Below are 41,275 nucleotides of genomic sequence, written 5' to 3' on the forward strand. Positions count from 1 at the left end.
CGTCGCCATCTCCTAGAAAAACGCCACTTTCTTCGCCAACACGCGTCATAACTCTCTTACTACGCACGCTCGCGGGGGGGAAGGGGCCTCAGAACCGGCCGCCGCCGCCGAAGAAACCGCCGCCGGACGAGTCGGAGCCGCCGAAGGAGGTGGGGCTCCAGCCGCCCCCGGAGCCGCCGCCGAACCCGCCGCGCATCCCGCCGCTGAGGATGTTGCCGATGATGATCCCGCCGAGCATGGCGCCGGTGTTGTCGCCGCCGCCGTAGCGCCCGTAGTAGGCCTGCTGCGCGGACTGCGCATCGGCCTGGGCCAACGACTGCGCCTGCGCGGCCAGCGTGGCCGCGCTGTGGGCGTGCGCGATCGCGCTGGACACGTCGGTGGCGCGTCGGCTCTGCGCGGCGTCGAGTTGCCGACTCGCCTCGGCGAGCCGGGTGCGCGCCTCCGGCCCAATGCTGCCGCGGCGGGTGTCGATGTAGTCCGACACCGCGCGCACCCGCGATCCCGCGGTGAACAGCGCCTGCTCCAGCGCGCGGTTGAGCCGTTCGGCGGCGGCCTGCTCCTCGGCCAGCACGGCCAGCAGCCGGTCCAGGTCCGCGTCGGCCTTGGTCACCTGCATGAACGCCCCGAGCGGGTCGGTGGAGCGGCGGGCGTTGTCGACGGCGGTGACCGCCGCGGCGCGGGCGGCGGTGAGTTCGGTGCGGTGCGACCCGGCGCCCTGCGGCAGCAGCGCGCCGGCGTGCTCGATCCCGGCCTCGATATCGGTGATCGCCGCCGGCAGGGCGGCCACCGCGTGCCGGATGTCGCTGGCCGCGCTGTCCACCGCGTCCAGCAGCGCCCCGGCCTGCCCCAGCGCGGCTTCGGCGGCGCGGACCGCGTCGACCAACTCGCTTTGCTGGCCGGCGACCGGACGGGCCGCCACCTCCCGGGCGCGGGTGATGTTGCGGTCGGCGAAGGACACCCGCTCGCCGGCGGTGCTGACATTGCCGGCCACCGAAGTCAGTGCGGCGGCGTCGAATTCCTTGCGCAACTCGGTGAGGTGCTGCTCGCTGTCGGGGATCCGCGCGGTCAGCTCGACCAGCCGCTGGGTCAGCCCGTCCAGCCGGGACGGCGCATTGATCACCAGGTCGCGCAGCTGCTCGAACGCCTCCTGCTGCGCCTCCAGTTCGCGGTCGGCCTTGGCCGCGGCGACGATCACCCGGGTCAGCAGTTCGCGGCGCTGCGCCGGGGTCTCGGGGATGGCGTCGTCGAGCTGTTGGCGCACGTTGAACGCCTGGGTCAGCGCCGCTTTGGCCGCGCTGACCGCCTGGCTGAACGGCTCGGTGCGCGCCGCCCCGAATTCCTCGATCGCCAGCGCCAGCTCGTTGGTACTGGTGCGCACCGCGTTGTCGACGTCGACCACCATCTCCCGCGACAGGCCGTCGAGGGCGTGCAGCGGCACGTCGGCCAGCGCCCCCGCGTCGGTGGGATCGACCTTGCGGGCCGCCGTCAGCTCGGCGGCGCGGCGGCGCCTGCGTCGATACCGCAGCGCCAGCACCAGCACCACGCCGACGACCAGCACCACCCCCAGCGCGATCAGCAGCGACCACCAGTCGAAGTTGGTCGACGTTGACCGGCCCAGCCCGTCGGCGGCGGCTACCGCGGCGCCGGCCCAGTCGCCGCGGTGCAGCGCGGGTTCGATCTGGTTGCGGCGCAGCTCCTGCACCTGGCCGGAGCTGACATTCTTGATCCCCGTCGGCACCAAAAACGCGTAGCTGCGGTCGTCGGTGGCCACCGCCAGCAGGGCGTCGTGGTCGCCGAGATAGTTCATCCGGATCGTCTCGCGGGCCCAGCTCTCCGGGGATTGGCCGGAGAAGTCGTGCACATAGACCACCCACAGCCGGATGTGGTGGTCGGTGTAGAGGCTGTCGACATGACCCCACACCTGGCCGCGGCTGATGCTGTTCAGCACGCCGGCGTTATCGGTGATGTAGTCGGTCAGCCGAGCCGGCGGGTCCGCCGCGCCGGCCGGTGCCAGCAGGGCACCCGCGGTCAGAAGCGCCAGGATGGTGCCGAGCAGCCGGGCTACGCGCATGCCTGCCAATCTAATGCGCAACGCTCGGGTCGGCCGGTTGATCACGTGCGCCCCGCCGGGTCGCTCTATGCTCACGGCGTGGTGAGGATGAGGCAGGTGCTGACTGCCGCGGCGGTGGCCGTCACGCTAGCGGGCTGTACGACGACCGTGTCCGGCTCGGTGGCGCAGAAGACCGAAGCCGCCCAGGGCGGTGTCGACGTCGCGCTGTTGGATCCGGGAAATTTTCCGACCAAACCGCAGCCGCCGCTGGGCAACGCCGGTGACCCCGCGAAAGGCGCAGGTCTGGAAGCGCGTCGGATGGCCGGCAATGTGCTGGGCCCCTGGGAGGTGGACCCCAGCTTGGTCACCGGGCTGGGTGCGGTGGAAGACGTCGGCACATTGAACGTCGGCGATGAAGCCGGCGCCGGGGACGTGGTGGCTGCCCACAACTTCGTCACCGGGTTCAGCAGTTACCGGGCCGACGAATCGGGGCCAGGTACCGGAATCCCGACGAAGCGCCGCAAGTCATTGCGGAATGTGGTGCTGCGGTTCGCCAGCCCCGAGGACGCCGCGGCGGCGGCCACCGAATTGGCGGACAAGGGCGCCAGTGTGAAGTCGTCGTTCTCCGACGAACCGACCGTGTATCAGCCCGTTCCGATTCCCCGCTACGCCGACGCCCGGGGTTCGGCGCACAACTGGGAAGCGCTCGGGCACTGGGCGGTGAAATCCTTCCTCGCCCACGGTCCCTACGTGCTGTACCAGTACGCGACGTCGCAAGACGGCGCCGACGCCGCCGCGGCCTTGATCGCAGACGCGTTGGATAAACAGGGCCCGTTGATCGACCAGTTCCAACCCACCCCGGTCGATCAGCTCGCTGATCTGCCGATCGATCCGGGCGGGCTGCTGGCCCGCACCTTGCCCCGCCCGGCCGATAGCCAGCTGCTGTACGGGGCCGGCGGGGTCTACGACGCGAAGGGCCAACTGCACTTCGACGGTGATCCGGTCCGGACGAAACCCATCTTCGATGCCGCACAGCTGCAATGGGTGGCCAAGGGATTTACCAACGTCTACCAAACCCCGGACGCCGCCGCGGCGAAGAAGATCGTCGACGGCTTCGCGGGGGAGATGACCGACGCCCAATTTGGTCCGGCCGCGGCGATCAAGGGGTTACCCGAGGCGAAATGCTTGGCGCAGAAAGGCCAGAACGAGGCCGCCTTCTACTGCGTCGCGGTGGCCGACCGCTACGCCATCGAGGTGTCGGGGAGCCAAGAGCCGGTGGTGCACCAGCTGGTGGCGGCCCAGTACCTGATGTTGACCAGCAAATGAGCCGCGCACGGCTTTGGCAGACTAGGCATCGGTGAGCACCAACCAACCGGATCCCTACGACGCGCACGACCGCGCCCGCGTGGTCGTTGAGCCGCCCAAGACCGCGGGTCTGCCCGGCACCGAGGGCCAGCACCGCACCGACTTCGCCCGCGACCGCGCCCGCGTGCTGCATTGCGCTGCGCTGCGACGGCTGGCCGACAAGACCCAGGTCGTCGGCCCGCGGGAGGGCGACACCCCGCGCACCCGGCTCACCCATTCGTTGGAGGTGGCCCAGATCGGGCGGGGGATGGCGATCGGGCTGGGCTGCGATCCCGACCTGGTCGAGTTGGCCGGCCTGGCCCACGACATCGGCCATCCGCCCTACGGGCACAACGGGGAACAGGCGCTCGACGAGCTTGCCGCGTCCTGCGGCGGCTTTGAAGGCAACGCGCAGAACTTCCGCATCCTGACCAGCCTGGAGCCCAAAGTCCTTGACCCACAAGGGCGCAGCGCCGGGCTGAACCTGACCCGGGCGGCGCTGGACGCGGTCACCAAGTATCCGTGGCCGCGCGGGGGCGGGCACACCAAGTTCGGTTTCTACGACGACGACCGCCACCACGCCGCTTGGATGCGCCAGGGCGCGCCACCGGATCGGCTGTGCCTGGAGGCGCAGGCGATGAACTGGGCCGACGACGTCGCCTACTCGGTGCACGACGTCGAGGACGGGGTGATCGCCGGGCGCATCGACCTGCGGGTGCTCGCCGACGACGACGCGGCCGCCACGCTGGCCCGCCTCGGGGCATCCGAGTTCGACCAGGTCAGCGCCGATGACCTGGTCGCCGCCGCCACCCGGCTGTCCGGGCTGCCGGTGGTCGCCGCGGTCGGCAAGTACGACGCCACGCTGTCGGCGTCGGTGGCGCTCAAACGGTTGACCAGCGAGTTGGTGGGCCGCTTCGCGTCGGCCGCGATCACCGCGACCCGCGCCGCCGCCGGGGACGGGCCGCTGGCCCGCTACCGCGCGGATCTGCAGGTGCCCGAGGTGGTCCGCGCCGAGGTGGCGGTGTTGAAAACCCTGGCGGTGCACTTCATCATGTCCGATCCGCGGCACCGCGAAATCCAGGCGCGGCAGCGTGAGCGCATCCACGCGGTGGCGGCGTGGCTGCTGGCCAACGCGCCGAGCACGCTGGACCCGGTGTTCGTCCCGGCGTTCAACACCGCCGTCGACGACGACACCCGGCTGCGGGTCATCGTCGATCAGATCGCCTCCTACACCGAGGGGCGGCTCGAGCGGGTGGCGGCCGGGATCAGCTGAGCTTGCGGGCCTTGTCCAGCATGGCGCGGGCGACGTCGATGCCGCTGGTCTCGGGTTCGGCCGACCCCTGGCGCTGCTCGAGTTCCACGGTGAAGAAAGAGATGTCGACCTCCACGAGACAGTTTTCCGATATCCCGACGGCCCGCGCTCTTGGATCCTGAAGGGACTTCCCGGTCTGACCTTCGATCACCGTCGCTGCAAGGACGGATTCGTCGACGCGAACATCGGTGATTTCGAAAGTAGGGTCGCCAGCGTTCGGCACCGGGAGCCGATGGCCGGTGGTTGTTACGGTTCGTCCCTCGCATCGCTTCCACTGCTCGGAGAACTTGTTGAACAGATCTTCGGCATCCGCGGGGTTGGGCAACGCCACCACGGCCTCGGTTACCGCGACCACGCGGACGTGGTTCGGGAGCGGGGCGAACCAGGACTCGTCGGCGAATTTCGCCACACCGGCCGATTGGTAGATGCTTTTCTCGGTCAGGGCCATAGCGCCGACGCAGTCATGGGGTGAGGCGGAGGTTTCCGACGGGAAGCGATCCGGCATGGCATCCACCCCGCCATACCGCGGGTATTTCGCCGTGGTTTCGAACGGCTGGTGGAGCAATGCGGTGAGCTCGGTGCCGTTCAGGAGTATCTGCTTGATCGAGTCCCCGCTGATGGGGTGTGGTGTGGTGGTGGTTGTCGACGACGTGCTTGTCCGGGCGGGTAGCACCGCCCACACCACCAGGCCCAGCACGGCGATCACGATGAGCACGTACGACAGGGTCACCCCGACCAGGGCACGCGTGTGTCCGCGCTGGGGACGCTTTTTGATCTCCGAGAGCGCCAGGTGACCCAGCACCGCCCCGACTGGGGCGAACACGACGGCGAAGACCACCGAGAGCGTCGCCAGGGTGTTGGTTTGTTCGGTGGGGGGCGGCTGCTGCGGCGGCATCGGGCCGCCCGGCGGCCAGCCGCCCACGGGCGGCCAGCCCCCGCCGAACGGGTCAGGGCCGAACGGACCTGGCGGATAACCCCCACCGCTCACCGCAGCCTCCCGTCGCCGCCCGCCTCGGATTGACGATATCCGGCACCGTGCGTGGGCCGCCGTCAGTTGCAGATGAAGTACACCGGCGGCGATCCGTACTTTTCGGGCCATCCACGGTCTTGGGCATCGGTCGGCCCGATCGCCCGCGTCACCAGGTTCCAGCCGTGGTCGTCGTGCCGTAGCAGCGCCAGGTACTTCTTGGACTTGCCCCCGTGTGCGGCGGCCTCGGCGAAAGGCGTACCCGTGTAGTCGATCGGCCGGCCGTCGGCGCCCAGGATGGTCGCCTCCACGAACATCCATTGGCCCGACCTGCTGATGCTCTGCTCGCCCAGCTTCGCGGGCTTGCCCAATTGCTGAGTCAAATCCGCGACAGCGGGTTTGAGGATGGCTGTCACCTCGGGCGACGCCGGGTCCAATCGTTCGGAGTTTTTCGGATCCCACTGGCACGATTCCGGGTCGGCGGCCGCGGCCCCCGCCGTGAGCGCACCGAACGCGAGAATCGGGGCGAGGAGTCGCAAAACCACCCGCGGACCGCGTCGTCTGCCGGGGAGACGGACAGTTCGTGCCGCCGCGGGATCGTGCATGGGTCACATCCTCACTTCGCAGATGTCGGCGCTAGTGGACCCGGCAGGTCGTGACGGCGTCGGGAGACGCGGCATCACCGTCCGGGTCAACCCGACCCTATCGGGCACCGGCCCGCCATCCGTGCACAATTTGGCCGCGACGGCGTCATCGCGGCCCGGCCCGGCGCTCTAAACTAGCCCGATGGCCGGCCGCATCCCCGATCGCGATATTGCCGCCATCCGTGAACGTGTCCGCATCGAGGACGTCGTCGCCGACTACGTGCAACTGCGCCGCGCCGGCGCGGATTCGCTCAAGGGACTGTGCCCGTTCCACGACGAAAAGTCGCCGTCGTTCCACGTGCGGCCCAACCACGGCCACTTCCACTGCTTCGGCTGCGGCGAGGGCGGCGACGTGTACGCGTTCCTGCAGAAGATCGAGCACGTCAACTTCGTCGAATCCGTCGAACTGCTCGCCGACCGGATCGGCTACACCATCAGCTACACCGGGACCAGCACCGGCGCGCAGCGCGACCGGGGCACCCGCAGCCGGCTGATCGCCGCCAACGCCGCCGCCCACGAGTTCTACATCGCGGCGCTGACCAGCGAGGAGGCCGCCCCGGCGCGCCAGTACCTCACCGAGCGCAACTTCGACGCCGCGGCCGCGACACAGTTCGGCTGCGGATTCGCCCCGTCCGGCTGGGACACCTTGACCAAACACTTGCAGCGCAAGGGCTTTGAGTTCAAAGAACTCGAGGCCGCCGGCCTGTCCCGGCAGGGCCGACGCGGCCCCATCGACCGGTTCCACCGCCGGCTGCTGTGGCCGATCCGCACCGCGGCCGGCGAGGTGATCGGCTTCGGGGCCCGCCGCATCTTCCCCGACGACCCGATGGAAGCCAAATACGTCAACACCCCCGAAACCGTGCTGTACAAGAAATCCAACGTGCTGTTCGGAATCGACCTGGCCAAACGCGACATCGCCAAGGGGCATCAGGCCGTCGTCGTGGAGGGCTACACCGACGTGATGGCCATGCACCTGGCCGGGGTCACCACCGCCGTCGCCTCGTGCGGCACCGCCTTCGGCGACGAGCACCTGGCCATGCTGCGCCGCCTGATGATGGACGACAATTTTTTCCGCGGCGAACTGATCTACGTGTTCGACGGCGATGCGGCCGGTCAGGCCGCCGCGGTCAAAGCGCTCGACGGTGAGCAGCACCTGGCCGGGCAATCCTTCGTCGCGGTGGCCGCCGACGGCATGGACCCCTGCGATCTGCGACTCAAATCCGGCGACGTGGCGTTGCGGGATCTGGTGGCGCGGCGAACCCCGTTGTTCGAGTTCGCAATCCGGGCCGCGTTGCAGGAGATGGACCTGGACAGCGCCGAGGGCCGGGTGGGTGCGCTGCGCCGCTGCGTGCCGATGGTCGCCCGGATCAAGGACCCCATGCTGCGCGACGAGTACGCGCGCCAGCTCGCCGGCTGGGTCGGCTGGGACGACGTCGCGCAGGTCATCGGCCGGGTCCGCGACCAGGCCCGGACCCACGGCGGCAATAAGCCCGCCGCCCGTCGCGCCGCCGCCGGCAACGGGGCGCCCGCCGCACCCGCGGTGTCCCGGCCCGACCCGGCCGATCCCACGCTGTGGCCGCAGCGCGAAGCGCTCAAATCGGCGCTGCAGTATCCGGCGCTGGCCGGGCCGGTGTTCGACACGTTGACCGTGGAGAGCTTCACCCACCCCGGCTACGCCGCGGTCCGCACCGCGCTGGGGGCCGCCGGCGGCACCACCGCCGGGATCGCCGGCGCCGAATGGATCGACGCCGTGCGCCAGCAGACCACCTCGGCGGCCACCGCGGGCCTGATCAACGAGCTCGGGGTGGAGGCCATCCGGGTCGACGAGGACAAGCTGCCGCGCTACATCGGCGGGGTGCTGGCCCGGCTGCAGGAGGTGTGGGTGGGCCGGCAGATCGCCGAGGTCAAATCCAAGCTGCAGCGCATGTCCCCGGTCGACAACAGCGACGAATACCACGCCCTGTTCGGCGACCTGGTCGCGATGGAGGCCTACCGGCGCAGCCTGCTGGAGCAGGCCAGCGGCGACGACCTCACCGCCTGACCCGGGCGCGGCTCAGTTTGCGTTGTCCGCCCGCTGCGGGGTGACGACGGCGGTGCGCTGGTCGATCTCGGTCAGCGTCACCATCCGCGGATCGGGGGAGACCCGGTTGGCGATGGTGCGCCGGCCCGCGTCGATCACCGACCGCGCTATCGGGCTGCCGGTCAGGGCACGGTAGGTGCCCGCGATCTGCTCGTAGCGGCGACGGCCGGCCTTCGCGCCCAACACGTAACCCAACCCCAGCACCACGAAATACCGGATCAAAGGTCCCCTCCAGACAAATCGATGGCTCCATCCTGCCTCACCGGCCGCGGGGGCGGCGGACAGGCTGGCCCGTTTCGCGCGGCCCGCGCCCGGTGCGCTAGAGTCGTCCCGCAGCCCACGTGGACGCGACAGCGTCTATCGTGGACGGTCAGTCCCCTGTAGCTCAATTGGCAGAGCATTCGGCTGTTAACCGAAGGGTTGCTGGTTCGAGTCCAGCCGGGGGAGCGTCACCATCGACGGGCCCGGTTGCGCCTTGGCCTGTTTCTGCTTGGCCGCCTGCGCGACCGCATTGATCAGCGGGTTCGCGGCCAGCATTTCGCGGCGTTCTTCCTCGGTCATCTCGTAGAACGACCACGCCCCCCACACCGCCGGCCGCACATACACCGTCACCGGTTGCGGCCGGGTGCCCAGCACGGCCGGAATCGCCACCGGACGGTCGCTGGACGCCGAACTGAGCATCTCCTCGGTGATCTGCGCGACATCCGCGGAGTCGTGCAGTTCGTAGGTCAGCCCCTGGCCGACCTTGCTGGGCGGTCCTTGCAGCGCGAGGAACCACGCCATCGGCTACTCCTTCGTTCGGGTTGGTAACCTGGCCAGCTTAAGGCGTGGGCCGGGGCGCGGGTCGGCGTATTGCCGACCACCAGAACCCCTAGTACACGTCGCGCTGGTAGCGGCCCGCGGAGGACAGCCCTTTCACATACGCCTTGGCGGCGTCGTGGTCGAGGTTGCCGTGCTGCTGCGCGATTTCCACGATCGTGGCGTCGACTTCTTTGGCCATCCGCGTCGCATCCCCGCACACGTACAGGTGTGACCCGTCCTGCAGCCAGCGCCACACCTCGGCGCCGCGGCGACGCATCAGATCCTGCACGTAGACCTTCTCCGGCTGATCGCGGGAGAACGCCAGGTCGAGTTCGGTGAGGAAGCCGTCGGCGTGCAGGCCGGTGATCTCGTCGCGGTAGTAGAAGTCGGTGGCGGCGTGCTGCTCACCGAAGAACAGCCAGTTGGGTCCGGTGTGGCCGAGCGCGCGCCGCTCCTGCAGGAAGCCGCGGAACGGCGCGATGCCGGTGCCGGGCCCGATCATGATCATCGGGGTGTGCGACTCGGTGGGCGGCCGGAAGTGGTTGGACTTCTGCAGGAAAACCCCGATCCCGTCGTTGTCGGCGGCGTCGGCCAGATACGTCGAACACACTCCGCGACGTGGGCGGCCCTGGAAGTCGTAGCGCACCGCCGACACGGTCAGGTGCACCTCCCACGGGTCCTGTTTGGGGCTCGATGAGATGGAATACAGCCGCGGCTGAAGGGGTTTGAGCACCTGGGTCCACTCGTCGGCGGACACCTGCACCGGGTATTCGGTGAACAGGTCGATCTGGTGGCGTCCCCACGCCCAGTCGGTGAACCGGGCCTTGTTCTCCGGCTTGAGCAGTTCGCGCAGCTCGGCGTCGCCGTTGCGTTCGGCGACAAACCGCACCAGGTCCGGGTTGAGCCGGGCGATCGCGAACCGCTCCCGCAGCGCGTCGCGCAGCAGCATCGGTTCGTGGTCGCCGACCTCCACCAGGGTGTCACCGTCCAACCCGGTGACACCCAGCCATTCGTCGACCAGCTCGCGGTGATGGCGCGGCCACACCCCCAGCGCGTCGCCGGCCTCGTAGCTCAGCGTGTTCTCCGGCAGCAGGAAGACGAACTGGCGCACCTCCTTGGCCGACCCGGGCCCGCTCAGCACGGTGTTGCCCACCAGGCAGGTGACCAGTGGGTTCTTCTTCCCGTACGGCTGCGGCGGGGGCGCCAGCGGCGCGGCGGGTGCCGGTGCTGCGGCGGGCGCCGGTGCCGCACCGCCGCCGACCAGGACCGGTTCGCGCACTAGGGCCTCGGTCACCGCGGCCAGCCACTCGGCGGCCGCGTCCTCGTAGTCCGGTTCGCAGTCGACGCGGTCGACGATGCGGGTGGCGCCGAGGTCGGCCAGCCGGGCGTCAAGTTTGCGTCCGTGCCCGCAGAAGTCGTCATAGTTGGAGTCACCCAACGCCAGCACGGCGTAGCGGGTGTCGGCCAGTTGCGGTGCGGTATCGACGGATAACACCTCCCACAGCCCGCTGCCGTTATCCGGCGGGTCGCCGTCGCCGGTGGTGCTGGTGACCAGCAACAGTTCCGGGGTGGCCGCCAGGTCGGCCACCGCGAAGTCGTCCATGGCGTGCAGCGCGACCGGCAACCCGGCGTCGGTGAGCCGGGCGGCGCACATGGTGGCGGCTTCCTCGGCGTTACCGGTCTGGGAGGCCCACAACAGCACGATCGGGGTGCGCTGCGGTTCCGCGTCGTCGGCGCCCGGCCCCGGGTCCGTCGGACCGCGGTCCAGGGCGGGGGCGGCCGTCGGCGCCGGCAGGGCTGCCCAGCCGCCCCCGGGCACCGGGCTGCGGGAGAACAGGCCGGCCATGACGCCGTCGACGAACATCCGGTTGCCCGGCTCGAACGGGGCACTCATCGGCAGCGTCGGCACCCCGGGCGCGCGGCGCCCGGCCTCGGTGCGCAGCGCGGCGACTAGCCCGGCCAGGTAACGGCTTTCCAGCCCATCGAACTGCACGGCGAATTCGTCGGTGTGCCCGAGGAGTTCGGCGAGGGTGTCGACCTGGGACAAGCTGATCTCCTCCGTGTGCGGCGCGCCGGCCGGTTGGTGGCCGCCGCGCTCGGGCGCCGTGGTCTTCGACTCGGGCGCCGCGGTTTGCGTGTCGCTGGGTTGCGTTGCGCCGGTGGCGACTTTGGTCAGGGTGACGGCACAGGCCTTGAACTCCGGTTGCTGGGAGGTGGGGTCGACGGCGTCGTTGGTGACGGCGTTGATCGACAGGTACTCGCCGAAGGCGTCGTTCCAGTGGAACGGGGCAAAGCAGTTGCCCGGCCGCACCCGGTCGGTGACCACCGCCGGCAGCACGGCGCGGCCGCGCCGCGAGGCGATCTCGATCGGGTCGTCGTCGGCGATGGCCAGCCGCGCGGCGTCGTCGGGGTGGATTTCGACGAACGGGCCGGGGTTGAGTTTGTTGAGTTTGGCGACCTTTCCGGTCTTGGTCATGGTGTGCCACTGGTGCGGCAACCGCCCGGTGTTGAGCAGGAACGGGTAGTCGTCGTCGGGCATCTCGTCGGGCAGCAGGTGCGGGCGGGCGAAGAACACCGCGCGCCCGCTGGCGGTGGCGAACGCCAGTCGCGGGATGCTGCCGTCCTCGCGGACCACCTGGGTCTGGCTCACCCCGTCGTTGAGGTAGCGGATCGGGTTGCGGTCCTCGGTGCTGCCCGGCGGGCACGGCCACTGGATCGGGGACTTGCGCAGCCAGTCGTAGCTGATGCCGCGCAGGTCGTAGCCGGTCTTGGGGTTGGCGAACCGCTTGATCTCCTCGAACACGTCCTCGGCGCTGCCGTAGGCGAACGCGTCGGCGTACCCCATCTCGGCGGCGACCCGGGCGATGATCTGCCAATCCGGCAACGCCGAGCCGGGCGGGTCGATCGCCTTCTGGAACAGGGTGAGGTTGCGTTCGGAGTTGATCAGCACCCCTTCGCATTCCGTCCACAACGCGGCCGGAAGCAGCACGTCGGCGTACTCGTTGGTTTCGGTGTCGGCGAACGCGTCCTGCGCGATCACCAGCTCGGCGCGTTCCAGGCCGGCCAGCACCGTTTTCCGGTTCGCCACCGTGGCAACGGGATTGGTGCAGATGATCCAGCAGGCCTTGATCTGGCCGTCGGCCATCCTCGAGAACATCTCGATGGTGCCGCCGCCGGCCTCGGTGCGCAGCGACCCGCGCGGAATGCCCCAGGCGTCCTCGACGAAGGCGCGGTCGTCGTCGTTGACGGCGGTGCGCTGGCCGGGCAAACCCGGCCCCATGTAACCCATTTCGCGGCCGCCCATCGCGTTGGGCTGCCCGGTCAGCGAGAACGGGCCGCTTCCGGTTTTGCAGATCGCACCGGTGGCCAGATGCAGGTTGCAGATGGCGTTGGTGTTCCAGGTGCCGTGGGTGCTTTGGTTGAGCCCCATGGTCCAGCAGCTCATCCAGTTGGCCGCCTCGCCGATCCACTGCGCGGCGGTGCGGATGTCTTGTTCGGAGATCCCGGTGATTTGGCTCACCGCATCCGGCGGGAATTGCTCCAGGAAGCTGGGCATCACCTCCCAGCCCTCGGTGAACTCGGCGATGAACTCCTCGTCGATATGCCCGTTAGCGACGATCAGCGCCAGCAGCCCGTTGAGCAGCGCCAGGTCGGTGCCGGGGGCGATCTGCAAGAACAGGTCGGCTTTTTCCGCGGTCGTCGTGCGGCGCGGGTCGACGACGATGAGCTTGGCGCCGGCCTTGACCCGGTCCATCATCCGCAGGAACAGGATCGGGTGGCAGTCGGCCATGTTGGCGCCGATGACGAAGAACACGTCGGCGTTGTCGAAGTCCTGATACGACCCGGGCGGCCCGTCAGCGCCCAGCGACTGCTTGTACCCGGAACCGGCGCTGGCCATGCACAACCGGGAGTTGGACTCGATCTGGTTGGTGCCGATGAACCCCTTGGTCAGCTTGTTGGCCAGGTACTGGGCCTCGGTGGACATCTGGCCTGACACGTACAGCGCCACGGCGTCGGGTCCGTGCTCGTCGATGATCGCCCGCAGGCGCTGTGCGGTGTGCGTGATCGCGGCGTCCATGTCGGCCGGTTCGATCGGTTCACCGCGGTTAGGCCGCAGATGCGCCGACTCCATCCGGCCCGGTGCGGCCAGCATGTCGGCGGTGGTCGCGCCCTTGGTGCACAGCCGGCCGAAGTTGGTGGGGTGGGTCTTGTTGCCGGTCGATTTGGTGACCCGATTATGTCCGGTCTGCGGATCCGTGCCGACCTGCAGCACCATGCCGCAGCCGACACCGCAGTACGCGCACAGCGTGTCGATGCTGCGCGTGTCGGGTTCGGCGGGCACGCGAATCTACCTCCTTGTATCGGGTCCGTTCCCCACAGTGCCGGGCGAACGTTTCAAGATCGTTTCTTTACCCTGGGAGTCCGTTGTGATCACGCTCCGCACTTGCTGACTGCCCCGTAAACTGCGCAGCGTGCGGCGGCAAATGGCGGCGATCCTGGTGATTGTGGGCATGATCACAGCCGGCTGCGGCTGGAAGCCCGGGTCATCGGCGTCGCAGCACCCGGATCACTGCGCGGCCTCCGACGGGCCGAGCGCGGACACCGTGCAGCACGCGATCCTCGGGGAGCCGAGCGCGGTACCGGGGTCGACCTGGACCGAAATCGGTCGCGGGCACACCCGCGATTGCCGGCTGTACTGGGTGCAGATCGCGCCGAGCAGCGCGACCGCGGTCAGCCCCCACCAGCTGCTGTTCTTCGACCACAACACCCCGCTGGGCAGCCCCACCACCAACCCGAAGCCCTACACCACGGTGCTGACGCCCGGTCAGGACACCGTCACCGTGCAATACCAGTGGCAGACGAGCGGCGACGCGCCCGAACGGCCCACCGGCATCGGCACGGTGCGCTACCAGATCGGGCCGGACGGCAAACTCCAAGCCCTCGACCCGATTCCGAACCAGTAGTTCGGCGCCCTTGCGCCGCGAGCGTGCGCAGATCCGGGATTTCGCCCGGCGTGTCGGCCGGGGACACGCACGCTCGCGGCGACAGGGGACCTCAGCCCGGGAGGTTTTCCGGGTGCAGCATTTCGGCGTACCGCAACGGCTCGGGGATGCCGAACCCGTCGACCAGCACCTCGGCGTAGGGACGCAGCTTGCGGCACCGGTCGTTGATGCCGCGGGTGACCGCCTTGGCCCGCTCGGTGGACAGGTAGCGGTGCTCGATGTACCAGGCCTTGTCCTCTTCGATCACGCTCAACGCGTAGAGGTCACACACCAACTCGAGCAGCTCGCGGGCCTGCTCGTCCTCGCACGCCTCGATGCCGGCGACAAAGGCTTCCAGCACCACCCGGTCGATGTGGGCGGTCGCGGCGTGCAGCACGTGATCCTGCACGGCGTTGAACGCGTCGAACTCGCTCATCTCGTTGGCCTTGCTCTGCAGCCGGCGGGCCACCGAGGACAGCAGGTAATCCTCCCGGTCCTCGAACATGTGCACCTGGGTGCCGCGGTTGAACAGGCTGCCCTCTTCCTCGCTGTCCTGTCGGGCGTCCACCAGGCGCTGCATAATCGCCTCGGCCGCCGTGCGTTTCATCACCCGGTCGCCGACCGCGTTGGCGGCGAACCGCACCCACTCCACCGGGCTCATCGACCCGATGTCGTCGGCGTAGGCGGTCAGCAACTGTTTGGCCACCAACTGGGTCAGCACATGGTTGTCGCCTTCGAAGGTGGTGAACACGTCGGTGTCGGCGCGCAGCCCGATCAGCCGGTTCTCGGCCATGTACCCGGCGCCGCCGCACGCCTCCCGGGCCTCCTGGATGGCCCGCGACGCGTGCCAGGTGTTGGCGGCCTTCAACCCGGCGGCCCGGGCCTCCAGCTCGCGCTGCTCCTCGGCGTCGGGGTCCTCGGCGGTCTGCAGGTCGTGGCATTTGGACACCAGCTCGTTTTGCGCGAACTGCAGCGCATACGACCGGGCGATCAGCGGGAACAGCCGGCGCTGATGCACCAGGTAGTCCATGATGAGTACCTCGTCGTCGTCATCGCCGGGGGCGGTGAATTGCCTGCGCTGCAACGCATACCGGGTCGCGATGTCCAGGGCCACCCGGGCGGCGGCGCCGGCGCTGCCGCCGACGGTGACCCGGCCGCGGATCAGGGTGCCCAGCATGGTGAAGAACCGCCGGCCCCGGCTTTCGATCGGGGAGCTGTAGCCGCCGTCGGGGGCGACGTCGCCGTAGCGGTTGAGCAGGTTTTCCCGCGGGACGCGGACGTGGTCGAACCGGATGCGCCCGTTGTCGACGCCGGGCAGCCCGCCCTTGTAGTGGCAGTCCGAGGTGGCGACCCCGGGCAGGTCGTTGCCGTCGGGGTCGCGGATCGGCACCACGAAACAGTGCACGCCGTGGCTCTGCGGCTCCTCGCCCGGACCGGCGGTGATCAGCTGCGCGAACACCGCTGCGACGGTGGCGGTTTCGGCGGCGCCGCCGATGTAGTCTTTGCGCGCCGACGGGGTGGGGGAGTCGATGACGAACTCTTGGGTGGCCGCGTCGTAGGTGGCGGTGGTTTCCAGGGACTGCACGTCGCTGCCGTGCCCGGTCTCGGTCATCGCGAAGCAGCCGAGCAAATCCAGGTTGATGATCGGTTTGACGTATTTCTCGTGGTGCCGCTCGGTGCCCAGGTTCTCGATCGCGCCGCCGAACAGGCCCCACTGCACCCCGGCCTTGACCATCAGCGACAGGTCCGACATCGCCAGCATCTCGATCATGGTGATCGCCGCGCCGACGTCGCCGGTGCCGCCGTGTTCCTTGTTGAAGCCGTCGGCGGCCGCCCCGGCGGACGCCATGATCCTCAGCTGTTCGGCCACCTTGGTGCGGGCGATGACCGTGTTCGGGGTGTGGTGCGGGCGAAACACCGGATCGGTCAGCGTTGTTCGGATCCGGTTCTTCACGTCATGCCAGCGGCCGTCCAGGGTATTGCGCAGATGTTCGGCGGTGGTGGTCATCCCTCGACGGTAGCGCCGCGTCGGCGGGGTTACCCGGGCTTTTCGCCGCCGGCCGCCTCGACGGTGTCCGCGGCGGCCGGCACCGGAGTGCCCGCCGCACCCGCGGCCGGCACTCGGTGGCCGGTCGCGGCGAGGTAGCGCTTGGGGGTGGGCGCGCGCAGCACCCACCACAGCACGTCGACGGCCAGCATCCCCAACACCGCCAGGATGGTCATGTCGAACCACCACCAGCCCGGCGACCACAGGATGTCGTCGGCGGCCAGCAGGTCGATGGTGCGCAGATCCACGCTGGAGGCGGCCGCCGCGAACCCCCACCGGGCCGGCACCAGCCACGACACCTGCTCGAAGCCGAGCCGCCCGGTGATCGGGGCCATTCCCCCGCAGAACACCAGCGACACCAAAATCGCCAGCACGAACATCACCAGCAGTTGCAGGGGGTCGTTCGCCAGCGCGGACAGGGTCAGCCCGATCATCGCCGAGACGACGGCGGTGGCGGCCACCGCGAGGTAGAGCTCGAGCATCGGGGCGCCGCCGCCGGTGGGCGCGCGGTCGCCGGGCACCGCGACCACGATGAGCACGGCCGTCTGGATCGACGCGACCACCGCGTAGACCAGGAGTTTGGCGGCCAGGTGGGCCGACGCCGACAGCCCGACGGATTGTTCGCGCCACAACACCAGGCGTTCCGCGAGCGGGTCGCGGATGGTCAGGGCCAAGCCCATGACCACCGCGGCGAGGGTGAGCACCACCAGGATCGGGACGGCCTGGTTGGGGTTGTCGCCGTACGGGTCGGCCGGGCGCAGCCCGTCGCGGCCGGGCAGCACCCAGCACAGCGCCCCGAACAGGAACGGCAGCAGGACCGCCAGGACGAAGTGGCGCTGGTCGCCGATCAGCACCCAGGCTTGGCGGCGGGCCGCGACGGTCAGGTGCCGCCACCAGCCGATCGGGGCGGGCCCCTCGGGCCCCTCGGGCGGCTCGGCGGCCGCGGCCGGCGGGGGTGCCGGGGCCGGCTGGCGGGCCAGGAACGCCCGGTGGGCGCCGTCGGGGTCGGTGCTGAGCTGGTCGAGGACGTCCGACCAGTCGGTGACGCCCAGCGCCTCGGCGGCCTGCGCGGGCGGCCCGAGGAAGGCCGGGGTGCCGGCGGCGGTCAGCAGCAGCACCTGGTCGCAGCCGTCCAGGCAGATCGGCGAGGTGGTGGCCAGCACCACGGCGCGGCCGGCGTCGGCGAGCCGCCGCAGCAGCGCCATCATCTGCTGTTCCGGTTCGGGCGCCAACCCGGCGGTCGGCTGGTCGAGGACCAGCACCGACGGCCCGGTCAGCAATTCGGTGGCCAGCGACGCCCGGGTGCGCTCGGCGTGGAACAGCTTGCCCACCTGCACGGTGCGGCGGTGCGTCAAGTCCACCTCGCCGAGCACCCGGTCCACCGCGTGCCGGCGATCCTCGGCGGTGGCGTCGGCGGGCAGCCGCAGCGCCGCCGCGTAGCTCACCGCTTGGTCGACGGTGAGCTGGCGGTGCACCACGTCGCCGGCCGGTGCCAGCCCGACCCGGCGGCGCCGCGCCGGGTCGTCGACGCGGTGCCCGTCGACGGTGACCGCGCCGATGCTGGGCCGCAGCGCCCCGGCGAGCAGGCCGGCCAGGGCCGAGGTGGCCGCCGCCGACGGTCCCGCCACCGCGGTCAGCGTGCCCGGGCGCACCGTGACGGACACGTCGGCCAGCAGCTGGTGCCCGTCGACGGTGAGCCCCAGCCGATGCGCCACCATCGGGTGGTCGGCGGCGGGGCGGCTGGCGGGCAGTCGACTGGTCGCCGCCGCTTCGTGCGGCCGCGGCGGGGTCGGCGGCGCCGCGGGTGGGCGCAGCACCGCGGGGGTGGGTCGCGTCAGCCGCGCCGACGGCGGTTCCGGAGCCGGCTGGGCCGCCGGTGGGCTCGGCTGGGCGACCGGGATCGGGCCGGTGGGCAGCTCCGAGGGGGGCAGCGGGCCTTTGGCGGGGGCGCTGACCCGGAACACCAGCCGCGGCCCGTGCTGGGGATCGCCCAGGGTGATGGCCGCACCGTCGGCGATGGTGACCGTGGGCGCGCGCACACCGTCGCGGTAGATCCCGTCGCGGCTGCTGTCGATGGCCACCCATCCGGTGTCGCCGCACCGCAGCACCAGGTGGATCGGCGAGATCGACGTGTCCGGGGCGGCGAGGCGGATGTCGCAGCGGGGATCGAGGCCCACCGTGACATCACGGCCGGGGGAAAAGGCGTACTTCGCGGATCCGACCCAGACCGTCAGCTGGGCGGCGGACGCCTCGCTCGGCATGGCCACCACCTTTCGTGCCCGTCCTACGGTAACCCGCCGGGTCACCGATGGCTGGGTAGGCGCAACCGCCAACGCACCAAGGCGGTCCACACCGTGCCCAGGATGACCAGGATGGACATATCGGCCACCCACCAGCGCGCCGAGTGGGTCCACAACTGATCGTGCGGGGACACCGGATCCACCGACATCAGGTCCACGGTGGACGCGGCGGCCGCGAACCCCCACCGCGACGGCAGATACCAGGACAGCTGGTCCAGCCCGGCCCGGCCGCCCAGCGGGAACATCCCGCCGGAGAACACCAGCGACACCATGATCGCCACCACCAGCATCGGCAGGATCTGCTCGGTGGACTTCGCCAGCGACGACAGCGCCAGCCCGATCAGCGCCGACACGATCGCGGTGACGGCCAGCGCCAGGAACAGTTCGAGCAGCGGGCTGCCCAACAGATCCGCCCCGCGTTTCGGTGGGCCCTTGCCGAGCACCACGATGGCGGTCAGGATCGCGGTCTGGATCAGCGCGGCCAGGCTGTACACGATGACCTTGGCGGCCAGGTACGCCGACGCCGACAGCCCGACGGATTGCTCACGCCGGAAGATGGCGCGTTCGCCCACCAGGTCCCGGATGGTCAATGCGGTGCCCATGAACACCGCCGCCACCAGCAGCACCAGCAGCAGCTCGGAGGCTTCGTCGGGGGTGTCGCTGCGCGGGTCGGCCGGGCCGAACCCGGTGCCGCCGGGCACCGTCAGCGTCAGCGCCCCGAGGATGAACGGCAGCACGGCCAGGAACGCAAAGTAGCCGCGGTCGGCGACGATGAGCCGGATTTGGCGTCGGGTCAGGCACCAGATCTGCCGCCACCGCCGGATGCGGGCGGGACGGCCCGCCGGCGCGGCGGGCGGGGCCGGCGGAGGCGCCGGCGGCCGCGCCGCGTGCTGACCGGTCACATACCGGTAGTGGGCGGCGTCGGGGTCGGCGCTGACGAACGCGAAGATATCGGCCCAGTCGCTGCTGCCCATCGCCGCGTCGATCGCGTGCGGGGGACCGGCGAACGCGGTTTTACCGCCGGGCGCCAGCAGCAGCACCTGATCGCACATCCGCAAGTAGGTCAGCGAATGGGTCACCACCACCACGACGCGGCCGGCGTCGGCCAGCCGGCGCAACATCGACATCACCTGGCGGTCCAGCGCGGGATCCAGCCCGGAGGTCGGCTCGTCGAGGATCAGCAGCGACGGGCCGGTGAGCAGTTCCATCGCCACCGAGGCGCGTTTGCGTTGCCCGCCGGACAGCTTGTCGACCCGGGTTTTGCGGTGCGCGGTCAACTCCAGTTCGTCGATCACCCGGTCCACCACCTGGCGCCGGTCGGCGGCGGAGTTATCCGGCGGCAGCCGCAGTTCGGCGGCATACCCGAGGGCTTGTTCGACGGTGAGCTGCCGGTGCACGACGTCGTCTTGGGGCACCACCCCGATCCGGGACCGCATCGCGGCGTACTCGGCGTGGATGTCGCGGCCGTCGAAGGTGACCCGGCCCATGGTGGGCCGCACCACCCCGCCCAGCAGTTTGATCAGGGTGGATTTGCCGGCCCCGGACGGCCCGATCACCGCGGTCAGGGTGCCCGGACGCGCGGTGAACGACACGTCGCTCAACAACTGGTGCCCGTCGATGGTCAGCCGCAGCCGCTCGGCCTGCACGCCGCCGGTGTGCGGGGTGACCGACCGGGGCACCAGGGTGCCCCCGGAGACGGTGAAATCGCTGTTGCCCAGGGTCACCACGTCGCCGTCGCGCAGCAGCGCCCGCTCGATGGGCTGGCCGTTGACGAACGTGCCGTTGATGCTGAAGTTGTCGACGATCTCCGGCCCGGCCGGGGTGGGGATCACGGTGGCGTGCATCCGGGACACCAACGGGTCGCGCACCACGACGTCGCAGTCGGCGTGGCGACCGAACGTCAGCGCCCCGGTCTGTAACGCGACGGCGGGCATGGCCGGCAGGGTGGGCGGCTGATCGGCCGGGCCGGCGAAGCGGGAGCTCGGCTGCGGCCGGCCGTGGGGACCGGAAGGAAACATCGACGTAGCGCGCCTCACCGTATTGACTCGTGGGCGTCCCCCCGCGGACGTCCGGGTTTGATCCTGAGATCCTTGGTACCGCCGCTGTCGCGACGGCGCCACCCTACCTCTTCTGGTCAGGCGGTACGCGGTGGCGGCGCGGCGTTTTCGAGAAAGCGGTGTAACACGTCGAGCGCGTCGGTGAGGATTTGCCGCTCCTCGGGGGCCAGCCGCGCCAGTTGCGGGTCGATGGCCGCCGCGCGGTCCCCGCGGACCCGCTCCAGGGTGCGCAGGCCCTCGGGGGTGATCGCGATCAGCACGGCCCGGGCGTCGCCGGGGTCGCCGCTGCGGGTGACCAGGCCGGCGTCCTCCAGCCGGCGCACCTGGGTGGTCATCGTCGGCTGGGAGCAGTGATCCACCGCGGCCAGATCGCAGATCCGGGCCTCACCCAAGGCTTCTATGGTGGACAGTAGCCGGGCTTGTGCCCCCGGCAGCGGCAATTGCACCCGCTGGTTAGCCAGCCGGTTGAGCCGCGCGACCACGCTGAGCAAATCGGCGCCCAGGCTGGCCGTAGTGTCCGCGGCAGATGATGACGACATGAATCCATATTACATAGATTTGCTAACTAGACCAAGGTGGGTCGCGGCGCGGCGGCTGGCAGAATCGATGAAATGACCGCGACCGGCTCGCCGACCCCTATGCCTCGGGTTCGGTCGCTGCAGCCCGGCGAACTCGCCCAGGCCTCGGTGATGGCCGCGCTGTGCGCGGCCACGGCAATCATCGCGGTCGTCGTGCCGTTCGCGGCGGGCATCGCGTTGCTGGGCACGGTTCCGATGGGGCTGCTGGCCTACCGCTACCGGATCCGGGTGCTGTTCGCCGCCACGGTGGCCGCCGGCACCATTGCGTTCCTGATCGCCGGGGCCGGCGGCCTCACGGCGGTGATCAACTGCGTCTACATCGGCGGGCTGACCGGCATCGTTAAACGCCGACGCCGCGGCACGCCGACCGTGCTGGCCGCCTCGTTCGTCGCCGGCTTGGTGATCGGCGCCCTCAACGTGGCCGCGCTGGTCGTGCTGGCCCGGCTGCGGCACTTGATCTTCGACACCATCACCGCCAACGTCGATGGCCTCGCGAAGCTGGTCGAGCGTGTCGCCGCCGCTGTCGCGTGGATCCCGGGCCTGCCGGATGTCGGGGCGTTCGGCGACCAGCTGCGCGGCTTTTTCGCGTTGGCGCTGCGGTATTGGCCGTGGCTGATCCTCGTCCACACCGCGATCATGATCATGATCGTCTCGCTGATCGGCTGGTGGGCGCTGTCCCGGGTGCTGGAGCGGCTGCGCGGCGTGCCCGATGTGCACAAGCTGGACACCCCGCCGGATCGCGGGCCGGTGCAGCCGGTGCCGGTGCGGTTGGACCGGGTGCGGTTCCGCTACCCGAACACCGACCACGACGCGTTGTCGACGGTCAGCCTCGATGTGCACGCCGGGGAACACCTCGCGGTCACCGGCGCCAACGGCTCCGGCAAAACCACGTTGATGCTGCTGCTGGCCGGCCGGGAGCCGACGGCGGGTCGGCTGGCCCGGCCCGGCGCGGTCGGGTTGGGCCGGCTGGGCGGCACCGCGGTCGTCATGCAGCACCCGGAAAGCCAGGTGTTGGGCACCCGGGTCGCCGACGACGTGGTGTGGGGGTTGCCGCCGGGCACCAGCACCGACATCGACCGGCTGCTCGGCGAAGTCGGGTTGGACGGCTTCGCTGAACGCGACACCGGCGGGCTGTCCGGCGGCGAGCTGCAGCGGCTGGCGGTGGCCGCGGCGATGGCGCGCGATCCGGCGCTGCTGATCGCCGACGAGGTCACCAGCATGGTCGACCAGCAGGGCCGCGAGGTGTTGCTGCGGGTGCTGTCCGGGCTGCGCAACCGGCACCAAACCACCCTGGTGCACATCACGCACTACAACAACGAGGCCGACATCGCCGACCGCACCATCAACCTCAGCGACTCCCGCGATAACGCCGAGGTCGTCGAGCTGGTCGGCGCCGCCGCCGCGCCGGGGGCCACCCCGGCGGCCGGCCACCGGGACGAGGCGCCGGTGATCGAATTGCGCGGGGTGGGCCACGAATACGCCAGCGGCACACCGTGGGCCAAGACCGCGCTGCGCGACATCGGCTTCGAGGTGCACGCCGGCGACGGGCTGCTGATCCACGGCGGCAACGGATCCGGCAAATCCACGCTGGCCTGGATCATGGCCGGGTTGACGGTGCCGACCACCGGCAGCTGTCTGCTCGGCGGCCGCCCGATGCATGAGCAGGTGGGCGCGGTGGCGTTGTCGTTCCAGGCGGCCCGGCTGCAGTTGATGCGCAGCCATGTCGGGCTGGAAGTCGCGTCGGCGGCCGGGTTTTCGCCCGACGACGAGCGGGTGACCGCCGCGCTGGCGGTGGTCGGCTTGGACGCCGCACTGGCCCAGCGGCGCATCGACCAGCTCAGCGGCGGCCAGATGCGCCGGGTGGTGCTGGCCGGACTGCTGGCCCGGGCGCCCCGAGCACTGATCCTCGACGAGCCGCTGGCCGGGCTGGACGCCGGCAGCCAGCGCGGGCTGCTGCAGCTACTGGAGGAGCTGCGCCGCGACACCGGGTTGACCGTGGTGGTCATCTCCCATGACTTCGTCGGGTTGGAGGGGTTGTGCCCGCGCACCCTGCACCTGCGGGACGGGGTGCTGGTGCCGGCTTCGGCGGCCACCGGGGGTGCGGCCGGGGGTGCGGCATGACAACCGCGTCGCGGCCGGTGGTGCTGCTGCGCCCGGTGCCCGGCAGCTCGGCCATCCACCAGCTGTGGGCCGGCACCAAACTGATCGTGGTGTTCGGCATCGGGGTGTTGCTGACGTTCTACCCGGGCTGGGTGCCGATCGGGCTGGTGGCGCTGCTGGTGTTGGGGACCGCCCGCGCGGCGCACATCCCGCGCGGCGCGTTGCCGTCGGTGCCGCGGCTGTTGTGGATCCTGCTGGCCATCGGCGGGCTCACCGCGGCGCTGGCCGGCGGCAGCCCGGTGCTGCAGGTGGCCTCGCTGGAGGTCGGGCTGGGTGGGCTGCTGAATTTCCTGCGGATCACCGCATTGTCGATCGTGCTGCTGGGCCTGGGTGCGATGGTGTCGTGGACCACCAACGTCGCCGAGATCGCGCCGGCGGTCGCCGCGTTGAGCCGTCCGCTGCGCTGGCTGCGTATCCCGGTCGATGAGTGGGCGGTGGCGTTGGCGTTGGCGCTGCGGGCCTTCCCGATGCTCATCGACGAGTTCCGGGTGCTGTACGCGGCGCGTCGGCTGCGGCCCAAACAAAAACCCCGCACCCGTCGGGAGCGGCGGCATCGCCGGACGCTGGAGCTGATCGACCTGATCAGCGCCGCGTTGATCGTGACGCTGCGCCGCGCCGACGAGATGGGCGATGCGATCACCGCCCGCGGCGGCACCGGCCAGATCTCGGCGTACCCGTCGCGGCCCACCCGCGCCGATTGGGTGGCGCTGGCGGTGGTCGCCGCGGGCTGCGGGGCGGCGCTGGCGTTCGAGCTGCTGGTGGTGGGGTCTTAGCCTTTCGCCTTGGCCTTGGCCGCCCCGTGCGTCGCCCCGTCGCCCCCCGTGCGTCGAAAGTGCGCTGACGCAGGGCCGCACTCGACTTTTTGCTGCGTGAACGCACTTTCGCGGGTTGTCGGGGCCGGCGGGCATGCTCGCGAGCATGATGAATCTCGTCATCGGCAGTGAAGCCCTGGCCAGCGGTGCGGTCACCCGCCATGAACTGTCGCGGTGGTATCACCGGCTCTATCCCGACGTCTACGCGCCGAACGGGCAGCAGGCCTCGCTGCGGGATCGGACGGTCGGCGCGTGGCTGTGGTCGCGGCGGCGCGGGGTCGTGGCCGGGGTGGCCGCCTCCGCGTTGCACGGGGCGCGCTGGGTCGACGCCGACACCGCGATCGAGTTGATCTGGCACAACGGCCGCCCCCCGCCCGGCATCACCGTGTGCAAAGACGCGGTGGCCGATGACGAGCTCAGCTGGGCCTGCAAACTTCCGGTGACCACGCCGGCCCGGACCGCCTTCGACCTGGCCCGTCGGCTGCCGCGGGGACCGGCGCTGGCCCGCCTCGACGCGCTGATGCACGCGACCCCGTTCTCGGTCGAAGACGTGGCGATGCTGGCCAAGCTGCGGCTGCTGCTGATCGACGCCGGATTCCCGATCCCCACCACCCAGATCCCGGTGCAGCAGGGCTGGCGGTTGGTCGCCATGCTCGATATGGGTTGGGAAGAGTTCAAAGTGGCCGCCGAGTACGACGGTGATCAGCACCGCACCCTGCGCCGCGAATACGTCCGCGACCACTGGCGGCAACATACGCTGCCGCGGCTGGGCTGGATCAACATCAAGGTGATCGCCGAGGACCGCGAGGACGACGTCATCGACCGGGTCTATGGCGCCCTGAAGTCCCGGGGATGGCGGGGCACGCCCCGGTACCCCGCGAAAGTGCGCCCACGCAGGTAGCCACCCGACCTTGTCCTGCGTCAGCGCACTTTCGCGGAGCCCCGCGAGTCAGTGCTCGGCGCCGAGTTGCCCGGACAGGCTTTCGTGGCGATGCGCCGAATCCCGGTTGAGCCCGATGATCTCGACGGTCTTGCCCTTGGCGTCATATTTGGTGGTGATGGCGTCGAGGGCGGCCACGGTGGAGGCGTCCCAAATGTGGGACTCGGACAGGTCGATCACCACCTGCGACGGGTCGCCGAAGTAGTCGAATTGGTACACCAGATCGTTGCTGGACGCGAAGAACAGCTCCCCGGTGACGCGGTAGACGACGCGGCCGCCCGCCTCGTCGACGGCTTTCTCCACGGTCATGAAATGCGCGACGCGGCGGGCGAACAGCACGGTGGCGGTCATCGAGCCGACGATCACGCCGTAGGCCAGGTTGTGGGTGGCCACGGTCATCGCGACGGTGGCCACCATCACCGTCGTTTCGCTGCGCGGCATCCGGCGCAGGGTCGCCGGGGCGACGCTGTGCCAATCCAGGGTCCCGACCGAGACCATGATCATCACCGCCACCAGCGCGGCCATCGGGATGGCGGCCACCACGTCGCCGAGCCCGACGACCAGACCCAGCAGAAACAGCCCGGCCAAAAAGGTGGAGATCCGGGTGCGGGCCCCGTTCACCTTGACGTTGATCATGGTCTGGCCGATCATCGCGCAGCCGCCCATGCCACCGAAGAACCCGGTGACGATGTTGGCCACCCCCTGCCCCCAGCTTTCGCGGGTCTTATCGCTGTGAGTGTCGGTGATGTCGTCGACGAGCTTGGCCGTCATCAGCGACTCCAACAGGCCCACCAGGGCCATCGCCAGCGCGTACGGGGCGATGATCGACAGGGTCTGCGCGGTGAGCGGAATATGCGGAATAAACAGCGACGGCAGGCTTTTCGGCAGTTGACCCTCATCGCCGACGGTGGGGATGTGCACCGAGAACGCCACCGCCGCGACAGTCAACACCACGATCGCGATCAGCGGCGCCGGTATCGCGGTGGTGATCTTCGGCAGCATCACCATCATCGCGATCCCGGCCGCGACAAACGGATACACCAACCACGGCACCCCCAACAGGTGCGGCAACTGGGAGGTGAAGATCAAGATGGCCAGGGCGTTGACGAAGCCGACCATCACGCTGCGCGGGACAAACCGCATCAGCCGGGCCACGCCCAGCAGGCTCAGCAGGATCTGCGTCGCGCCGGCCAGGATCACCGCGGCGATCAGATAGTCCATGCCGTGCGCCCGCACCAGCGGGGCGGTCACCAGCGCGACCGCGCCGGTGGCCGCCGAGATCATCGCCGGCCGCCCGCCGACGACGGCGATGGTGGCCGCCATGGTGAACGACGCGAACAGCCCGACCCGCGGATCCACGCCGGCGATGATCGAAAACGAGATGGCCTCCGGGATCAGCGCCAACGCCACCACCAGCGCGGACAGCACTTCGGTCTTCAGCCGCGACGGGGAGCGCAGCGCGGCTAGCACCGAGGTGCTGGGGTCACCGGCTTCGCGCACGGTGGCGGCCGACGGCGCGGCAGCAGACGACACAATCACTCCGTTCAGGTGGTTGGCAGGGTGGATGCGCAGCAGCCCGGTGGCGCAACGCTCCGATCGGGGGCGACACGGGAGACAGGCGTGGCTGCCCGCCGCCGAACGCTACTTCACCCGCGCGTGAAGTGCATCTTTCGTGGCTCAGCTCACCATTGGTACTACCGGCGCGCGGCCGCGTTGGCGGCGCGCTGGGCGTGGCTTAGCGTGGCGGCGACGTCGGCGCGGCCCAGAAACATCTCGTCGAAGTACGGTTTGAGCGCCTGAAATCCGGCGGCGAAACCGGCCCCGCCGGGGGCCGGCATCCGCAGCCCGCGCAGCACCGCGAAGAACGGGGTGACGTCGACGCCCCGCGCCGACCAGTGCTCGAAGTAGACGCGCTGCGCGGCCAGCACCGCCGGAATCGCCGCACCGCGCCGCCCCAGGTAGGCGTTGCCCTGGGCGCTGCCCATCCAGGCCAGCACCTGGCGCACCGCATCCGGATGCGTGGTCGCTGAATTCCCCGCTGCCGCAATCCCGTTGGTGACGCTGACCCGTCCCTTCGGCCCGGCGGGCAGCGTCGCCAGCCCCCAGCGGAATCCGGCCTGCTCGGCGATCATCGCCAGGTTGTAGGTGCCGGACTGGAACAACGCCATTTTGCCGGCCAAAAACTGGTTGCGGGAGAAGTCGCTGTTGTCGTTGGTGGCCGAGGCCGGCGGCGCGACATGGTCGTCGTTGATCAACCGCACCAGGTAGCCGAACGCGTCGACCGCCGCCGGATTGTCGAACGCGAACGCGTCACCGCGCTGGAACACCCCGCCGGCGGAGCCGAGATAGTTCAAGTAGATGCCCTGCGGATCGTTGGCGGCGTTATACCCCCATTGCCGCACCCGGCGCGGGTCGAAGCCTGGCGCGTCGGCGGCGCGGCCGTCGGCGTCGACGGTGAGCCGGGCCAGCAGCGGCCGCAGCGTATCGGCGCCGCCCGGATCCCACCGCAGCCCGCCCAGCCGGGCGGGGTCGACGCCGGCGGCGGCCAGCAGATCCGCGTTGTAGTACACCGCGATCCCGGCGTCGGTCAGCTGCGGCACCCCCCACAGCACCCCGTCGCGGGTGAACTGTTCGACCACCGACGGCTCCCAGCCGGGGGCGGCGTGGATGTTCATCAGCCGGCCGGTGTCGGCGTAGCCGGCCAGATAGGCGTTGGACAGCCAGAAGATGTCGTCGGCGCCGCCGCCGGCCACGTCGGTGCGCAGCGTATCGAAGTAGGTGGCGTAGGACACCACGTTGACGTGCACGTCGATGTCGGGATGGCTGCGGGTGAACGCCGCGAACGACTCCCGGTAGGCCGCGGCCACCTGCTCATCCCACAGCCGCACGCTCACCACGGTGCGGCCCCCGCGCGGCTGCGCGGCGTGGTCGAGGAGTAGCGCCGTCGCGACCAGTAGCACCGCGACCACGGCCACCGCCGCGGCGGCCAGCGTGGAGAATCGTGGGCGGGTCACGCCACACCCCTGCGGTGAGATTGCGGCCAGGGTCGTGGATTCCCGAAATCCGCAGCCCGCACCGCAATCTCAAGAGCAAGCCGACTCATTTGAGCCCCGTGACGACGATCGAGCGCACGATTTGGCGTTGGAACACCACGAACAGCACGATCAGCGGAACGACGGCGACCGTCGTCGCCGCCATCACCAGCGTCCACTGCGCGTTGTACTGCGACTGCAGGCCGGCGGTCGCCACCGTCAGCACCCGCCACTTGGACCCGCTGGTGATGACCAGCGGCCACATGAAGTTGTTCCACTGCGACACCACCGTGATCAGCGACAGGGTCACCAGGATCGACCGGCTGGCCGGCACCACCACATGCACGATCACATCCAGGGTGTTGGCGCCGTCCAGCCGGGCGGCGTTGACCAGGTCGGCCGGAATCGCGCGGAAATGCTCGCGCAGCAGGAAAATCGCGTATGGCGAGCCGAACACGAACGGCAACACCAGCGCCCAGAAGGTGTTGCGCAGCCCCAGCTGCGCCATCATCAGGTACAGCGGCACCACGGTGACGGTGGCCGGCACCATCAGCGTCGCGATGTACACCCAAAACAGCGCGTCGCGGCCCGGAAACCGCAGCCGGGCGAACGCGTAGCCGGCCAGCACCGAAAAGCTCAGCTGGCCAACAAGAATCATCGCGGTCATCAGCGCGGTGACCGCCAGCGCGCGGCCGAAGCCGGCGCCGGCCAGATCGGTGTAGTTGGTCAGCACCGGGGGCCGCGGCCACGCCAGCGGGGTCCCGGTGGCGAACTGGTGCGCGGAGGTGAACGACGTCACCAGGCCAAGCCCGAACGGCGCCAACGTGATCAGCGCGCCCACCGCCAGCCCGGCGTAGATCAACGCGTTACGTGAGGTCATAGCTGATCCGTCGCCGGAAATACAAGTGCTGCACGACGGTGATGCCGACCAGCAACACGAACAGCACCACCGCCATCACCGCGGCCCGGCCGATCGCCGCCGCGCCGAACGCCTCCACGTAGATGCGGTGCGCCACCAGGTCGGTGCGCCCCGCCGGGCCGCCGCCGGTCAACGCGTAGACGGTGTCGAACACCTGCGCCGCGCTGACCACCCCGGTGACCAGGACGAAAAACGTCGTCGGGCGCAGCATCGGCAGGGTGATCCGCCAAAACCGCTGCCAGCCGCTCGCGCCGTCGGTGCGGGCGGCGGCGTGGATCTCCGCCGGGATCGCCAGGATCCCGGCCAGGAAGAACAACGCCACATAGCCGACGTTGGTCCACACCACCACCGCCGACACCACCGGCAGCGCCAGCCCCGGATCGGACAACCATTCGATGCGATGCCCCAACACCGTGCTGACAGCGCCGTCGGTGGGCGCCAGGATCCAGCGCCACAACACCGCGATGGCCAGCGGCGCGCAGATCCACGGCAGCACGTACAGGGTGCGGAACACCCCGGTGCCGGGCAGCTCGCGGGCCAGCAGCGCCGCGACCGCCAACCCGAGCACGGTTTGCACGGGCACCACGATCGCCACGAACGCCACCGTCACCAGCAGCGAGTTGCCGAACGTCGCGTCGGTCAGCACCGACCGCCAATTGTCGGCCCCCACATAGCTGATCGGGCCCAGCAGGTCCCACCGGTGCAGGCTCAGCCACAGCACCACCAGGATCGGCAGCAGCAGGAACGCGACCACCCCGACCAGGCTGGGTGCCAGCAGCGCATACCCCAGCGCAGCCGACCGGGAGGACGAGCGGGCCATGCAGGTATTAAAGCGCCTCGTTACGGTAGAGCGGTGACACCGGACCGGGGCATCGACGCCGACTTTTTGGCCCTGCCGCGCCGCGCGCTGGCCGACGCCGCGCTGGCGGCGGCCACCGCCGCCGGGGCCAGCCACGCCGACCTGCGCATTCACCGCCTCGCCACCGAGGTGATCCAACTGCGCGACGGCGAACTGGAAACCGCGGTGCTGACCCGCGAACTCGGCCTGGCGGTGCGGGTCATCGTCGACGGCACCTGGGGCTTCGCCTCGCACGCCGAGCTGTCGCCGGACGTGGCCGCCGACACCGCGCGCCGCGCCGTGCAGGTCGCCACCACGCTGGCCGCGCTGAACACCGAGCGCATCGAGCTGGCGCCCGAACCGGTGTACCGGGACGCCACCTGGGTGTCGCAGTACGCGATCGACCCGTTCGACGTGCCCGGCGCCGACAAGATCGCGGTGCTGGAGGACTACTCCGGTCGGCTGCTGCGCGCCGACGGGGTCGATCACGTGTCGGCGGCGCTGATCGCGGTCAAAGAGCAGACCTTCTACGCCGACACCTTCGGGTCGTCGATCACCCAGCAGCGGGTGCGGCTGATGCCGACGTTCGACGCGGTGACCGTCAGCGCCGACGGTTTTGACTCGATGCGTACCCTGGCCCCGCCCACCGCCCGCGGCTGGGAGGTGCTGGCCGGCGACGACATCTGGGATTGGTCGAGTGAGCTGGCCCAGCTGCCGTCGCTGCTGGCCGACAAGGTCGCCGCGCCCAGCGTGACGCCGGGACCCACCGATCTGGTGATCGACCCCACCAACCTGTGGCTGACCATCCACGAATCCATCGGCCACGCCACCGAATACGACCGTGCCATCGGGTATGAGGCCGCCTACGCCGGCACGTCGTTCGCCACGCCGGACAAGCTCGGCACGCTGCGCTACGGCTCGCCGGTGATGACCGTGACCGCCGACCGCACCGTGCCCTACGGGCTGGCCAGCATCGGCTACGACGACGAGGGAGTGGCCGCGCAAAGCTGGGATCTGGTGCGCGACGGGGTGTTTGTCGGCTACCAGTTGGACCGGGTGTTCGCACTCAGGATCGGTCGCGGACCGGGCCGTCCTCGCTCCAACGGTTGCTCGTACGCCGACTCGCCGCATCATGTGCCGATCCAGCGGATGGCCAACGTGTCGCTGCAACCGGGCCCCGAGGACATCAGCACCGCCGATTTGATCGGCCGTGTCGAGGACGGCATCTACATCGTCGGCGACAAATCCTGGTCAATCGATATGCAGCGCTACAACTTTCAGTTCACCGGGCAGCGGTTCTACCGTATCCGCGGCGGCCGCCTGGACGGTCAGCTGCGCGACGTCGCCTACCAGGCCACCACCACCGACTTCTGGAATTCCATGGAAGCCGTCGGCGGGCCGTCCACCTGGCGACTCGGTGGGGCGTTCAACTGCGGTAAGGCCCAGCCGGGTCAGGTGGCCGCGGTCAGCCACGGCTGCCCGTCGGCGCTGTTCCGCGGCGTCAACGTGCTCAACACCCGCAGCGAGGGAGGCCGTTGATGATCCGCGCCGACGACGATGTAGAGCGCAGCGATGGGGAGGAGCGGCGCCGATGATTCCCGCACAGCAGGTCGTCGACATCGCGTTGGGCGCCCCCGCGCGCGCCGACGAGACCCTGGTGCTGGTCACCGACCGGGCCGAGGCGTCGCTGCGCTGGGCCGGCAACTCGATGACCACCAACGGGGTGTCGACCAGCCGGGCCACCACGGTGATCTCGGTGATGCGCGACGCCGACGGCGCCCGGGTCGGCGCGGTGCGCTCCACCGAGGTCGACCCGAGCCTGATCCCGGAGCTGGTGGCCGCGTCGGCGCAGGCAGCCCGCTCGGCGCCGGAGGCCCGGGATGCCGCACCGCTGCTGACCGGCACCGGGGTGCCCGACGACTGGGACGCGGCGGTGCCGGGCACCGGCGCCGAGGCGTTCGCCGGGGTGGCCGGCGCGCTGAGCCGCGGCTTCGGCGGCTCCGACCGGCTGTACGGGTTCGCCCGGCACGAGCTGGAGACGACGTTCGTGGCGTCCTCGACCGGGCTGCGGCGCCGCTACACCCAGCCCACCGGATCGGTGGAGATCAACGCCAAACGCGGCGACGCCAGCGCCTGGGCGGGGGTGGCGACCGCCGACTTCGTCGACGTGCCAACGGATCTGCTGCTGGAGCAACTGTCCACCCGGCTGGGCTGGGCGCAGCGGACCGTGGAGCTGCCCGCCGGGCGCTACGAGACGCTGATGCCGCCGTCCACGGTGGCCGACATGATGATCTACCTGGGCTGGACGATGAGCGGCCGCGGCGCGCAGGAGGGCCGCACCGCGCTGGCCGCCCCCGGCGGCGGCACCCGGGTGGGGGAGCGGCTGACCGACCTGCCGTTGACCCTGTACTCCGACCCGTCGGCCACCGGCCTGCAGTGCGCGCCGTTCGTGACGGCCACCAGTTCCTCGGAGACGGTGTCGGTGTTCGACAACGGGATGGACATCGACCGGGTGGACTGGGTGCGCGACGGGGTGATCAACGCACTGGTTTACCCGCGGGCCACCGCCGCCGAATTCGAGGCCCCGGTCGCGGTGGCCGCCGACAACCTGCTGATGACCGGCGGATCCGACAGCCTCGACGGCATGATCGCCGCCACCGAGCGCGGGCTGCTGCTGACCACGCTGTGGTACATCCGCGAGGTGGACCCCACCACGCTGCTGCTCACCGGGCTCACCCGCGACGGGGTCTACCTGGTCGAAGACGGGCAGGTGCGCGCGGCGGTGAACAACTTCCGGTTCAACGAGAGCCCGCTGGATCTGCTGCGCCGCGCCACCCAGGCCGGGCGGGCCGAGCCGACGCTGCCGCGGGAATGGGGCGACTGGGCCACCCGGGCGGCGATGCCGGCGCTGCGGATCCCGGACTTTCACATGTCGTCGGTGAGTCAAGCGCAGTAGCCCTCCGCGGGCCATCCGCGCGAGGGTGCGTGCGCCGGGGCCGGTAGCCCCCGGATCGGGGGCCGGAGCGGCTCGGTAAATTTGACTGTCATGAATGCACGTGTCGAGCAACTGGAGTTTCAGGCCGAGGCGCGCCAGCTGCTGGATTTGATGGTCCACTCGGTGTACTCCAACAAGGATTCGTTTCTGCGGGAGCTGATCTCGAACGCCTCCGATGCGCTGGACAAGCTGCGGCTGGAAGCGTTCAAGAACAAGGACCTCGACGTCGACACCTCCGATCTGCACGTCGAGATCGAGGTGGGCAGCGAGCCGCGCACCCTGACCGTCCGCGACAACGGCATCGGCATGACCCGCGCCGAGGTGGTGGACCTGATCGGCACCCTGGCCAAGTCCGGGACCGCCGAACTGCGCCAGCAGCTTCGGGAGGCCAAAAACGCCGACACCTCCGAGGAGCTGATCGGCCAGTTCGGGATCGGCTTCTACTCCAGCTTCATGGTCGCCGACAAGGTCGAGTTGCTCACCCGCAAGGCCGGCGAGAGCGCGGCCACCCGGTGGGAATCCTCCGGTGAGGGCACCTACACCATCGAAACGGTCGACGACGCCCCGCAGGGCACCTCGGTGACCCTGCACCTCAAACCGGAGGACGCCGAGGACGGGCTGCACGACTACACCGCGGAGTGGACCATCCGCAACCTGGTCAAGAAGTACTCCGACTTCATTTCCTGGCCGATCCGGATGGAAGTGGAGCGCCGCACCCCGGCTGCTGAAGAGGGCGGCGAGGAGACCGTCACGCAAGAAACCGAGACCCTCAACTCGATGAAGGCGCTGTGGGCCCGGCCCAAAGACGAGGTCTCCGAGGAGGAGTACAAGGAGTTCTACAAGCACGTCGCGCACGCCTGGGACGACCCGCTCGAGGTGATCGCGATGCGCGCCGAGGGCACCTTCGAATACCAGGCCCTGCTGTTCCTCCCGTCGCACGCCCCGTTCGACCTGTTCACCCGGGACGCCAAGGTCGGGGTGCAGCTGTACGTCAAACGGGTCTTCATCATGAGCGACTGCGACCAGCTGATGCCCGAATACCTGCGGTTCGTCAAGGGTGTCGTCGACGCACAAGACATGTCGCTCAACGTCTCCCGGGAAATCCTGCAGCAGGACCGGCAGATCAAGGCGATCCGGCGTCGGCTGACCAAAAAGGTGCTGTCCACGATCAAGGACCTGCAGTCCGAGCGGCCCGAGGATTACCGCACCTTCTGGACCCAGTTCGGCCGGGTCCTCAAAGAGGGCCTGATGAGCGACTTCGACAACCAGGACACGCTGCTGCGGATCTCCTCGTTCGCCTCGACGCAGAGTGACGAGGAGTCCACCACGCTGGCCGACTACGTCGAGCGGATGAAGGACGGCCAGGAGCAGATCTTCTACGCCACCGGCGAGACCCGGGAGCAGCTGCTGAAGTCCCCGCACCTGGAGGCGTTCAAGGCCAAGGGCTACGAGGTGCTGCTGCTCACCGACCCGGTCGACGAGGTGTGGGTGGGCACCGTCACCGACTTCGACGGCAAACCGCTGCAGTCGGTGGCCAAGGGCGAGGTGGACCTGGACTCCGAGGAGGAAAAAGCCGCCCACGAGGCCGAACGCCAGGAACAGGAAAAGGACTTCGCCGACCTGCTGGCCTGGTTGCAGGAGACGCTGGACGACCACGTCAAGGAGGTGCGGCTGTCCAGCCGGCTCACCGACTCACCGGCCTGCCTGATCACCGACGCATTCGGGATCACCCCGGCGCTGGCGCGGATGTACCAGGCGTCCGGGCAGGAAGTCCCGCTGGGCAAGCGGATCCTGGAACTCAACCCGAACCATCCGCTGGTCACCGGTCTGCGCGACGCCCAGAAGAATGCGGGAGACGACGCAGCGCGTGCTGAGGTGGCCGAGACCGCCGAATTGCTCTACGGCACAGCGCTGCTCGCCGAAGGCGGGGCACTGGAGGATCCGGCCCGGTTCGCCGAACTGTTGGCGCACCGGCTGGCCCGCACCGTGTAGTCACGGCGTCGCCACGACTTAGCCACCGCGCAGCCACGGCGTCGAGATCGACGTTGGCGTGCCAAAGTCCGAGTGGGCGGCACCGTAACGTCGATCTCGGCGCGCTCAGGTGCCGCCGTGGCGGGCCAGGAAACCCAGCACCGCGTCGGCGAAGATGTCGTTGCGGTCGCCGGCGACCATGTGCCCGGCGCCGCGCACGTCGACGAATTCGATCTGCGGGTAGCGGGCCAGGAAGGCCTCGGCGCGGTCTTCGCTGACCAGGTCGCTGAGCTGGCCGCGCACCAGCAGCATCGGCACCTCGCTGCGCAGGATCGCCTCGACGGCCGCGTACAACCGGTCGACCTCGGTGACCTCGATCGGGGGCAGCGACGCGCTGCCGCTGATGAACTGCGGATCCCAATGCCAAAACCAGCGGTCACCGCGGCGCCGCAAATTGGTGGTCAGACCGGCCAGGTCCGAGGGCCGCGGCCGGTGCGGGTTGTATTCGGCAATCGCGTCGGCGACCTCGTCCAGCGACTCGAATCCGGACTCCATCCGCTCGGCCATGAAGGTGTGGATCCGGTCCGCCCCGGACGGATTCATCTCCGGCACGATGTCCACCAGCACCACCGCGCTGGCGATGCCGGGCGCGAGTTCGCCGGCCAGCAGCATGCTGGTGACCCCGCCCAACGAGGCGCCCACCAGCACCGGGTGCGGGGGCAGTTGGTGCAACACGGCTTCGACGTCGGCGGCGAAGCTGACCACCCGGTAGTCGCCGTCACCCGACCAGTCCGATTCGCCGTGGCCGCGGAAATCGACGGTCACCGCCTGCCAGCCCCGCTCGGCCACCGCGGCCGCCACCCGGCCCCAGGAGCGGCGGGTCTGCCCGCCGCCGTGCAGGAACACCACGGCGCGGGCCCGCGGGTCGCCGCGGCGATCGGCGACGATCCGCACGCCGTCGGGCCGGTGGGTCAGGAACGTTTCGGCGGCGGTGGCGTCGCTAGTCATCTTCGGATGCTATGTCGCCGGGTGCGCGCCGACGAGCCGCGGTCCACACCGTTCCCAGGATCAGCGCGCGTAAATGGGTGGCAGTCGCTGGCCGCGTCGATGAACACTGGGGGCATGTCGTTATCGCCCCCGGCTTTCGCCCGAGATCCCGCCACGGCGGCCTACTACCACCAGCGCGCCGCCGAATACGACGAGTGGTACCTGGGGCAAGGGCTGTACCGCGACCGGGAGCGACCCGGGTGGGGCGCCGAGGTCGGCCAGGTCGTGCGTTTGGTGGGTCAGCTGCCGGCCGCGCGGACGTTGGACGTCGCCTGCGGCAGCGGCTTTTTGACCCGCCACCTGCGTGGCGTGGTGGTGGGAGCGGATCAAAGCCCCGCCATGGTGGCGCTGACCCAACGACGGCTACCGCAGGGCGTGGCGATCGTGGCCGATGCGCTGGCACTGCCGTTTGCCGACCACGCCTTCGACCGGATCTTGACCGGGCACTTCTACGGACATTTGCCCGACGACGAACGTGAAGCCTTCCTTGCCGAGGCGCGGCGGCTGGCGGACGAGTTGATCGTCATCGATTCGGCGCTGCGCCCCGGCATCGAACCTGAGCAATGGCAAGAGCGGATCCTCAACGATGGTTCGCGGCACCGCGTTTACAAGCGCTACCTCACCGGTCCGCAGCTGGCCGACGAACTGGGCGGTCAGGTGCTGTTCGACGGGACCTGGTTCGTCGCCGCCCAGGCCCGCTGGGAGCGCTCCTGAGAGCGGCGCCCACGCTCGGACTTCGCCAGGGATGCTGCCGTTGGTAGTCCGCGGACGTCGCCGGTCCGTCGCGGACCGCGCACCTTGAACACCTGCCCATGATTGTCAACTAAAGTTGCGCAATGTAGGTTGTCGATCATGGCGGAGGAACCGGACATCGATGCGTTGGCAGCGGCGCTGTACCAGGGCGTCGCGCTGGTGCTGCGCCGGACCAAGAGGTTGCAGGCCGCCGACGAGGTGACCCTGCCGGAAAGGGCAGCGTTGGCACGGTTGGATCGTGGTGGCCCAGCGACGGCAGCGGATTTGGCACGCATTGAACAGATCAGCCCGCAGGCCGTGCGAGTGACGTTGGCCGCGTTGGAGTCACGCGGTTTGGTGCGGCGCGAGGACGATCCGGACGACGGCCGCCGACAGGTGATGTCGTTGACCCCGTCAGGCGTCGATTACGTCCGACACGCCCGTGCCGCGCGCGCCCAGCGCTTCGCCAAGGTCTTGGCCGAGGAATTCACTGCGGCCGAGCTGCGGACCCTTGCTGCGGCTGCGCCGCTGATCGAACGCCTGGGTGACCACATCTGATGGGAGTGATGTCTCACGGGCAACCACCAGAAAGGACAACGAAATCATGGAACTGGGCATACATTTCATTGACTTCCTGCCGGGCGCTCCCGAAGAGCTGGGGCCGACGTTGGCGGCATCGGCCAAGGTCGCCGAGCAATCCGGCGCATCCATGTTCAGCCTGGCCGACCACTTCTTTCAGATGGAACTCGTAGGACACGCGCACGATCCGTTCCTGGAGGCCTACACCTCGCTGGGTTTCCTTGCCGGGCAAACCGACACCATCACGCTGGCCCTGATGGTGACCGGCGTGACCTACCGCTATCCCGGACTCCTCGCCAAGATTGTCAGCACGCTCGACGTCCTCTCGCAGGGCCGCACCATCCTCAGCATCGGCGCAGCGTGGTACGAGCGCGAACACCTAGCCTTGGGCGTCCCGTATCCGCCACTTCGGCAACGATTCGAAATGGTCGAAGAGACGCTGCAGATCTGCCTGCAGATGTGGAGCGACAACGACGGCCCCTACCACGGTCAGCACTACCAGCTGGCCGAAACCATCTGCCAACCCCAACCAATCCGGCGTCCACCGATCCTGATCGGTGGTGACGGCGAGAAGAAAACGCTACGCATGGTCGCCCAATACGCCGACATCTGGAACAGCAATGCCGCTACCCCCGAGGAAGCCGAACACAAAATCGACGTGTTGCACCGGCACTGCGACACGGTTGGTCGTGACCCCGGCCAGATTCGCAAAACGTTGATGATCGGTCCGCAGTTCGACCCGTTCGGCGATCCGAGCGCCTTCTGGCAGGCCATGGAAGCCTTCGCCAAGGCCGGCATCGAACTGATCAATATCCCAGTCCTTCCGGGCAACCCGGATCCCGTTGGGTTCGTCACCAGGGTGGGCGAGGAGGTCATCCCCAGACTGGCCTCGTTGGGCTGAGGCCACTGCATTGCCGACGCCCTGCCGGCTGGCACCGACGCGCGCCAACCACTACCACTAGGAACCCGATGTCCGCTCGTGTCCGTGTGGGCTGCGGCCGGTTCAGACGGCGAATCGCCACGTGCTCAGGCGAACGGCTGCAGGGCGAATCCGCCCCAGGCGAGGAGCGCGAACACGGCGATAAACACGACATCGCCGGCCATATACCCCCACTCGCTGCGGCGGAACCTCGTGGTGGCGGCGCCGGCCATGAACAGCATCAGGCCGCAGGCGGCGATCGGCACCAGCAGTGGTGCCACCCCGACGGCCGCCGGGAGGATGAGACCGACCGCGCCGATCAGCTTGATCGTGCCGATGGCCTTGAGATGGCCACTGCTGAAGTCGTCGACCCAGTGCTGGTTGGCGCCCAATGCCCGGTATTTCTCCTTGGACATCAGCACCAGGGTGGCGCCGCCGACGACGTACCCGGCAGCGGCGACGCCGGCGATGATCCACAGAGCGGTGTTCATGGCGTACTCCTTCGTGGTTACCTCGGTCGGGTGGGGTTCGTCATTACCTATGACGCACCGACACCACGAGAGGTAACCGATGACGACCGAGACGCAGCTGGCGGAGGCTTTCGAGCAGCAACGCCAGCGCCTGCTGGCGTTGGCGCATCGAGTGCTGGGCTCGCGGTCGGACGCCGAAGATGCCGTCCAGGAGGCGTGGCTGCGGCTGTCCCGCCAGGACGCGGACGCGATCGACAACCTGGCCGGGTGGCTGACGACGGTGATCGGCCGCATCTGCATCGACACCCTGCGCTCGCGCGCCGCGCGGCCCGAGGTCTCGTTCGATCAAGAGCTTCCCGAACTCGTCGTGACCGATGACCGCGACATTCCGGAAGATGCTGCGGTGCTGGCGGATTCGGTGGGGCTGGCGCTGCTGGTCGTGTTGGGGTCGCTGCGCCCGGAGGAACGGCTCGCGTTCGTGCTGCACGACATGTTCGCGGTCCCGTTCGCCGAGATCGGGGAGATCCTGGGCAAATCGAGCGATGCCGCCAAGATGCTGGCCAGCCGGGCGCGCCGCAAAGTCCAGGACGTGCCCCGGCCGGCGGGAAATCGCCGGGAGCAGCGTGAGGTCGTCGATGCCTTCCTGGCGGCCGCCCAGGGCGGCGACTTCGACGCCCTTCTCCGCGTGCTCGATCCCGACGTCATCTGGCGCCAGCACACCGTTCGCGGGGTGACCGTCACGACCGGACCCGACGCGATCATCGACGCGGTCCGCCGCGGCCAAGGTGCACGCATCCGGACCCGTCGCGTCCTGGTCAACGGCCAGCCCGGCATCCTCGGCTGCGGGCCGTCGGGGCGCCCGCTCAGCCTAATGGCCTGCACGGTCCAGAACGGTCGTCTGGCGGGAATCGTGTCGATCAACGACCCGGTCCGGCTGGCCGGCATCGACCTCCCCGAAGTGCCCGACACGCTGGACGGTGCTGACTAGCTGCCGCGTTGTATCGCAGGGGGCTACCGCGCACCACCGTGTCGTTGGCGATCAGCACGGGCGCTAATGTCGTGGTCGTGCAGTGGCTTGTTGGAAGCGCTTCCCGCTCACAAGCGGAGCGGATATCGGCAGCTAGTTGACGCATGGGGCGGTAGCTCAGTCGGTTAGAGCCGCGGACTCATAATCCGTTGGTCGCGGGTTCGAGCCCCGCCCGCCCCACCGTGAATTCCCTGGTCAGAGCCTAGTTATGCTGGTTAGGTCGGCTATGTAGAGCTGTTCACGTACGCGGCGCGTACGCGGGTGGGCGGCGTAGCCCCGGTTAGCTAAGTCGAGACACGCCCAGCGTCAGTGATAGGCGGTACCGACGCGGTGACGGGAGAGGGACTGGTCCTTAAGACCTGTCAGCCGACAGCGGCCCGTCGCCCCGCTCAACTTCGGCACAGTGACGAAACGTGTCAGAGGGCGGTGGTGAAATGCTGACGTCTACGGCGACTGGATCCCCGAACAGGACGGCGGCGCGCTCAAGAGCTACCAGAGCCGACTGCACCCGTACGGCCCGTCGATGCCGCTGGGAACGTCGTGCCGCTATTTGGCTGATAGGCCACAATCTTCACAAGAGCCACATACGTACCCACAAAAATCTTTAAATACCTCCTCGTCCCCAAATCCGACACACCGAACGTCCACCTAATCCGTTTCCGTCCGCAAATACGTGTATGCTCTCAACTATGACCACAGCGAACGTCACGCGGGCTCTGGATGAGCTTCGGCGTGAGTACGCCGAGGTTGGGGTGGAAAGGGAGCGCGTCGAACAGCAACTGGCTGTGCTCGAAACCCGGCACGACCGCCTCGGCGAGGCGATTCAATCTTTGGAACGACTATACGGACCCGAGCCCCAGTCCGAGCAGGAGCAGGAGCAGGAGCAGGAGCAGGAGCAGGAGCAGGAGCAGGAGCAGGAGCCTGAGGCTGACCTAACGCTGGACGGGGCCGCCGCTGCCGATAGGCCACTGGTGCCATCGGACTCGCCGATTTCGAAGTACATAAAGCGTGGCGGCGAGGGAAAGCGACTTAGTTCCACGCTGATGGTGGCTGAGCTGCTAGGCGAGCTCGACAAATGGATGAGCCGAGATGAGCTCAGAGACGCGTTTTTTGACAAGTTTTCCCGCAATGAGTTGGAGCGGTTCTGGGACAGGCCGGACAACGCTTTCGGTACTGCGCTCACGCGGGCGGTAAGGGACAACCTGATCTCACGTGCCCACCGAACTGTTGACAACACCGAGGTCTACGGCTCCAAGGCTGTACTCCAACGGCTTCGGGAGCAGGACGCCTTGAGGTCCGCATCATCCGACCCGGGTGCGGAGGAGGAAAAGTGACGATAAGACGAAGGGCTCAATTCCACGAATCGCTCGGACGCGAGTGAGTTGAGCCCTTTCCGGAGCCGATCAGTGGCAGCTGGTCGGCTTCGCAGCCCCGTAGGGAGGCACCGGGTACGCGATCCGGGATCGGTTTCTATACACGGTCGAAGCTAGCCGGGTGACGACCCGGCTGGCAAGCGCCCTCGCCAGGCCTACTCATAACCGTGATGGCGCCTTTACGCATAGCTAACTCGCTCACTTACGCGACCGGGGGTGATGAGGTGAGCCCTTCGTAGTGGTCCAGGTGTTGTGCGACTCTGATGCCCGAGGTTTGGGCAGGAAGAATCGACAACAAC

The 41,275-nt window shown here is 69.4% G+C and carries 30 protein-coding genes, 2 tRNA genes and 4 pseudogenes; 17 read left to right on the forward strand and 19 right to left on the reverse strand.

Features of this window, described 5'->3' with window-relative positions; genetic code table 11:
* Positions 1 to 88: 88 nt before the first annotated feature.
* Positions 89 to 2,071 carry a TPM domain-containing protein gene (locus ACAG26_RS26315; RefSeq protein ID WP_370486029.1) on the reverse strand — a complete coding sequence of 661 codons (1,983 nt, stop codon included), beginning with the start codon at positions 2,069 to 2,071 and terminating at the stop codon, positions 89 to 91.
* Positions 2,072 to 2,149: 78 nt separating this feature from the next.
* Between ACAG26_RS26315 and ACAG26_RS26320 the strand changes: the two genes are divergently transcribed.
* Together ACAG26_RS26320 and ACAG26_RS26325 are read left to right on the forward strand one after the other, a co-directional pair.
* The gene (locus ACAG26_RS26320; RefSeq protein WP_370486030.1) at positions 2,150 to 3,376 is read left to right on the forward strand and encodes a hypothetical protein; all 1,227 of its coding nucleotides are present in this window, start codon (positions 2,150 to 2,152) and stop codon (positions 3,374 to 3,376) included.
* Positions 3,377 to 3,407: 31 nt separating this feature from the next.
* Complete coding sequence (locus ACAG26_RS26325; protein WP_370486031.1) at positions 3,408 to 4,667, forward strand: deoxyguanosinetriphosphate triphosphohydrolase; 1,260 nt, start codon at positions 3,408 to 3,410, stop codon at positions 4,665 to 4,667.
* On the opposite strand, the gene ACAG26_RS26330 is transcribed toward ACAG26_RS26325, so the two are convergent.
* The gene (locus tag ACAG26_RS26330) at positions 4,660 to 5,628 is read right to left on the reverse strand and encodes a sensor domain-containing protein (RefSeq protein WP_370486032.1); all 969 of its coding nucleotides are present in this window, start codon (positions 5,626 to 5,628) and stop codon (positions 4,660 to 4,662) included. The two genes, ACAG26_RS26325 and ACAG26_RS26330, sit on opposite strands and share 8 nt — an antisense overlap.
* A gap of 128 nt (positions 5,629 to 5,756) precedes the next feature.
* Positions 5,757 to 6,218, reverse strand: coding sequence for a hypothetical protein (locus tag ACAG26_RS26335; RefSeq protein ID WP_370486033.1), 462 nt, complete (start codon positions 6,216 to 6,218; stop codon positions 5,757 to 5,759).
* Positions 6,219 to 6,459: 241 nt separating this feature from the next.
* On the opposite strand from ACAG26_RS26335, the gene dnaG reads away from it, so the two are divergent.
* On the forward strand, positions 6,460 to 8,358 hold the full coding sequence (gene dnaG / locus ACAG26_RS26340; protein WP_370486034.1) for a DNA primase: 1,899 nt from the start codon (positions 6,460 to 6,462) through the stop codon (positions 8,356 to 8,358).
* Between the two features lie 12 nt (positions 8,359 to 8,370).
* On the opposite strand, the gene ACAG26_RS26345 is transcribed toward dnaG, so the two are convergent.
* Positions 8,371 to 8,619, reverse strand: a complete 249-nt coding sequence (locus ACAG26_RS26345; RefSeq protein WP_370486035.1) for a hypothetical protein — start codon at positions 8,617 to 8,619, stop codon at positions 8,371 to 8,373.
* Between the two features lie 152 nt (positions 8,620 to 8,771).
* On the opposite strand from ACAG26_RS26345, the gene ACAG26_RS26350 reads away from it, so the two are divergent.
* Positions 8,772 to 8,844, forward strand: a tRNA-Asn gene (locus ACAG26_RS26350).
* Positions 8,845 to 9,268: 424 nt separating this feature from the next.
* Here the strand turns inward: ACAG26_RS26350 and ACAG26_RS26355 are convergent.
* From ACAG26_RS26355 to ACAG26_RS26365, 3 genes and pseudogenes are all read right to left on the reverse strand, one after another.
* Complete coding sequence (locus ACAG26_RS26355) at positions 9,269 to 12,043, reverse strand: molybdopterin dinucleotide binding domain-containing protein (protein ID WP_370486059.1); 2,775 nt, start codon at positions 12,041 to 12,043, stop codon at positions 9,269 to 9,271.
* A 66-nt stretch (positions 12,044 to 12,109) separates the two neighbouring features.
* Positions 12,110 to 13,351 (reverse strand): annotated as a pseudogene (locus ACAG26_RS26360) (molybdopterin-dependent oxidoreductase); the annotation flags it as partial.
* Between the two features lie 63 nt (positions 13,352 to 13,414).
* Positions 13,415 to 13,474: pseudogene (locus ACAG26_RS26365) on the reverse strand (hypothetical protein); the annotation flags it as partial.
* 208 nt (positions 13,475 to 13,682) lie between these two features.
* Here ACAG26_RS26365 and ACAG26_RS26370 point away from each other — a divergent pair.
* The gene (locus tag ACAG26_RS26370; RefSeq protein WP_370486060.1) at positions 13,683 to 14,162 is read left to right on the forward strand and encodes an LppP/LprE family lipoprotein; all 480 of its coding nucleotides are present in this window, start codon (positions 13,683 to 13,685) and stop codon (positions 14,160 to 14,162) included.
* 91 nt (positions 14,163 to 14,253) lie between these two features.
* Here the strand turns inward: ACAG26_RS26370 and ACAG26_RS26375 are convergent, their stop codons facing one another.
* From ACAG26_RS26375 to ACAG26_RS26400, 6 genes and pseudogenes are all read right to left on the reverse strand, one after another.
* On the reverse strand, positions 14,254 to 16,188 hold the full coding sequence (locus ACAG26_RS26375) for an acyl-CoA dehydrogenase (RefSeq protein WP_370486036.1): 1,935 nt from the start codon (positions 16,186 to 16,188) through the stop codon (positions 14,254 to 14,256).
* Between the two features lie 29 nt (positions 16,189 to 16,217).
* Positions 16,218 to 18,488 (reverse strand): ATP-binding cassette domain-containing protein, encoded by a 2,271-nt coding sequence (locus ACAG26_RS26380; protein WP_370486038.1) that lies wholly within the window; start codon positions 18,486 to 18,488, stop codon positions 16,218 to 16,220.
* Positions 18,489 to 18,529: 41 nt separating this feature from the next.
* Positions 18,530 to 19,654 (reverse strand): ABC transporter permease, encoded by a 1,125-nt coding sequence (locus tag ACAG26_RS26385; RefSeq protein WP_370486061.1) that lies wholly within the window; start codon positions 19,652 to 19,654, stop codon positions 18,530 to 18,532.
* Positions 19,649 to 20,107: pseudogene (locus ACAG26_RS26390) on the reverse strand (ATP-binding cassette domain-containing protein); the annotation flags it as partial. The gene ACAG26_RS26385 and the pseudogene ACAG26_RS26390, both read right to left, overlap by 6 nt.
* A gap of 174 nt (positions 20,108 to 20,281) precedes the next feature.
* Positions 20,282 to 20,545: pseudogene (locus ACAG26_RS26395) on the reverse strand (FHA domain-containing protein); the annotation flags it as partial.
* A 116-nt stretch (positions 20,546 to 20,661) separates the two neighbouring features.
* Positions 20,662 to 21,123, reverse strand: coding sequence for a MarR family winged helix-turn-helix transcriptional regulator (locus tag ACAG26_RS26400; protein WP_370486039.1), 462 nt, complete (start codon positions 21,121 to 21,123; stop codon positions 20,662 to 20,664).
* Between the two features lie 72 nt (positions 21,124 to 21,195).
* Between ACAG26_RS26400 and ACAG26_RS26405 the strand changes: the two genes are divergently transcribed.
* The 3 genes from ACAG26_RS26405 (at position 21,196) to ACAG26_RS26415 (ending at position 25,035) form a co-directional block, all read left to right on the forward strand.
* Positions 21,196 to 23,283: an ATP-binding cassette domain-containing protein gene (locus ACAG26_RS26405; RefSeq protein ID WP_370486041.1), complete on the forward strand. Its 2,088-nt coding sequence runs from the start codon at positions 21,196 to 21,198 to the stop codon at positions 23,281 to 23,283.
* Positions 23,280 to 24,095 carry a CbiQ family ECF transporter T component gene (locus ACAG26_RS26410; RefSeq protein WP_370486042.1) on the forward strand — a complete coding sequence of 272 codons (816 nt, stop codon included), beginning with the start codon at positions 23,280 to 23,282 and terminating at the stop codon, positions 24,093 to 24,095. The genes ACAG26_RS26405 and ACAG26_RS26410 overlap by 4 nt, the downstream gene beginning before the upstream one ends.
* A 145-nt stretch (positions 24,096 to 24,240) precedes the next feature.
* Positions 24,241 to 25,035, forward strand: coding sequence for a hypothetical protein (locus tag ACAG26_RS26415; RefSeq protein WP_370486044.1), 795 nt, complete (start codon positions 24,241 to 24,243; stop codon positions 25,033 to 25,035).
* A gap of 48 nt (positions 25,036 to 25,083) precedes the next feature.
* On the opposite strand, the gene ACAG26_RS26420 is transcribed toward ACAG26_RS26415, so the two are convergent.
* From ACAG26_RS26420 to ACAG26_RS26435, 4 genes are all read right to left on the reverse strand, one after another.
* A complete protein-coding gene (locus ACAG26_RS26420; protein WP_370486045.1) occupies positions 25,084 to 26,607 on the reverse strand; it encodes a SulP family inorganic anion transporter in 1,524 nt (507 codons plus the stop codon).
* Between the two features lie 161 nt (positions 26,608 to 26,768).
* Positions 26,769 to 28,088: a sugar ABC transporter substrate-binding protein gene (locus tag ACAG26_RS26425; protein WP_370486046.1), complete on the reverse strand. Its 1,320-nt coding sequence runs from the start codon at positions 28,086 to 28,088 to the stop codon at positions 26,769 to 26,771.
* An 85-nt stretch (positions 28,089 to 28,173) separates the two neighbouring features.
* Positions 28,174 to 28,986: a carbohydrate ABC transporter permease gene (locus tag ACAG26_RS26430; RefSeq protein WP_370486047.1), complete on the reverse strand. Its 813-nt coding sequence runs from the start codon at positions 28,984 to 28,986 to the stop codon at positions 28,174 to 28,176.
* The gene (locus ACAG26_RS26435; protein WP_370486048.1) at positions 28,973 to 29,845 is read right to left on the reverse strand and encodes a carbohydrate ABC transporter permease; all 873 of its coding nucleotides are present in this window, start codon (positions 29,843 to 29,845) and stop codon (positions 28,973 to 28,975) included. Before ACAG26_RS26435 ends, ACAG26_RS26430 begins: the two co-directional genes overlap by 14 nt.
* Positions 29,846 to 29,878: 33 nt before the next feature.
* Here ACAG26_RS26435 and ACAG26_RS26440 point away from each other — a divergent pair, with 33 nt between their 5' ends.
* The 3 genes from ACAG26_RS26440 (at position 29,879) to htpG (ending at position 34,850) form a co-directional block, all read left to right on the forward strand.
* Positions 29,879 to 31,402, forward strand: coding sequence for a TldD/PmbA family protein (locus ACAG26_RS26440; protein WP_370486049.1), 1,524 nt, complete (start codon positions 29,879 to 29,881; stop codon positions 31,400 to 31,402).
* Positions 31,403 to 31,454: 52 nt separating this feature from the next.
* Positions 31,455 to 32,819, forward strand: a complete 1,365-nt coding sequence (locus ACAG26_RS26445) for a metallopeptidase TldD-related protein (RefSeq protein ID WP_370486050.1) — start codon at positions 31,455 to 31,457, stop codon at positions 32,817 to 32,819.
* Between the two features lie 90 nt (positions 32,820 to 32,909).
* Positions 32,910 to 34,850, forward strand: a complete 1,941-nt coding sequence (gene htpG, locus ACAG26_RS26450) for a molecular chaperone HtpG (protein ID WP_370486051.1) — start codon at positions 32,910 to 32,912, stop codon at positions 34,848 to 34,850.
* A gap of 105 nt (positions 34,851 to 34,955) precedes the next feature.
* Here htpG and ACAG26_RS26455 read toward each other — a convergent pair whose 3' ends face one another.
* Positions 34,956 to 35,837 carry an alpha/beta fold hydrolase gene (locus ACAG26_RS26455; protein ID WP_370486052.1) on the reverse strand — a complete coding sequence of 294 codons (882 nt, stop codon included), beginning with the start codon at positions 35,835 to 35,837 and terminating at the stop codon, positions 34,956 to 34,958.
* A gap of 114 nt (positions 35,838 to 35,951) precedes the next feature.
* Between ACAG26_RS26455 and ACAG26_RS26460 the strand changes: the two genes are divergently transcribed.
* From ACAG26_RS26460 to ACAG26_RS26470, 3 genes are all read left to right on the forward strand, one after another.
* Positions 35,952 to 36,590 (forward strand): class I SAM-dependent methyltransferase, encoded by a 639-nt coding sequence (locus ACAG26_RS26460; protein ID WP_370486053.1) that lies wholly within the window; start codon positions 35,952 to 35,954, stop codon positions 36,588 to 36,590.
* Between the two features lie 138 nt (positions 36,591 to 36,728).
* A complete protein-coding gene (locus tag ACAG26_RS26465) occupies positions 36,729 to 37,166 on the forward strand; it encodes a MarR family winged helix-turn-helix transcriptional regulator (RefSeq protein WP_370486054.1) in 438 nt (145 codons plus the stop codon).
* 46 nt (positions 37,167 to 37,212) lie between these two features.
* Positions 37,213 to 38,088, forward strand: a complete 876-nt coding sequence (locus ACAG26_RS26470) for an LLM class F420-dependent oxidoreductase (RefSeq protein ID WP_370486055.1) — start codon at positions 37,213 to 37,215, stop codon at positions 38,086 to 38,088.
* 125 nt (positions 38,089 to 38,213) lie between these two features.
* Here the strand turns inward: ACAG26_RS26470 and ACAG26_RS26475 are convergent, their stop codons facing one another.
* On the reverse strand, positions 38,214 to 38,597 hold the full coding sequence (locus ACAG26_RS26475; protein ID WP_370486056.1) for a DoxX family protein: 384 nt from the start codon (positions 38,595 to 38,597) through the stop codon (positions 38,214 to 38,216).
* A gap of 79 nt (positions 38,598 to 38,676) precedes the next feature.
* Between ACAG26_RS26475 and ACAG26_RS26480 the strand changes: the two genes are divergently transcribed.
* From ACAG26_RS26480 to ACAG26_RS26490, 3 genes are all read left to right on the forward strand, one after another.
* Positions 38,677 to 39,564, forward strand: a complete 888-nt coding sequence (locus ACAG26_RS26480; RefSeq protein WP_370486057.1) for a sigma-70 family RNA polymerase sigma factor — start codon at positions 38,677 to 38,679, stop codon at positions 39,562 to 39,564.
* 145 nt (positions 39,565 to 39,709) lie between these two features.
* Positions 39,710 to 39,783, forward strand: a tRNA-Ile gene (locus ACAG26_RS26485).
* A gap of 509 nt (positions 39,784 to 40,292) precedes the next feature.
* Positions 40,293 to 40,937, forward strand: a complete 645-nt coding sequence (locus ACAG26_RS26490) for a hypothetical protein (RefSeq protein WP_370486058.1) — start codon at positions 40,293 to 40,295, stop codon at positions 40,935 to 40,937.
* Positions 40,938 to 41,275 lie beyond the last annotated feature (338 nt).

The sequence above is a fragment of the Mycobacterium sp. pUA109 genome, from assembly GCF_041287095.1.
Taxonomy (GTDB): domain Bacteria; phylum Actinomycetota; class Actinomycetes; order Mycobacteriales; family Mycobacteriaceae; genus Mycobacterium.

Excerpts from the sequence above, each read along its gene's own strand:
- ACAG26_RS26315 (WP_370486029.1), bottom strand. The coding sequence starts at position 2,071 with ATGCGCGTAGCCCGGCTGCTCGGCACCATCCTGGCGCTTCTGACCGCG.
- dnaG (WP_370486034.1), top strand. The coding sequence starts at position 6,460 with ATGGCCGGCCGCATCCCCGATCGCGATATTGCCGCCATCCGTGAACGT.
- ACAG26_RS26355 (WP_370486059.1), bottom strand. The coding sequence starts at position 12,043 with ATGGGGTACGCCGACGCGTTCGCCTACGGCAGCGCCGAGGACGTGTTC.
- ACAG26_RS26370 (WP_370486060.1), top strand. The coding sequence starts at position 13,683 with ATGGCGGCGATCCTGGTGATTGTGGGCATGATCACAGCCGGCTGCGGC.
- ACAG26_RS26375 (WP_370486036.1), bottom strand. The coding sequence starts at position 16,188 with ATGACCACCACCGCCGAACATCTGCGCAATACCCTGGACGGCCGCTGG.
- ACAG26_RS26380 (WP_370486038.1), bottom strand. The coding sequence starts at position 18,488 with ATGCCGAGCGAGGCGTCCGCCGCCCAGCTGACGGTCTGGGTCGGATCC.
- ACAG26_RS26385 (WP_370486061.1), bottom strand. The coding sequence starts at position 19,654 with ATGTCGATGTTGCGCCGGCTGGCCGACGCCGGCCGCGTCGTGGTGGTG.
- ACAG26_RS26400 (WP_370486039.1), bottom strand. The coding sequence starts at position 21,123 with ATGTCGTCATCATCTGCCGCGGACACTACGGCCAGCCTGGGCGCCGAT.
- ACAG26_RS26405 (WP_370486041.1), top strand. The coding sequence starts at position 21,196 with ATGACCGCGACCGGCTCGCCGACCCCTATGCCTCGGGTTCGGTCGCTG.
- ACAG26_RS26410 (WP_370486042.1), top strand. The coding sequence starts at position 23,280 with ATGACAACCGCGTCGCGGCCGGTGGTGCTGCTGCGCCCGGTGCCCGGC.
- ACAG26_RS26415 (WP_370486044.1), top strand. The coding sequence starts at position 24,241 with ATGATGAATCTCGTCATCGGCAGTGAAGCCCTGGCCAGCGGTGCGGTC.
- ACAG26_RS26430 (WP_370486047.1), bottom strand. The coding sequence starts at position 28,986 with ATGACCTCACGTAACGCGTTGATCTACGCCGGGCTGGCGGTGGGCGCG.
- ACAG26_RS26435 (WP_370486048.1), bottom strand. The coding sequence starts at position 29,845 with ATGGCCCGCTCGTCCTCCCGGTCGGCTGCGCTGGGGTATGCGCTGCTG.
- ACAG26_RS26445 (WP_370486050.1), top strand. The coding sequence starts at position 31,455 with ATGATTCCCGCACAGCAGGTCGTCGACATCGCGTTGGGCGCCCCCGCG.
- htpG (WP_370486051.1), top strand. The coding sequence starts at position 32,910 with ATGAATGCACGTGTCGAGCAACTGGAGTTTCAGGCCGAGGCGCGCCAG.
- ACAG26_RS26455 (WP_370486052.1), bottom strand. The coding sequence starts at position 35,837 with ATGACTAGCGACGCCACCGCCGCCGAAACGTTCCTGACCCACCGGCCC.
- ACAG26_RS26460 (WP_370486053.1), top strand. The coding sequence starts at position 35,952 with ATGTCGTTATCGCCCCCGGCTTTCGCCCGAGATCCCGCCACGGCGGCC.
- ACAG26_RS26465 (WP_370486054.1), top strand. The coding sequence starts at position 36,729 with ATGGCGGAGGAACCGGACATCGATGCGTTGGCAGCGGCGCTGTACCAG.
- ACAG26_RS26470 (WP_370486055.1), top strand. The coding sequence starts at position 37,213 with ATGGAACTGGGCATACATTTCATTGACTTCCTGCCGGGCGCTCCCGAA.
- ACAG26_RS26475 (WP_370486056.1), bottom strand. The coding sequence starts at position 38,597 with ATGAACACCGCTCTGTGGATCATCGCCGGCGTCGCCGCTGCCGGGTAC.
- ACAG26_RS26480 (WP_370486057.1), top strand. The coding sequence starts at position 38,677 with ATGACGACCGAGACGCAGCTGGCGGAGGCTTTCGAGCAGCAACGCCAG.
- ACAG26_RS26490 (WP_370486058.1), top strand. The coding sequence starts at position 40,293 with ATGACCACAGCGAACGTCACGCGGGCTCTGGATGAGCTTCGGCGTGAG.